The organism is Sphingomonas sp. LH128, from assembly GCF_000293195.2.
Classification (GTDB): domain Bacteria; phylum Pseudomonadota; class Alphaproteobacteria; order Sphingomonadales; family Sphingomonadaceae; genus Novosphingobium; species Novosphingobium resinovorum_A.
Map to the genome: position 1 here is coordinate 1 of NZ_ALVC01000449.1, position 56,684 is coordinate 56,684.

52 protein-coding genes are annotated in these 56,684 nt (G+C 65.4%); 20 read left to right on the plus strand and 32 right to left on the minus strand.

Going from position 1 to position 56,684, the window contains the following annotated elements; translation table 11 throughout:
- Window positions 1-197 precede the first annotated feature (197 nt).
- Complete coding sequence (locus LH128_RS27725) at window positions 198-1,133, plus strand: AEC family transporter (RefSeq protein WP_008833019.1); 936 nt, start codon at window positions 198-200, stop codon at window positions 1,131-1,133.
- Between the two features lie 16 nt (window positions 1,134-1,149).
- Here the strand turns inward: LH128_RS27725 and add are convergent, their stop codons facing one another.
- The 5 genes from add to tpiA all read right to left on the minus strand — a co-directional run bounded on the left by add (window position 1,150) and on the right by tpiA (window position 6,882).
- Window positions 1,150-2,199, minus strand: coding sequence for an adenosine deaminase (gene add, locus LH128_RS27730; RefSeq protein ID WP_008833020.1), 1,050 nt, complete (start codon window positions 2,197-2,199; stop codon window positions 1,150-1,152).
- A gap of 91 nt (window positions 2,200-2,290) precedes the next feature.
- Complete coding sequence (locus LH128_RS27735) at window positions 2,291-3,685, minus strand: hypothetical protein (RefSeq protein WP_008833021.1); 1,395 nt, start codon at window positions 3,683-3,685, stop codon at window positions 2,291-2,293.
- Window positions 3,686-3,813: 128 nt separating this feature from the next.
- The gene (locus LH128_RS27740; RefSeq protein WP_008833022.1) at window positions 3,814-5,448 is read right to left on the minus strand and encodes a CTP synthase; all 1,635 of its coding nucleotides are present in this window, start codon (window positions 5,446-5,448) and stop codon (window positions 3,814-3,816) included.
- A 142-nt stretch (window positions 5,449-5,590) separates the two neighbouring features.
- The gene (secG, locus tag LH128_RS27745) at window positions 5,591-5,998 is read right to left on the minus strand and encodes a preprotein translocase subunit SecG (RefSeq protein WP_008833023.1); all 408 of its coding nucleotides are present in this window, start codon (window positions 5,996-5,998) and stop codon (window positions 5,591-5,593) included.
- Window positions 5,999-6,126: 128 nt separating this feature from the next.
- On the minus strand, window positions 6,127-6,882 hold the full coding sequence (gene tpiA, locus LH128_RS27750) for a triose-phosphate isomerase (RefSeq protein ID WP_008833024.1): 756 nt from the start codon (window positions 6,880-6,882) through the stop codon (window positions 6,127-6,129).
- Window positions 6,883-7,210: 328 nt separating this feature from the next.
- Here tpiA and LH128_RS27755 point away from each other — a divergent pair, with 328 nt between their 5' ends.
- The 10 genes from LH128_RS27755 (at window position 7,211) to lexA (ending at window position 16,898) form a co-directional block, all read left to right on the plus strand.
- A complete protein-coding gene (locus tag LH128_RS27755) occupies window positions 7,211-9,160 on the plus strand; it encodes a peptidylprolyl isomerase (RefSeq protein ID WP_008833025.1) in 1,950 nt (649 codons plus the stop codon).
- Between the two features lie 22 nt (window positions 9,161-9,182).
- Complete coding sequence (locus LH128_RS27760) at window positions 9,183-10,694, plus strand: anthranilate synthase component I (RefSeq protein WP_008833026.1); 1,512 nt, start codon at window positions 9,183-9,185, stop codon at window positions 10,692-10,694.
- On the plus strand, window positions 10,691-11,215 hold the full coding sequence (locus tag LH128_RS27765) for a YcxB family protein (protein ID WP_008833027.1): 525 nt from the start codon (window positions 10,691-10,693) through the stop codon (window positions 11,213-11,215). Before LH128_RS27760 ends, LH128_RS27765 begins: the two co-directional genes overlap by 4 nt.
- Window positions 11,216-11,219: 4 nt before the next feature.
- Window positions 11,220-12,002, plus strand: coding sequence for a phosphodiester glycosidase family protein (locus LH128_RS27770; protein WP_008833028.1), 783 nt, complete (start codon window positions 11,220-11,222; stop codon window positions 12,000-12,002).
- Complete coding sequence (locus tag LH128_RS27775) at window positions 11,999-12,595, plus strand: anthranilate synthase component II (RefSeq protein WP_008833029.1); 597 nt, start codon at window positions 11,999-12,001, stop codon at window positions 12,593-12,595. The genes LH128_RS27770 and LH128_RS27775 overlap by 4 nt, the downstream gene beginning before the upstream one ends.
- The gene (trpD, locus tag LH128_RS27780) at window positions 12,592-13,584 is read left to right on the plus strand and encodes an anthranilate phosphoribosyltransferase (RefSeq protein ID WP_008833030.1); all 993 of its coding nucleotides are present in this window, start codon (window positions 12,592-12,594) and stop codon (window positions 13,582-13,584) included. Before LH128_RS27775 ends, trpD begins: the two co-directional genes overlap by 4 nt.
- Before the next feature lie 10 nt (window positions 13,585-13,594).
- The gene (trpC, locus tag LH128_RS27785; protein WP_008833031.1) at window positions 13,595-14,386 is read left to right on the plus strand and encodes an indole-3-glycerol phosphate synthase TrpC; all 792 of its coding nucleotides are present in this window, start codon (window positions 13,595-13,597) and stop codon (window positions 14,384-14,386) included.
- 16 nt (window positions 14,387-14,402) lie between these two features.
- Window positions 14,403-14,888 carry a cyclic pyranopterin monophosphate synthase MoaC gene (gene moaC / locus LH128_RS27790; protein ID WP_008833032.1) on the plus strand — a complete coding sequence of 162 codons (486 nt, stop codon included), beginning with the start codon at window positions 14,403-14,405 and terminating at the stop codon, window positions 14,886-14,888.
- Window positions 14,876-16,105: a molybdopterin molybdotransferase MoeA gene (locus LH128_RS27795; protein WP_008833033.1), complete on the plus strand. Its 1,230-nt coding sequence runs from the start codon at window positions 14,876-14,878 to the stop codon at window positions 16,103-16,105. Before moaC ends, LH128_RS27795 begins: the two co-directional genes overlap by 13 nt.
- A gap of 100 nt (window positions 16,106-16,205) precedes the next feature.
- Entirely contained in the window at window positions 16,206-16,898 is a 693-nt protein-coding gene (gene lexA, locus LH128_RS27800; RefSeq protein WP_008833034.1) for a transcriptional repressor LexA, read from the plus strand.
- Window positions 16,899-16,946: 48 nt separating this feature from the next.
- Here lexA and LH128_RS27805 read toward each other — a convergent pair whose 3' ends face one another.
- Entirely contained in the window at window positions 16,947-19,091 is a 2,145-nt protein-coding gene (locus tag LH128_RS27805; protein ID WP_327195292.1) for a ComEC/Rec2 family competence protein, read from the minus strand.
- 135 nt (window positions 19,092-19,226) lie between these two features.
- On the opposite strand from LH128_RS27805, the gene gltX reads away from it, so the two are divergent.
- From gltX to LH128_RS27820, 3 genes are all read left to right on the plus strand, one after another.
- Window positions 19,227-20,678: a glutamate--tRNA ligase gene (gltX, locus tag LH128_RS27810; RefSeq protein WP_008833036.1), complete on the plus strand. Its 1,452-nt coding sequence runs from the start codon at window positions 19,227-19,229 to the stop codon at window positions 20,676-20,678.
- A gap of 11 nt (window positions 20,679-20,689) precedes the next feature.
- Window positions 20,690-21,973: a citrate synthase gene (locus LH128_RS27815; RefSeq protein WP_008833037.1), complete on the plus strand. Its 1,284-nt coding sequence runs from the start codon at window positions 20,690-20,692 to the stop codon at window positions 21,971-21,973.
- 161 nt (window positions 21,974-22,134) lie between these two features.
- Window positions 22,135-22,332 carry a hypothetical protein gene (locus tag LH128_RS27820; RefSeq protein WP_008833038.1) on the plus strand — a complete coding sequence of 66 codons (198 nt, stop codon included), beginning with the start codon at window positions 22,135-22,137 and terminating at the stop codon, window positions 22,330-22,332.
- A gap of 6 nt (window positions 22,333-22,338) precedes the next feature.
- Here the strand turns inward: LH128_RS27820 and LH128_RS27825 are convergent, their stop codons facing one another.
- From LH128_RS27825 to LH128_RS27840, 4 genes are all read right to left on the minus strand, one after another.
- Window positions 22,339-23,754 (minus strand): sensor histidine kinase, encoded by a 1,416-nt coding sequence (locus LH128_RS27825; protein WP_008833039.1) that lies wholly within the window; start codon window positions 23,752-23,754, stop codon window positions 22,339-22,341.
- Window positions 23,709-24,644, minus strand: a complete 936-nt coding sequence (locus LH128_RS27830) for a hypothetical protein (RefSeq protein WP_008833040.1) — start codon at window positions 24,642-24,644, stop codon at window positions 23,709-23,711. Before LH128_RS27830 ends, LH128_RS27825 begins: the two co-directional genes overlap by 46 nt.
- 35 nt (window positions 24,645-24,679) lie before the next feature.
- Window positions 24,680-25,861 (minus strand): hypothetical protein, encoded by a 1,182-nt coding sequence (locus tag LH128_RS27835; RefSeq protein ID WP_008833041.1) that lies wholly within the window; start codon window positions 25,859-25,861, stop codon window positions 24,680-24,682.
- A gap of 133 nt (window positions 25,862-25,994) precedes the next feature.
- A complete protein-coding gene (locus LH128_RS27840; RefSeq protein WP_008833042.1) occupies window positions 25,995-26,297 on the minus strand; it encodes a hypothetical protein in 303 nt (100 codons plus the stop codon).
- A gap of 69 nt (window positions 26,298-26,366) precedes the next feature.
- Between LH128_RS27840 and LH128_RS27845 the strand changes: the two genes are divergently transcribed.
- A complete protein-coding gene (locus LH128_RS27845) occupies window positions 26,367-29,009 on the plus strand; it encodes a hypothetical protein (RefSeq protein ID WP_008833043.1) in 2,643 nt (880 codons plus the stop codon).
- A 143-nt stretch (window positions 29,010-29,152) separates the two neighbouring features.
- Here LH128_RS27845 and trhO read toward each other — a convergent pair whose 3' ends face one another.
- From trhO to LH128_RS27950, 21 genes are read right to left on the minus strand one after another with little or no spacing between them, the layout of a single operon-like run.
- The gene (trhO, locus tag LH128_RS27850; RefSeq protein WP_008833044.1) at window positions 29,153-30,109 is read right to left on the minus strand and encodes an oxygen-dependent tRNA uridine(34) hydroxylase TrhO; all 957 of its coding nucleotides are present in this window, start codon (window positions 30,107-30,109) and stop codon (window positions 29,153-29,155) included.
- Between the two features lie 38 nt (window positions 30,110-30,147).
- Window positions 30,148-30,438, minus strand: a complete 291-nt coding sequence (locus LH128_RS27855) for a DUF1467 family protein (RefSeq protein ID WP_036523404.1) — start codon at window positions 30,436-30,438, stop codon at window positions 30,148-30,150.
- Between the two features lie 10 nt (window positions 30,439-30,448).
- Window positions 30,449-32,074, minus strand: coding sequence for a ribonuclease J (locus LH128_RS27860; protein WP_008833046.1), 1,626 nt, complete (start codon window positions 32,072-32,074; stop codon window positions 30,449-30,451).
- Entirely contained in the window at window positions 32,071-32,850 is a 780-nt protein-coding gene (locus LH128_RS27865) for a type III pantothenate kinase (RefSeq protein ID WP_008833047.1), read from the minus strand. Before LH128_RS27865 ends, LH128_RS27860 begins: the two co-directional genes overlap by 4 nt.
- A 14-nt stretch (window positions 32,851-32,864) precedes the next feature.
- Window positions 32,865-33,563 (minus strand): biotin--[acetyl-CoA-carboxylase] ligase, encoded by a 699-nt coding sequence (locus LH128_RS27870; protein WP_008833048.1) that lies wholly within the window; start codon window positions 33,561-33,563, stop codon window positions 32,865-32,867.
- Window positions 33,560-35,023 carry an NADH-quinone oxidoreductase subunit NuoN gene (gene nuoN, locus LH128_RS27875; RefSeq protein ID WP_008833049.1) on the minus strand — a complete coding sequence of 488 codons (1,464 nt, stop codon included), beginning with the start codon at window positions 35,021-35,023 and terminating at the stop codon, window positions 33,560-33,562. Before nuoN ends, LH128_RS27870 begins: the two co-directional genes overlap by 4 nt.
- Window positions 35,023-36,555: an NADH-quinone oxidoreductase subunit M gene (locus LH128_RS27880; protein ID WP_037521769.1), complete on the minus strand. Its 1,533-nt coding sequence runs from the start codon at window positions 36,553-36,555 to the stop codon at window positions 35,023-35,025. The genes nuoN and LH128_RS27880 overlap by 1 nt, the downstream gene beginning before the upstream one ends.
- Before the next feature lie 4 nt (window positions 36,556-36,559).
- Complete coding sequence (gene nuoL / locus LH128_RS27885) at window positions 36,560-38,677, minus strand: NADH-quinone oxidoreductase subunit L (protein ID WP_008833051.1); 2,118 nt, start codon at window positions 38,675-38,677, stop codon at window positions 36,560-36,562.
- A 4-nt stretch (window positions 38,678-38,681) separates the two neighbouring features.
- Window positions 38,682-38,987 carry an NADH-quinone oxidoreductase subunit NuoK gene (gene nuoK, locus LH128_RS27890; RefSeq protein WP_008833052.1) on the minus strand — a complete coding sequence of 102 codons (306 nt, stop codon included), beginning with the start codon at window positions 38,985-38,987 and terminating at the stop codon, window positions 38,682-38,684.
- Window positions 38,984-39,601, minus strand: a complete 618-nt coding sequence (locus tag LH128_RS27895) for an NADH-quinone oxidoreductase subunit J (protein ID WP_008833053.1) — start codon at window positions 39,599-39,601, stop codon at window positions 38,984-38,986. The genes nuoK and LH128_RS27895 overlap by 4 nt, the downstream gene beginning before the upstream one ends.
- A gap of 28 nt (window positions 39,602-39,629) precedes the next feature.
- Window positions 39,630-40,115, minus strand: coding sequence for an NADH-quinone oxidoreductase subunit NuoI (gene nuoI, locus LH128_RS27900; protein ID WP_008833054.1), 486 nt, complete (start codon window positions 40,113-40,115; stop codon window positions 39,630-39,632).
- On the minus strand, window positions 40,112-41,158 hold the full coding sequence (gene nuoH / locus LH128_RS27905; protein WP_008833055.1) for an NADH-quinone oxidoreductase subunit NuoH: 1,047 nt from the start codon (window positions 41,156-41,158) through the stop codon (window positions 40,112-40,114). The genes nuoI and nuoH overlap by 4 nt, the downstream gene beginning before the upstream one ends.
- Complete coding sequence (nuoG, locus tag LH128_RS27910) at window positions 41,155-43,173, minus strand: NADH-quinone oxidoreductase subunit NuoG (RefSeq protein ID WP_008833056.1); 2,019 nt, start codon at window positions 43,171-43,173, stop codon at window positions 41,155-41,157. The genes nuoH and nuoG overlap by 4 nt, the downstream gene beginning before the upstream one ends.
- The gene (nuoF, locus tag LH128_RS27915; RefSeq protein ID WP_008833057.1) at window positions 43,173-44,483 is read right to left on the minus strand and encodes an NADH-quinone oxidoreductase subunit NuoF; all 1,311 of its coding nucleotides are present in this window, start codon (window positions 44,481-44,483) and stop codon (window positions 43,173-43,175) included. Before nuoF ends, nuoG begins: the two co-directional genes overlap by 1 nt.
- Window positions 44,483-45,151 (minus strand): complex I 24 kDa subunit family protein, encoded by a 669-nt coding sequence (locus LH128_RS27920; protein WP_008833058.1) that lies wholly within the window; start codon window positions 45,149-45,151, stop codon window positions 44,483-44,485. The genes nuoF and LH128_RS27920 overlap by 1 nt, the downstream gene beginning before the upstream one ends.
- Complete coding sequence (locus LH128_RS27925; RefSeq protein ID WP_008833059.1) at window positions 45,144-45,347, minus strand: hypothetical protein; 204 nt, start codon at window positions 45,345-45,347, stop codon at window positions 45,144-45,146. The genes LH128_RS27920 and LH128_RS27925 overlap by 8 nt, the downstream gene beginning before the upstream one ends.
- A gap of 22 nt (window positions 45,348-45,369) precedes the next feature.
- The gene (locus LH128_RS27930) at window positions 45,370-45,720 is read right to left on the minus strand and encodes a nuclear transport factor 2 family protein (protein WP_008833060.1); all 351 of its coding nucleotides are present in this window, start codon (window positions 45,718-45,720) and stop codon (window positions 45,370-45,372) included.
- On the minus strand, window positions 45,717-46,922 hold the full coding sequence (locus LH128_RS27935; RefSeq protein ID WP_036522905.1) for an NADH-quinone oxidoreductase subunit D: 1,206 nt from the start codon (window positions 46,920-46,922) through the stop codon (window positions 45,717-45,719). The genes LH128_RS27930 and LH128_RS27935 overlap by 4 nt, the downstream gene beginning before the upstream one ends.
- 2 nt (window positions 46,923-46,924) lie before the next feature.
- Window positions 46,925-47,662 carry an NADH-quinone oxidoreductase subunit C gene (locus tag LH128_RS27940; RefSeq protein WP_008833062.1) on the minus strand — a complete coding sequence of 246 codons (738 nt, stop codon included), beginning with the start codon at window positions 47,660-47,662 and terminating at the stop codon, window positions 46,925-46,927.
- Window positions 47,663-47,668: 6 nt separating this feature from the next.
- The gene (locus tag LH128_RS27945) at window positions 47,669-48,196 is read right to left on the minus strand and encodes a NuoB/complex I 20 kDa subunit family protein (protein ID WP_197524448.1); all 528 of its coding nucleotides are present in this window, start codon (window positions 48,194-48,196) and stop codon (window positions 47,669-47,671) included.
- A gap of 38 nt (window positions 48,197-48,234) precedes the next feature.
- Window positions 48,235-48,609, minus strand: coding sequence for an NADH-quinone oxidoreductase subunit A (locus LH128_RS27950; RefSeq protein WP_008833064.1), 375 nt, complete (start codon window positions 48,607-48,609; stop codon window positions 48,235-48,237).
- A 431-nt stretch (window positions 48,610-49,040) separates the two neighbouring features.
- Between LH128_RS27950 and LH128_RS27955 the strand changes: the two genes are divergently transcribed.
- Both LH128_RS27955 and LH128_RS27960 read left to right on the plus strand, forming a co-directional pair.
- Window positions 49,041-50,234: an acetyl-CoA C-acyltransferase gene (locus LH128_RS27955; protein WP_008833065.1), complete on the plus strand. Its 1,194-nt coding sequence runs from the start codon at window positions 49,041-49,043 to the stop codon at window positions 50,232-50,234.
- A 256-nt stretch (window positions 50,235-50,490) separates the two neighbouring features.
- Complete coding sequence (locus LH128_RS27960) at window positions 50,491-53,286, plus strand: bifunctional diguanylate cyclase/phosphodiesterase (RefSeq protein ID WP_008833066.1); 2,796 nt, start codon at window positions 50,491-50,493, stop codon at window positions 53,284-53,286.
- Window positions 53,287-53,296: 10 nt separating this feature from the next.
- On the opposite strand, the gene LH128_RS27965 is transcribed toward LH128_RS27960, so the two are convergent.
- Window positions 53,297-53,773, minus strand: coding sequence for an SH3 domain-containing protein (locus LH128_RS27965; protein WP_008833067.1), 477 nt, complete (start codon window positions 53,771-53,773; stop codon window positions 53,297-53,299).
- A gap of 83 nt (window positions 53,774-53,856) precedes the next feature.
- Between LH128_RS27965 and LH128_RS27970 the strand changes: the two genes are divergently transcribed.
- The 3 genes from LH128_RS27970 to LH128_RS27980 form a co-directional block, all read left to right on the plus strand.
- Window positions 53,857-54,855 (plus strand): 2-hydroxyacid dehydrogenase, encoded by a 999-nt coding sequence (locus tag LH128_RS27970; RefSeq protein ID WP_008833068.1) that lies wholly within the window; start codon window positions 53,857-53,859, stop codon window positions 54,853-54,855.
- 142 nt (window positions 54,856-54,997) lie between these two features.
- A complete protein-coding gene (locus LH128_RS27975) occupies window positions 54,998-56,296 on the plus strand; it encodes an ammonium transporter (protein ID WP_037521760.1) in 1,299 nt (432 codons plus the stop codon).
- A 31-nt stretch (window positions 56,297-56,327) separates the two neighbouring features.
- Window positions 56,328-56,684 (plus strand): DUF805 domain-containing protein (locus LH128_RS27980; protein WP_008833070.1); only part of this gene is annotated, 357 nt, incomplete at its 3' end.

Sequence of the window (56,684 nt, forward strand, 5' to 3'; positions counted from 1 at the left end):
CGTAACCGCCCGCAACGGCGCTCGCGTTTCCCGTCCCTTTGCGTGAGTGCCGAGTACGGCGCTATGGGCGGTCCGGTTGTCCGGGCCGCCCTTTTGCATGCGATGTTGCGCAGAACGCATGCACGGTGCCGGATTAATCCTCGCATAGCGTGCTTCTCGACAGTAGCGCCTGCAGTCATGTTGCGGACCTTGTGCTCATGACCGCGATCCTCGGGATCGTGCTGCCCGTTTTCTCGCTAATCTTCGCCGGCTGGCTGGCAAGGCGGATCGGCGTCATGGGACCGCAGGCCACCAGTGAACTCAACCGCTTCGTCGTCTACCTCGCCCTGCCCGCGCTGCTGTTCGATATCGTCGCGAAATCCAGCTGGCACCAATTGTGGCAGCCCCATTTCCTGGCCGTGTTCACCCTCAGCACCATGGCGATCTTCGCGTTGACGGTTGCCGCACACGCCCGGCATTCCGGCTTCGAGGCCGATGGCCCCGTGCTGGGGCTCGCCGCGAGCTATCCGAACACCGGCTTCCTCGGCTTTCCCTTGCTCCTCGCCGCACTTGGCGCATGGAGCAATACGCTCACGCTGATCTCCACGATCGTCGTCGCCTGCGTCCTGTTCGCAGGCGCCATCGTGCTGATAGAAATCCGCCTCCATGTCGGCAGCCATCCGCTGCGCGTCGCTGCCAAAGTCGGCAAGTCGCTGGCGACCAACCCACTCATCGTGGCACCCATCGTGGCCTGCTTCTTTCCCACCACCGGCATGGCCGTGCCTCAGCCCGTCGAGGTTTTCTTGAAAATGCTGGGCGGCGCGGCCTCTCCGGCGGCGCTGGTCGGCCTTGGCCTTTTCCTCGGAGAAAAGCGTCAGGCGGCAAAGGGAGCCGGTACGCTGACGGCGATGCTGGTGACGCTCAAGCTGGCGGTCCACCCGTTGCTGGCCTGGGTGCTGGCCGTCACGCTGTTCCCGCTTGACCCGCCCGCGCGCCATGCCGCCGTGCTCCTCGCGATGCTGCCGACCGGAACCGGCCCTTTCATGCTCGCGGAGTTCTATGGCCGTGAAGCCGGCGTCACCGCGCGCGTGATCCTGATTTCCACCGTGCTGTCGATCGTGACGGTTTCGGCCTACCTGACGATGATCGGCTGATCCGGAACCGCTGAACTCAGGCGCTGGAGACGGCGCCCGAGCCGCTGGCGGCAAGCGCATAAGCATCGAGCTTGCCGTGCAGTTCGCGCCGCAGGTCTTCGTCGATCCACGCGGCATCGAAGGCGTTGCGCGTCACGGTCAGCAGGTCTTCCCGTTCGAAACCGGCAAGTTCATGCACCATCAGCATGTTCTCGTTGATGTACTTGCCTTCCATGTAGGCCGGATCATCCGAGTTGAGCGTCAGCCGCAAACCCCGGTCCAGCATCCCCCGCGCGATCGACTGCCGCTCTCCGGGGCGCATCATCTCGTTGGCGTACGGACACACGGTGAAGAACAGTCCGCGCTCCCCGGCCATGGCGATCAGTTCGGGCCGGTCGAGCAGGTTGGCGCCATGGTCGATCCGTTCGACACCGATCTCTTCGATGGCCTGCCGGATATGCTCGTGGGTATTCTTCTGATCGACATCGCAGTGCATCGTCAGCCGGAAGCCCTCTTCACGGCCGCGCCGGAATATCTCGGCGAACTTTTCGGGCGGGTTGTCCTTCTCATCGGAGTCGAGCCCCAGCCCGACGATCAGGTGCTTGTACGGCAGAGCCATCTCGAACACGGCCATCGCGCTTTCCGCACTGCGTTCCCGCACGAAGCACATGATCAGTTGCGACCGGATACCGAAATCACGCTCCGCCTCGATGCGGCCGCGCGTCAGGCCTTCGATCATCACCGAGAACGGGATGCCGCGATCGGTGTGCTGCTGCGGATCGAAGAACATCTCCGCATAGACGACGTTCTGCCCTGCGACCTTTTCCAGATAGGCATAGATCAGATCGCGAAAGTCCTCCTCGCGGTGCAGGACGAAGCTGCCCTCGTAGAAGATCGCCAGAAAGCTGGGCAGGTCATGGTAGACGTAGCTGGCCCGCATCGCATCGACATCGGCGTAAGGCAGGTCCACTTCGTTGCGCTCCGCCAGCCTGAACTTGAGTTCCGCCTCCAGCGTTCCCTCCAGGTGGACGTGCAGTTCCGCCTTGGGAAGACCTGCGATGAACTCGACGATCGAACCGTTCCCCATACTACCCCAAGCCTCCATTTTCGCGCGATCCTGCAGGCTATAACGGCGACGGCGAACGCGGAAGCGGAAATTGCTGCATTGCAAAAAGCGCTCAGGCGGCTACCTCCATCCGCGCGGGTGTGAGCAGCGAAGGCGCCGAAAAACGCCCTCCGACCTCTGCCAGATCGGCGAGCGTGGGTGCCACGCAGCGCAGCGAAACGCGCTGGGCAAGACGCTCCGCGCGGATGCCCGGCCCCCTGATCCAGAACGCCCCGTCCGGATGATGTTTGCCGCTGCGCAGCGCCTCGAGCGGATAGAACAGGTCGGAGAAGCGCAGCACTTCGTTGGTGGCGGATGACGTCACCATCACGTCCTCACCCGGAGCCTGCTCGATCATGCAGCCGGCATCCAGCGTCGCGCCTTGCCGCCGCGCCCACATCGGCTGCCTGCCGTCGGACAGGCGCAGCGCCTCGATCCGTGTCGCCGCCGCTTGGGCCGACGCATCGCTCTCAAAGTGGAGCAGGAACTGTTGCGACATTACCGGGGCATAAGTCCACTCTGCCGCGACCCCGCCGAACGCGAGCAGTCGATCGATATCCCGGTGCCGGAATATCTGCCTGCCGCCGTCTTCTTCGTGGGACAACATGGGCTGCTGCCCCAGCGCGGTGACGAGCACGAGATTGTCGTCTTCCCCGGTCATGGTCAGGGCCTGCCCGACCATCCGGTCCATGTTGCGATAGCCGTCGAGCACGCTCGCCCCATATGTCTCCAGATCCTGCGTCGAGGACTGGATGCCGAACAGCGCAGGCTCGAACTCGCGCCAGTGGAAATGCTGGAAATGTGCGGTGCTGTTCAGGAAAAACGTGGAGAAATGGGGGCGGGCGCTGCGGTGGATCGAGCGGAACAGGTCCCACTGCAGCCGGTCCAGTATCATCGCCCGTCGCCATTTGACGTTACCACTTCGCTCCCCCGCCAATTGGCGAATCGCGGCCAGCACCGACCTTGCGGAAAGCCCATGTGCGAGCATGAAACGGCCGAAACGCGCAAAGTCCGCGCCGGATACATCCGGTCTGGCGCTGTGTTCACGCACATAGCTGCGAACCAGCCCTGTGTAGGCGTTGAAATGGCCGGGCGGCTGGGCGATCGGCTCCGTCGCCCAGGGATCGGGCAGGAAATGCCCCCGGAAGCCCGGCTGCGACGCCGCATTCATACTACCGCAAATCCAGTTGCTGCGCCCGCTGCGGCTCACCAGATCCCAGATGCGCGGCGCATCCAGCGCGGCGCCGTCATTGAGCTGGAAACAGCGATGCTCTGCGTAGGAAAGCCCTGTGTGAACCGTGACCCACTGGATCCACGGCTCGAGATACGGCGCTTCCTCCTCCGCATCGGTCACCGCGACCAGCGCGCTGTCGCGCAGGCGCCGGAAGTTCGGCAGATGCCCCTCGGCTATGAAGCGGTCGAGCAGCCTTGGCGACAACTCGTTGAATTCGAGGACGATCGTGGACATCCGTGGCTCCGCATCGGCATTGCGCCAAGCATGCCCGGATGTGCCGTCTCGCGGCCAGACGAGATGGCTCCGTTACGGAGATAGGAGAAGCCCTTCCCCTCCCGCACCGGGAGGGGAAACAAGCATCGTCAGACCAGACGCGCCTGACGCAGCGCCGCGGCGACGAAGCCGGCGAACAGCGGATGCGGCTCGAACGGGCGCGACTTGAGTTCCGGGTGGAACTGCACGCCGACGAAGAACGGGTGATCCGGGCGCTCGACAATCTCGGGCAGCAGGCCGTCGGGCGACATGCCGGAGAAGATCAGGCCATTGCCTTCCAGCGCCTCACGGTACGAGCCGTTGACTTCGTAGCGGTGGCGGTGGCGCTCGCTGATCTCGGTCGAACCGTAGATCGCCGCGACATGGCTGTTGGGCGAGAGCGCGGCGGTGTAGGCGCCAAGGCGCATGGTGCCGCCAAGGTCGCCGCCCTCGGCGCGGGTCTGGAGGCCGTCCTCGGTCATCCACTCGGTGATGATACCGACCACGGGTTCCTCGGTCGGGCCGAATTCGGTGGAGCTGGCCTTGGCGATGCCCGCCGAGCGCGCGCCCTCGATGCACGCCATCTGCATGCCCAGGCAGATGCCGAAGAACGGCACCTGACGTTCACGCGCGAAGCGGACCGAGGCGATCTTACCCTCGGTGCCGCGCTCGCCGAAGCCGCCGGGGACGAGGATGCCGTGCATCGGTTCGAGCGCGGCGGCAATCTCGGAATCTTCCTTCTCGAAGATTTCGGCGTCGATCCAGCGCACGTTGACCTTCACGCGGTTGGCCATGCCGCCATGGACGAGCGCTTCGTTCAGCGACTTGTAGGCGTCCTGCAGGCCGATGTACTTGCCCACGACGCCGATGGTCACTTCACCCTCAGGGTTCTGGTAGCGGTCGGTGATGTCGTCCCAGCGCTCGAGCACCGGCGCCTTGGCCGATTCCAGCATGCCAAAGTGATGCAGGACTTCGGCGTCGAGGCCCTCGCGGTGATACTGCAGCGGCACGGCGTAGATGTTCGGGGCGTCGAGCGCCTGGATCACCGCCTGCGGGCGCACGTTGCAGAACAGCGCGATCTTGCGGCGCTCGCTTTCGGGCAGCTCGCGGTCGCAGCGGCACAGCAGGATATCCGGCTGGATGCCCAGACCCGTCAGTTCACGCACCGAGTGCTGCGTCGGCTTGGTCTTCAGTTCGCCCGCAGCGGCGATGTAGGGGACCAGCGTGACGTGGACGAAGCAGGTGCCCTCACGGCCGAGTTCGTTGCGCAGCTGGCGCATCGCCTCGACGAAGGGCAGTCCCTCGATATCGCCGACGGTGCCGCCGATCTCGCACAGCACGAAGTCGAGATCCTCGGTCTCCGTCAGGGCGAAGTCCTTGATCGCATCAGTGACGTGCGGGATCACCTGCACGGTCGCGCCGAGGTAGTCGCCGCGGCGCTCCTTGGCGATGATGTCCTGGTAGATGCGGCCCGAGGTAATGTTGTCGGCCTTGCGACCCGAGACGCCGGTGAAGCGCTCGTAGTGGCCGAGGTCGAGGTCCGTCTCGGCGCCGTCGTCGGTCACGAAGACCTCGCCGTGCTGATACGGGCTCATCGTGCCCGGATCGACGTTCAGGTAGGGGTCGAACTTGCGAATGCGGACCTTGTAGCCACGCGCCTGGAGCAGAGCCGCGAGGCTCGCCGCCATGAGACCCTTGCCCAGCGAGGAGACCACGCCGCCGGTGATGAAAATATGCCGCGCCATGGGAATCGGGCCTTAAATTGCATGGGGGCCCTCAGGCAAGCGCCCGGAGCCTCATTCCACAGATCAAACACATGGAAATGCCGTCTGACTGCGCCAGACGGCATTCCGATTACGGTGAGGCGCTCGAAAGCGCCTGCAGGGTTTACTGCTTGGCAGCACCACCAAGCGGATCGGTCGGAACCGAGTCGCCAGCGGGCGCACCCTGCTGGGGTGCAGCCGGAGCTGCCGGGTTGGCCGCGCCGCCGAGAGGGTCAGCAGGCTGGACCGGAGCAGACTGCGCAGGAGCGGTGTTGCGCTGGAGCGAGGTGTCGATGTCGCGACCGCTCGTCTCGTTGACGGCGAGAGCGGCAAGACCGATGCTCAGCACCACGAAGACAGTCGCCAGAACGCCGGTCGCGCGGGTCAGGAAGTTGGCCGCGCCGCGTGCCGACATCAGGCCCGAGGGACTGCCGCCGACGCCGAGGCCGCCGCCTTCGGACTTCTGCACCAGGATCACGCCCACCAGCATGGCGGCAACCAGAGCCTGCACCACGGTCAGGAAAAGGAACATCTTCGTCTCAGCCTTATTGCGGGGACATACCCCGCTTTCTTGACCGGGCAGATAGGCGCTCGCGGGCGAGCGCGCAACCCGGCAACTTTATTGCTGCGCCGCCCCGCAGGACGGCGCATGGATCGGGCTTACTCCGCGAGCGAAGCCGCCGCGCCGACGATCGCCAGGAAGCTCTCGGCGGTCAGGCTCGCACCGCCGACCAGAGCGCCGCCGACATCCGGCACCGCAAGGAGTTCGGCCGCGTTGTCGGCCTTCACCGAACCGCCGTAGAGAATGCGGACATCCGCACCAGCATCGCCGTAGATGGCGACCAGCTTGGCGCGAATCGCCTTGTGCATGGCTGCCACGTCCGCGACCGAAGGCACCCGGCCGGTGCCGATGGCCCATACCGGCTCATAGGCGACCGAGAGCTTTTCCGGCGCGCCGTCTGCGATGGGGCACGAACCTTCGAGCTGCGCGGTGACCACGCCCTCGGCATCGCCCGCATCGCGCTGAGCCTCGGTTTCGCCGACGCACAGGATCACCGCCAGACCGGCCGAAAGCGCGGCCTGCGCCTTGGCGTTGACGTCCGCGTCGCTTTCGCCGTGATATTCACGGCGCTCCGAATGGCCGACGATCGTGAAATCGGCGCCTGCATCCTTGAGCATCGGTGCGGAAACGTCACCCGTGTAAGCGCCGTTTTCCTTCGCATGGCAGTCCTGCCCGCCGACGCCGATCAACTCGACCGCGTCCCGCATGCGGAAGATCAGGGTCGAGGGCGGCGCCAGTCCGACCTGCACCTTGGGGAAACGCTGGGCGGAACGATCGATTGCGCGCGCCTCGTTCAGCATGGCGCGCGTGCCGTTCATTTTCCAATTTCCGACGATGTAAGGCAATCCAGCCATTTCAATCCTTTGATCGATCTCGGCGAACCTTCGGGAACTCCCCCGCGGGTCCCCCTCGCAGATTTCCGGTAATGCCGTTGCCGCGGAACCGGGAATCAGGTCGTCGCTGTCGCCGGGCAGCTAGGGCACCAGAGCATCGCTTGTCAAAATTCATGGATGGTTAAGCGCGGGGATTCTCCACCAGTGTAGTAGTAATGCCACCTCGCGGCTTTTGCCCAAGGCTTGCGCAAGCGGCATTGCAGGATGCGCGAAGGCCCCCTAAAGCCTGCGCCGTTTACATGCGAAGCCTCACGGTTTCGCGCCAATATTCTGCTGATCGGCACGGTTCATGCTCCATTTCTTCCGCTCGTTTCTGAAGTCCAAGGTCGGCGCGATCGTCGGCCTCGTCGTTCTCGGCCTCATCGCCCTCGCGTTCGCCAGTGGCGATATCGCGGGCCTCGGCGGTTCCGGCAGCGCGGCTCCGGGGGTTGCCGTCGCCACCGTCGGCGGCGAAAAGGTGACCACCGATGAACTGTCCCTCGGCGCCAAGCGCGGCCTCGAGCGGGTCAAGCAGCAGAGCCCGACCGCGACGATGAAGCAGCTGATCGCCGAGGGCGGCCTCCAGCAGGTGCTGGACAGCCTGATCGACGGCGTCGCTTTCGCCGTCTACGGCGAGAAGCACGGCGTTGTCCTCAGCGACCGCCTCGTCGACAGCGAACTGACGCAGATCCCCGCGTTCCAGGGCGTCGACGGCAAGTTCGACCAGAACGTGTTCCGCCAAGCCCTCGCCCAGCAGGGCCTCTCCGAACAGGCCCTGCGCGAGGACATTCGCAAGAACATGATCGCGCAGGAACTGGTCGTGCCCGCGCAGATCGGCTCGGTCATGTCCGAATATGCCGCGAAGCGTTACGCCTCGCTGCTCAGCGAGACCCGCAGCGGCACCGTGGTCGCCCTGCCCTCGCTGCTCTTCGCGCCCGACAAGCAGCCGACCCAGGCCGAACTCGCTACCTTCTACAAGGCGCACACCGGCCAGTTCGTTCGCCCCGAGCGTCGCACGATCCGCTATGCGCTCGTCAGCGCCGACAAGATCCCGGCTCCCGCCGCGCCGACCGACGCCGAGATCGCCGCGCGCTTCGAGGCGAACAAGGCCGCCTATGCCGCCAAGGACGATCGCCGCATCACGCAGCTGGTCGTGCCGACCGAGCCGGCCGCCAAGGCCATCGTCGCCGAAGTCGAGAAGGGCAAGTCGCTCGAAGCCGCCGCTTCGGAAAAGGGCCTGTCCGCCGCGAAGCTCGAATCGTTCAGCCGTGAGGATCTCTCGCGCCAGTTCTCGGCCGCCGTCGCGCAGGCCGTCTTCGCCGCGCCGGTCGGCAAGCTGGCCGCACCGCAGAAGAGCGTGCTCGGCTGGCACGTCATCCGCGTCGACGAGGAGATCAAGACCCCGGCCAAGACCCTTGCCGAAGTGAAGGGTGACCTCACCAAGCAGATCGCCGAGGAAAAGACCCGCAAGTCCTACAGCGACGCCTTCTCGAAGATCGACGCGCAGCTTTCGGGCGGCTCCAACCTCGCCGAAGTCGCCAAGTCGCTCGGCGCCGAGGTCAAGCAGACCCCGTCGCTGACCGCTGATGGGCAAGTCTACATGAAGCCCGGCGAGACGATGCCCGCCGAATTGCAGCCGCTCCTCAAGACCGCGTTCGAAATGGGCCAGGAACAGCCGCAGGTCGCCGAGATCGAGAAGGGCAAGTCCTTCGCGATTTACGACGTCACCGACATCCAGGCGTCCGCCCCGGCTCCGCTGGCGCAGATCCAGAACGACGTGAAGCTCGCCTGGGCCATCGACGCCGGTTCCAAGGCCGCCAAGGCCGCCGCGCTCAAGATGCAGGCCGCGATCCGCAAGGGCCAGTCGATCGAGCAGGTCATGGCTGCCTCGGGCAAGAAGCTGCCCGCGCCGCAGCAGGTCTCGATGTCGCGCCCGACCCTGGCCGCCGCGCTGCAGTCGGGCCGTCAGGTGCCGCCGCCGGTCTCGCTGATGTTCCACATGGCCAAGAACACTGTGAAGGTGCAGTCGGCCGAGGGTGAGCGCGGCTGGTTCGTCGTCCAGCTCAAGGACATCGTGCCCGCCACGATCGATTCGCCCGACATGATCCGCCGTGCCCAGACCGAACTCGGCCAGCAGCTCGGCCAGAGCTACGCCTCCGCGCTCGGCGCCGCGATGCGCAAGGACGTCGGCGTGAAGCGTCACGACGATGCCATCGCCGCCGTGCGCGACCAGCTCGCCGGCACCGCCGCCGCCAACTGAGCCGAAGCGAGGGGTGGCAGCAATGGAGCGCGAATTCGACCGCAAGGCGACGCTTGAGCAACTGGCGCAGGGCAAACCCGCGCTGGTCTGGCGCAAGCTCGTCGCCGACACCGAAACGCCGGTTGGCGCCGCCCTCAAGCTGATCGAGGACGGGCGCGGCGACTTCCTGCTCGAATCGGTCGAAGGCGGCGAGACGCGCGGGCGCTACAGCCTGCTCGGCCTCGACCCGGACCTCGTGTTCCGCGCGAGCGGCGAGGCCTGCGAGATCAACCGCGCATGGCAGGCCGACCGCAAGGCGTTCGCACCGCTCGGCGGCGGCACCCTCGCCGAACTGCGCGCGCTGGTCGAGACCTGCCGCTGCGAGGTTCCGGTCGCGCTGCCCAAGGCTCTCGCCTGCCTCGTCGGCTACTTCGGTTACGAGACGATCGGCCTTGTCGAGAAGCTGCCGCGCGCGCCGCAAAGCCCGCTCGAAGTGCCCGACATGCTGTTCGTGCGCCCGTCGCTGATCCTGATCTTCGACCGGCTCTCGGACGAACTGTTCTGCGTTGCGCCGGTGTGGCCGGAAACGGGTGACGCCGCTCCGGCCGTCGACCGCGCCGCCGAGCGCATCGACGAAGCCCTGCGCCGCCTCGCCGCCCCTGCACCCGTCGTGCCTGTCGCCACCGATCTCGCCGAGCCGGTACGCACGCCCGTCGTCGCGCCGGAGGACTACAAGGCGATGGCCCTGCGCGCGAAGGACTACATCGAAGCGGGCGACATCTTCCAGGTCGTGCTGGCCCAGCGCTTCACTTGCGAGTTCCCGCTCCCGCCGCTGGCGCTCTACCGCAGCCTGCGGCGCGTGAACCCCTCGCCGTTCCTCTATTTCCTCGACCTGCCCGGCTTCGCGCTGGTCGGCTCCAGCCCGGAAATCCTGGTGCGCGTGCGTGACGGCGAAGTCACCATCCGCCCGATCGCGGGCACCCGTCCGCGCGGCGCCAGCCCGGCCGAGGACAAGGCCAACGAAGCCGGCCTCCTCGCCGATCCCAAGGAGCGCGCCGAGCACCTGATGCTGCTCGACCTCGGCCGTAACGACGTAGGGCGCGTCGCCGCTGCAGGCACCGTCGAGGTCACCGACAGCTACACCATCGAGCGCTACAGCCACGTCATGCACATCGTCTCGAACGTTGTCGGCCGGCTCGACACCGCGAAGCACGATGCCATCGACGCGGTCTTCGCGGGCTTCCCGGCAGGCACCGTCTCGGGCGCGCCCAAGGTCCGTGCCTGCGAGGTCATCGCCGAACTGGAGCCCGAGACGCGCGGCCCTTACGCGGGCGGCGTCGGCTACTTCGCGCCGGACGGCTCGGTGGACAGCTGCATCGTACTGCGCACCGGGCTCCTCAAGGACGGCGTCCTGCACGTGCAGGCGGGTGCGGGCATCGTGGCGGACAGCGACCCGGCCTACGAACAGCGCGAATGCGAAGCCAAGAGCGGCGCCCTCTTCGCCGCCGCGCGCGAAGCGATCCGCGTGGCCGGGGAACCCGGGTTCGGGCAGTGAGCGCCTTCACGACTGAATACCGCTATCCCGACTATCTGCACGCCAACCGGCTATATCTGCTCCGACAGTGGCTGACATTGCGGTCGGCCCTGTTCTTGCTGGCGCTGTTTGTGACCGTCGCCGCGCTGAACGTCGGCGCTTATGCCGGGTCCCTTCTTTCAAGGATCGGCGCATCGGCATTGCATTCACTGGCCTATTTCGTTGGAGCCGGAGTGCTGCTCGCGATCGGCTTCTTCTATTCGTTGCCCCGCACGGCCCGTACCCATTGGCAGAAAAACGATCTTGCCGGAAATGCCGCCAGCTATCGGATGCAAGGCGACGGCTTCACCGTGGCCAGCCCCTCGGTCGACCTGAGCCTTAACTGGAAGGACTTCCGCTGGTGGACCGAAGACGCACGACTTCTTCTCGCCAAGCCTGAAGCTGGTTGTACCATGATATGGTTGCCCAAGGATCAGGTCGCTAACGACATTCTCGACAGCTTTCGCGAAGGCTTCGGGCGGTGTCAGGTCAAGCGTATCTGATCGCATGCGAACGCCACTAGCCCTCGCAGCTTGCGCGATCCTCGCCGCCTGCTCCTCCGAAGAACCCGCCGCCAAGCCGTCCGCCCCGCCGCCTCCGCCATGCCAGGGCGCGAGCTTCGAGGGCGCCAGCTTCACGCACTGTACCGCCGTGCCGGGTCGTCACACCATTCACACCGTCCTCGGCCCCAAGGGCGGCGCGCCGTATCGCAGCCTCTCGCAACTCGCGGTGGACCGCCCGGCGCGCAGCCACGAAGTTGCCTTCGCGATGAACGGCGGCATGTTCGACGCCGATGGCAAGCCGATCGGCTACTACGTCGAGAACGGCGAGAAGCAGCATGCCCTCAATACCAACGAAGGCTGGGGCAACTTCCACCTCAGCCCCAACGGCGTCTTCTACGGCGACGCGGCAGGCAACTGGCATGTCCGCGCCAGCGACGACTTCGCAAAGTCCGTCACCGACCGTCCCGATTTCGGCACACAGTCCGGCCCGATGCTGGTCATCTCCGGCAAGCTGCATCCCAAGATCGACGAGGACGGCAAATCGCTGAAACTGCGCAACGGCGTCGGCATCGATGACAAGGGCCGCGCCCACTTCGTCATTTCCGACGAGCCGGTATCCTTCGGCAAGCTCGCGCGCTATTTCCGCGACGCGCTGAAATGCGACAATGCGCTGTTCCTTGACGGCAGCGTATCCTCGCTCTGGGACCCCGAACATGGCCGCGTCGACGGCGGCCCTCCGCTCGGCCCCTTGATCGTCGTCGAGAAAAGCGCAAAGGCGAAGTCATGATCCTCGTCATCGACAATTACGACAGCTTCACCTGGAACCTGGTCCATTACGTGATGGAACTGGGCGCCGAAGTGGAAGTCGTGCGCAACGACGCGCTCAGCGCAGGTCAGGCCATTTCCAGCGGTGCGAAGGGCTTCCTGATCTCGCCCGGCCCCTGCACCCCCAACGAGGCGGGCATCAGCCTCGACCTCGTCGGCGCGGCAGCGGACGCGGGGATGCCGCTCCTCGGCGTGTGCCTCGGCCATCAGTCGATCGGCCAGTATTTCGGCGGCAAGGTCGTGCGCGGCGGGCTGATGCACGGCAAGACCTCTCCTGTCACGCATGACGGCACCGGAGTCTTCGCCGGGCTGCCCTCGCCCTTCACCGCGACGCGCTATCACTCGCTGATCGTCGAGGATATCCCTGAGACGCTGGTGGTGAACGCCCGCTCGGACGACGGCCATGTCATGGGCTTCCGCCATGCGAGCCTGCCGATCCACGGCGTCCAGTTCCACCCGGAAAGCATCGCCACCCAGCACGGCCATGCCATGCTCGCGAACTTCCTGCGTACTTGCGGTATCGAGGCCAAACTGCCGGAACGTCTGAGCGCATGACCCTTCCCGACCCCCTCCACCCGATCGCCGAGGACGAGGCGCAGGCCGCCTTCGCCGCAATCCTCGACGGCGAAATGCCCGAATCCGAAATCGCCGAGTTCCTCGTCGCCTTGTCGGATCGCGGCGAGACCGCCAGCGAAATCGCGGGCGCGGCCCGCGCCATGCGTGAGCGGATGATCCCGGTGAAGGCGCCCGCAGGCGCCATCGACGTCTGCGGCACCGGCGGCGACGGCTTCCACACCCTCAACGTCTCGACCGCCGTTTCTCTGGTGGTCGCGGCTGCGGGCGTCCCCGTCGCCAAGCATGGTAACCGCGCTGCCAGTTCCAAAGCGGGCGCCGCCGATACCCTCGAAGCGATGGGGCTGAACCTCGACCGCGCCGTCGAGACTGCGGAATCCACGCTCGCCGAAATCGGCATCGGCTTCCTGTTCGCCGCGCGCCACCACCCGACGATGGGTCGGCTCATGCCGCTGCGCAAGTCGCTAGGCCGCCGCACGATCTTCAACCTGATGGGGCCGCTGGCGAACCCGGCGCAAGTCTCGCGCCAGCTCGTCGGCATCGCGCGCCCGGCTTATGTGCCGATCTACGCCGATGCCCTGCTGCGGCTTGGCACCGAGCACTCGATGGTCATTTCCGGTGACGAGGGCCTCGACGAGTTGAGCCTCGCAGGCGGCAACGAAGTCGCGGACATTCGCGGCCGGGAACTGTCGATGCGCCGCGTCGCTCCGCAGGATGCCGGTTTGCCGACGGCCGCAGTCGATGCCATTCGCGGCGGCGACCCCGCCTACAACGCCCGTGCCCTCAACGACCTGCTGATGGGCGCTCCCGGGGCCTATCGCGACGCCGTCCTGTTCAATGCCGCAGGCGCGCTGCTGGTGGCGGGTGAAGTGGACAGCTGGGCCGAGGGCGTCGAAGAAGCGGCAGAAACGATCGACAAGGGCCTCGCCAAGGCTTTGCTCGACTGCTGGATCGCGGCAACCCGCGCCTGACGAGGATTCCATGTCCGATAAACTTACCGAAATCTGCGATACCAAGCGCGAGGAAGTCGCCGCCCGCAAGCCGCTGGCCACGATCGCCGATCTCGATGCCCGCGCTACCATGCAGACGCCCCCTCGCGGCTTCGAGGCGGCACTGCGCGCCAAAGCCGCGACCGGCTACGCCTTGATTGCAGAAATCAAGAAAGCATCGCCTTCCAAAGGATTGATCAGAAGCGACTTCCAGCCATCACAGCACGCGGTCGCCTATGAGCGGGGCGGCGCCGCGTGCCTGTCCGTGCTCACTGATGCTCCCTACTTCCAGGGCCACGAGGATTTCCTCATCCAGGCCCGCGCCGCCTGCAGCCTTCCGGTGATCCGCAAGGATTTCATAGTCGATCCCTGGCAGGTCGCCGAAGCGCGCGCGATCGGTGCCGATGCCATCCTCATCATCGTCGCCGCACTGGACGACGTACTGATGGCGGAAATCGAAGCCGCTGCGATCGAGCGTGGCCTCGACTGCCTCGTCGAAGTTCACAACGAATCTGAAATGGAGCGTGCAAGTCGTTTGAAATCGCGCCTTATTGGCGTGAACAACCGTGACCTGCGACGTTTCGCCACCGATATCGGCACGACTGAGCGCCTCGCCCCGCTGGCGCCGGAAGGCACGCTGCTGGTGAGCGAAAGCGGCATCAACATCCATGCCGATCTGGTACGCCTGTCCTCGTGCGGCGCCCGGACATTCCTCGTCGGCGAAAGCCTCATGCGCCAGAACGACATCGAGGCAGCCACGCGCGCGCTACTAACCGGAGCCTGAACGCCATGGGTTCGCGATGAGCAAGTCCCTCACCCACATCGACCCGGACGGCAACGCGCGCATGGTCGACGTTGGCGCTAAGGCGGAGACGCAGCGCATCGCCGTGGCGTCCGGACGCATTTCCATGAGCGCGGATGCCCTTGCCGCGATCCGCGCCGGGAATGCTCCGAAGGGTGACGTGCTTGGAACCGCGCGCATTGCTGGCATCATGGCGGCCAAGCGGACGGCCGATCTCATCCCCATGTGCCACCCGCTGCCGCTCGATGCCGTAAACCTCGACTTCGCTTTCGAGGATAATGCTATCCGCGTCATCGCGAAGGCTTCGCTGACCGGTCGCACCGGGGTAGAAATGGAAGCGATAACAGCAGCTTCTATCGCACTTGTCACAATTTACGACATGGCCAAAGCGCTCGACAAGGGCATGGTGATCGGAGACATCCGCCTGGTCGAGAAAATCGGCGGTAAATCAGGTCATTGGAAGATGGACGGATGGGCCGAATAAACGGCTCCGCGCCGCTCTCTCTGGAGGAGGCACAAGCTCGCCTCCTCGCGCTCGTCACCCCGCTGTCGATAGAGCGTGTCGATATCGAAGGCGCGCTCGGCCGTTACCTGGCTGAACCGCTGCACGCCAGACGCACGCAGCCCTCCGCAAATCTGTCAGCCATGGACGGCTACGCCGTCACGGCAGGCGATCTGCGCGGCCCCTGGAGGATCGTCGGTGAAAGTGCCGCCGGGCATCCTTATGCCGGCCCGCTCTCGCAAGGAGAGGCAGTCCGAATTTCGACGGGCGCGATGCTGCCGCCCGACGCGGCGGCCGTCATAATTCAGGAAGACCTGACACGCGAGGGCGCGAACCTGATACTTTCGGGCGAGCCGCCCGCACCGGCGCACAAGCACATCCGCCATTGCGGGATGGATTTTGCCCAGGGCGCGGAAGTCCTGCCCGCTGGTCTGCACATCGCGCCCGCGCAGATGGCGCTGGCGATCGCGGCCGGCCATACGCATCTTCCCGTGCATCGCACACCGCGCCTGACCGTGATCGACAGCGGCGACGAACTCGCCTCCGATCCGGAGCGCTGTGCACCGCACCAGGTTCCCGCCAGCAACGGCGCGATGCTGACGGCCATGGCGCGTTCGCTGGGCGTGGATGCGCGGCGGATCGGCCCGGTGCCCGATACGATCAAGGCAATAACCTCCGCTTTCGAAGCATCCGCCGATGCCGACCTCATCGTAACGAGCGGCGGCGCTTCGGTCGGCGATCACGACCTCATTCGTCCGGCACTCGAAAGCTGGGGCGCGGGCATCGATTTCTGGCGTGTCGCGATCAAGCCCGGCAAACCAATCCTAGTCGCCACCCGCGACGTGGCAGGACGCCGTCAGATCGTGCTGGGCCTGCCGGGCAATCCGGTCTCCAGCTACGTCACCGCTTACCATTTCCTGCTCCCCGTCCTGCGCGCGATGCAGGGGGCTGCGCGCCCCTTGCCCATGCGGCTGACAGCCCGGCTGGCCATGCCGCTGCACCCAAGCGGCCGTCGCCGGGAATTCCTGCGCGGTTGGTGGGACGGAGAAAATGTGACGGTAAGCCCACTGCAGGACAGCGGCGCCCTGTCGTCCCTGGCGGCAAGCAACGTACTGGTCGATCGGCCGGCGCTGGCCGGTCCGGCACAGGCTGGCGAAGAAGTCCGGATATACTTGCTCCAGAACGGCGGTATTGCCTGAAGTATCGGCAATTGGTTGCTTGATTGTTCCCTCAATGTTCACTACCAGAACAAACGCGATCAGGGTTTGCCTGGTTCGGAGGTCACGAGAAGGCAGCGACATGTTGACGCGCAAGCAGCACGAATTGCTCCGGTTCATCCAGGTCCGGCTTGAGGAGACAGGCATCTCCCCCAGCTTCGAGGAGATGAAGGAGGCGCTCGACCTCAAGTCCAAGTCCGGTGTTCACAGGCTGATTTCCGCACTGGAAGAACGCGGCTTCATCCGCCGCCTTCCCAACCGTGCACGTGCGCTCGAAGTCTTGCGCCAGGCCGATGACACGGGAAGCAAGGCCCTGCGTCCTTCTGCAGCGAACAGCAATGATGGAATGGCGCGTCCGCAGACGCCGCGTCGTTCCGTCGAAGCCGCCAACGACGTTATCGAGATCCCGCTGCACGGGCGTATTGCCGCAGGTGTGCCGATCGAGGCTCTCGAAGGACAGTCCATGTTGCCTGTCCCTGCCGCCCTGCTTGGCTCCGGCGAGCATTACGCGCTCGAGGTCTCCGGCGACTCGATGATCGAAGCGGGCATTCTGGATGGTGATTTCGCCCTCGTGAAGCGCACGAATGCCGCTCGCGACGGCGAGATCGTCGTTGCCCTGATCCGCGGGGAAGAGGCGACCCTCAAGTACCTTCGGCGCGAGGCGGGAATGGTGCGGTTGGATCCCGCAAATGCCGCTTACGAACCGCAGATTTACGGTGCGGACGAAGTGGAAGTGCAAGGCAAGCTCGCCGGCCTGCTTCGACGGTACAACTGACACGGCCACGCTGCGCCATGAAGGCCTTGGCGCAGCAGCAACCGGTAATTACTGCGATTTGCGCGGCGCAGGAGCATTCCTGTAACGGTGAACAGGCCGGGGACGCCACCAGCCGTGTTCACCTTGGGTCTGGGCTACCGTATCGATACGGGCCTTGCCCAGATATACCGCCAGCCCGCCGGTCTGCCCAAGCGATCCTCGATCGGCCTTGAACCAGCGCGGCTTGCAACTGCGCGGCAGCCAGCGATCCGATATGACGATGTCGCTGCGTTCGCATGCAGCGGCGAGCGACCGTTCCGCAACGGCATCGCGGCCCCGCGAAACCAGCACATGCCATGTGGTGCCGGAGCGTCTGACCGGCAAGGCGCAGAAATCACGGTTGCAGCGAGCACCCGGGAACTTGTCGAACGTGACCGGATCGGCCTCGATCCCGGCGAATTCCATGAGATTGTCCCGGGCGTAGCCGCTTTCGCTGTTTCGAAGCAGGTAAAGCCGTTTCCCGCCATCTTCGACCAGCCCGACATGACGACCATCTCCGGACACCAGAATGTCCGCCGCCGGTGCGGTCGCCAGCAAGAACACACCGACCGAGGCGATCGGTAGCCCGGCCCAGCGAATGCGGCCGCTCCAAAGGCCCATCCACAGACCTCCCGCGACGAAAAGCAGGAATGCCCAGGTGTCTGTACCGGGAAGCAGGTTCACAGCGCCCGGTCTCGACGCGAACCAGCGGGCCAGGCCGACCAGCAGGTCTATCGAGATTCCGGCGAGCCACCAGACCGGCCCGCCCAGCCCGGCGATATCGAGGACCAATGCACAAGCCAGCAAAGGCATCACGACAAAGGTAGACAGCGGAATTGCCGCCACGTTGGCCAGCGCTCCATACACTCCGGCGCGGTGGAAATGATACAGGCCGATCGGCATGAGCGCGAGGTCGATGACCACGCCCGTCAGCAGCAGGAGGGCAAGATGGCGAAGCCCGGTCATGGCAAGCCCTTCGTCGCGCGGTCCAAGGAAGTGCCGCACGGGCTTGGCCGTACTGACGGCGATCAGCGCCAGGACCGCGCCGAAGCTCAGTTGGAAGCTCGGCCCGATCACCGCCTCCGGCCAGAGCAACAGGACGCAGAACGCCGCCACCGCAAGCATGCGCAGGGACAAGGGCTCCCGCCCCAAAGCCAGTGCGATCAGGACCAGGAGGGAGCCGATGCAGGACCGAACGGTCGGAACTTCCGACCCGGAAAGCAAAGTGTAAGCGACGCCTGCAGCGGCCCCCGCACCGGCCGCGACGACCGGCAGCCTCACCCTCAGGGCCACCCACGGGAACAGCGCCAGCAACCGGATGACCAGTAGATAGACCGCCCCGACCATCGCGCTGACATGCAGGCCGCTGATCGAGAGCAGATGCGCCAACCCCGAGTCGCGCATGGCCTGGTCGTCAGCCTCCGTAATGCCGCCGCGATCGCCGGTGACGAATGCAGCGGCGATGCCCGCTCGTTCGTCCCCGATGCGGGCGCGAATATGGTTCGTCAAAGATTGTCGGATATCCAGCAATCCCCACTCGCTTCGCTTGCCTTTCCGGACGACCTTCACCTCACCTGTGACCGAACCGCTCGCGGCGATGCCTGTGAACCAGGACGTGCGCGCAAAGTTGTAGGCGCCGGGCAGCATGGGCGGCGCCGGCGGCATCAACCGTGCCCGGAAAGCCACCAGATCGCCGACCGCGATCCCGGTCGTCGATCCCTTGCCGGGAACGTTGAGCCGGACCTTGATCGCGTTGCCGGGCGAAGCGTCATGGCCGAAGCCGCTCAGGGGGTCACGCATGGCCAGCAGCAACCTGTCGCGTCCCAGGGCCGGCTGCGATTCGATCGCCAGAACCTGCGCGCTGAAATTGCCCGATAGTGGGCGCTCGATGGCGGGTTGCCCCACCAGTTCGGAACGCGCCCAGACGACGAGGCAACCGGCAACCACCACCAGCGGCAACAGCGACAACGCCCGACCGAGATGCGGGTAAACGACGCGCAAGGGAAAGGATGCATAACAAATTGCACAAATTGCAACAAGAGCGCCGCAAAGGCCTGCCCAGGCAGGTGCCGAAGGCAGCCAAAACCACGCAATTATGCCGGTTGCGAAGGCCACCGTCACCCATGGTGCGCGTTCGAATTCCGCCCCGGAAAGAAATCGCTCGACGACTGCCAAAACCCTCGACAAGAGGCCCTTGGCGGTCCATGGCCCATGCTGCAATGCAGCGGTTCCGGGGCTTTCCGGAGGCGGAATTTCACAAGTTGCGGCGTGGGTCCCCATTGCCGCCAATAGGACAGGAAGGTCGGGTAGATGGCAAGCGGTAGTGCATCGGGCGAAGCGACTGGCAAAAAGGCCGTCGTAACGCGCTTTGCTCCTTCGCCGACCGGTTACCTTCATATCGGTGGCGCTCGTACGGCACTGTTCAACTGGCTTTTCGCGCGCCGTCATGGCGGCAAGTATCTGCTGCGTATCGAGGATACCGATCGCGCCCGTTCGACCGAACCCGCGATCGACGCGATCTTCGACGGCTTGTCCTGGCTGGGCCTCGACGGTGACGAGGCGCCGGTGTTCCAGTTCGCCCGCTCGGACCGTCATGCCGAAGTCGCCGCGCAGCTGATGGAAAACGGCCACGCCTATCGCTGCTACCTGACCCAGGAAGAACTCGCCGAGCGCCGCCAGAAGGCGCAGGAAGAACGCCGCCCGTTCCGCATCGACAGCGAATGGCGCGATGCCGATCCCGCGACCTGGCCGGCCGACCGTTCCTGGGTGGTGCGCGTCAAGGCCCCGCGCGAGGGTTCGACGACGATCGAGGATCTCGTGCAGGGCACGGTCACCGTGCAGAACGAGGAAATCGACGACTTCGTCATCCTGCGCGGCGACGGCACCCCTACTTACATGCTGGCCGTGGTGGTGGACGACAACGACATGGGCGTAACGCACGTCCTGCGCGGCGACGATCACCTGAACAACGCCTTCCGTCAGCTCGTCGTCATCAACGGCATGGGCTGGGACGTGCCGGTCTACGGCCACGTGCCGCTGATCCACGGCTCGGACGGCGCCAAGCTGTCCAAGCGCCACGGCGCGCTGGGTGTCGATGCCTATCGCGACGAAATGGGCCTGCTGCCCGAAGCCGTGTTCAACTACCTGCTGCGCCTCGGCTGGGGCCACGGCGATGAGGAAATCATCAGCCGCGAGCAGGCGATCGAATGGTTCGACATGGTCGATGTGGGCAAGAGCCCCTCGCGCTTCGACCTTGCCAAGCTTCAGAATCTCAACGGGCATTATCTGCGCGAGGCCGACGACGTGCGGCTTGCGGGCCTCGTCGAAGCGCGCCTCGATGGCGTCGACGGCGATGAGCCTGCCGACCTGCTGGTCCGCGCGATGCCCGTGCTCAAGGTCCGTGCCAAGGACCTCAACGAACTTGCAGAAGGCTCTGCCTTCCTCTTCGCCCAGCGTCCGCTCGCCATGAGCGAGAAGGCGCTGGCGCTCCTGACCGATGAGGGGCGCGAGCGCCTCGCCGCGATCCATGAGCGCCTGTCCGGCCAGGCCGACTGGACTCTCGAGGCATTGGAAGCCAACCTGAAGGCAATGGCCGAAGACCTGGGACTGGGTCTCGGCAAGCTCGCGCAACCCTTGCGGGCAGCCCTGACGGGTCAGACGACCTCGCCGGGGATATTCGACGTACTGGTATTGCTCGGACGGGAAGAGAGCCTCGCGCGCATCGGCGAGCAGGCTCAGGTTCCCGCCGGGTCGCAGTCATAAGGAGATAATTGGTGGGTGATCAGGCTAAACTGAGCGTCGGCGGCGCGGAACATGACTATCCCGTTCTCAAGGGAAGCGTGGGTCCGGACGTCATCGACATCCGCAAGCTCTACGGCCAGACGGGCGCGTTCACGTTCGATCCGGGCTTTACCTCGACCGCGAGCTGCGAGTCGGCGCTGACCTACATCGACGGCGACGAAGGCGTTCTGCTGCACCGTGGCTATCCGATCGGCCAGCTGGCCGAGAACTCCTCGTTCATGGAAACGAGCTACCTGCTGCTGAATGGTGAACTGCCGAGCAAGGACGAGCTTGCCACGTTCGAGAACACCATCACGCGCCACACCATGCTGCATGAACAGCTGGCGACGTTCTATCGCGGTTTCCGCCGCGACGCGCACCCGATGGCGATCATGTGCGGCGTAGTCGGCGCGCTTTCGGCATTCTACCACGACTCGACCGACATCGCCGATCCCGAGCATCGCAAGATCAGCTCGCATCGCCTGATCGCCAAGATGCCAACGATCGCGGCGATGGCCTACAAGTACTCGGTCGGCCAGCCGTTCCTCTACCCGGACAACAAGCTGAGCTACACCGGCAACTTCCTGCGCATGACCTTCGGCGTGCCCGCGGAAGAGTACGAGGTGGTTCCGGCGGTCGAAAAGGCGATGGACCGCATCTTCATCCTCCACGCCGATCACGAGCAGAACGCCTCGACCTCGACCGTGCGTCTTGCCGGTTCGTCGGGCGCGAACCCCTTCGCATGCATCGCAGCGGGCATCGCCTGCCTGTGGGGTCCTGCGCATGGCGGCGCGAACGAAGCCGCGCTCAATATGCTCAAGGAGATCGGCACCCCCGATCGCATCCAGCACTACATCGACCGCGCCAAGGACAAGAGCGATCCGTTCCGCCTGATGGGCTTCGGTCACCGCGTCTACAAGAACTACGACCCGCGCGCGACGGTCATGCAGTCGACCCTGCGCGAAGTGTTCGAGGCCCTCAACGTCACCGATCCGCTGTTCGAGACCGCGCTGCGCCTCGAAGAGATCGCGCTCAGCGACCCCTACTTCGCGGAGAAGAAGCTGTTCCCGAACGTGGACTTCTACTCGGGCATCATCCTTTCGGCGATCGGCTTCCCGACCACCATGTTCACCGTGCTGTTCGCCCTTGCTCGCACCGTGGGCTGGGTCGCGCAGTGGAACGAAATGATCTCCGATCCCGGCCAGAAGATCGGTCGCCCGCGCCAGCTCTACACCGGCCCGACTCAGCGCGACTACGTGCCGCTCGACAAGCGCTAAGGTTCATTCCGCGCGCAGTCGTGGATATCCGAAGCAAAGGCCCTCGCGAAAGCGGGGGCCTTTTTGTTTGCCGTCATCGTCAAAACCGATCCATTTGAGCATTCACGCCACAATCCGGCCGCATCCGGCGTGCAGCCTCTCCTCGAAAGGGGCGCACAATCATGATGTTTGTTAGAATTCTGGCGACGACCCTTGGCCTGCTGATGATGGCGGCAGGGATTTTCGTGGTCTTGCAGGGCACCGGCGTGCTCAGGTGGCCGGCCGACAGCGTGATGGTTGCGGACCGGGCATGGGCCGTGCGCGGGGCAGTCTTCGCGATGGTGGGCGGCATTGTCGTTTGGCTCGCCCGCAGATGCTAAAACCAGTCAGGCGTCGGGATCGACCGGCACTGCGAGGATGAACCGGGCACCCTGCCCCGGCGAGCTTTCGATGGAAAGCTCGCCGCCCATCGCGCGGGCTAGTCGCCGGGAAATATAGAGACCAAGTCCTGAGCCGCCGTCACCACTGCGGCCCAGACGCTCGAACTTCTCGAATACCCGGAGCTGATCTTCATCGCTGAGGCCAGGCCCCTGATCCGCGACGACGACGATGGCGCGTCCTCCCTCGACCGAAACCCGCACATCGATGCGCGACCCTTCCGGCGAGTAGCGAATGGCATTGCCGATGAGGTTCAGCAGAACCTGCAGGACACGGCGGAATTCCGCCAGAGCCGGGGCATGGTCATCGAGCGGCGGCGCCACGATCGAGATGTCTTTCTCCCGCGCCCGGACGCCCAGGATACCGGCGGCCTGCCGCGAGACATCGGCGAGATCGATGTAATCTGGCGTCGTCGAGAAACCGTCCTCCTCTACGACTTCCAGATCGGCCATGTCCTCCAGCAGACCAAGCAGCAGCTTGCCCGCGCCGGCGATCTCTCCGGCATATTCGGCATAGGCATCGGGAAGCGGTCCGGCGAGGCGCGTGCGGATGGTCTCGGCGTTGGCGACGATCCGCGCGATCGGCTGCTTGAGCACCGGCGCCAGATCCTGCCCCACCAGTCCGCGGCGCTGCAGCGGCGCTTCAGGCTCCGCTACCGGCACCCAGTCCGACGGTGCCTCGTCGGAAAGCAGCAGCAGTTCGAAGCCCGACGGCTCGAAGCCGGGCCGGATATGCGGCACCAGCGAGACGCGCCAGGATCGCGGCGAGCCCGCGACGACCACCGGCGCGCCGTCGAGCAGTCGCCAGTGAAGCGGCTGCTGGTGCGTCACGTTCTCCGGCGGCAGGAAGTCGGTCCAGCAGCGCCCCGCGCCTTGCTCCATCGCGGCGGACACTTGCGCCAGTTCGGGAGAATCGCACGTCACCGCGACCAGACGCTGCCCCGCGTCGAGCCATGCACACAGTTCCGCGACATGGCGATCGGTCACCGCGCGGCGATGTTCGCCCGGACTGCCTTCTTCGGAATCCAGAGCGGCCGTCTGCCAGCTGCGCACATGGATCGAGCATCCCTCGCCCTCCGGCTCGACTTCGATCCACGAAGAAATCGCATCGTTGCCATCCTGCGCCCTGATCGCCTGAGCCAGGCGGCGGCGCGCCTGTCGGGCACGGCGCACCAGTTCGAGCAATTCCGGCACCGCGATCGTACCGGGCATTTCGCCACCACAGCGCAACTGCAGTCCGGCGAGAGGCTCGTCGGCGCTGATCAGACGATCGTGCGCATCGCACGTCGCATGGGCCAGAATGGCGCCTTCGCCCGGGCTCATCGCGAAGTCGCACCGTTCGAGAGGATCGACGCAGCGCGCCATGCATCGATGCCGGATAGCCCGTTCGGAAGGTTCGCCCCCGCGTGAATCGCCAACACCTGCTCCTCGGCAAGACCGGAGGGCAGTTGCGCGGCGAGCAGGCTCAGCGCCAATCGCGCCTGCTGGCCCGGCTGCGTCGCCGTGGCGGCCACGTCGCGTGGTTCTCCCGAACGCAAGGACAGAGCCGTCAGGAACAACGCGACCCCGGCATGAGATATCGACAAGGCCGTCTCGGTGTCCAGATCGGCGACCAAGCGTTCCGCCCACTGCAGCCGATTGGCGCGGGCCGCGTGATGACGTCGGGCCTCCGCTTCGACCGCAGACGCGCGTTCGGATAGAGCAGGTTCGGCACCGACAAGCGCACGCAGGATCGCAAGCACCGCTTCCAGCACGGCGTCAGGCAGTTCCGCCAAGGGCAGAGCCATCCGCCGTTGCCCCTGGCTCCAGTTCGCCTGAGCCGCAAGGAAGCCGCGTGCCAGGGCATCGCCGTAGCCTGCACGTTCGCGTATGAGCGGCGAGGCGACCGGGTCTAGACCGATCCGCTCCTGCAATCGTTCGGTCAGTTGCCATTCCAGCGCGGCGGCGTGGATATGCGCCAGCAACACCGGCTCATCGAGGAAAGCCCGCGTCAGCACCGCGATTTCCTCGGGAGCATGCGCACGCCGGTCGGCACTTCCGATCAGGGCATCGAGCAATTGCCCGGCGATGTCGGCGAGAATGCCCTTTACGCGCGCGAGAATCTCTTCGCTCAGAGCCGCGTTCTGTTCGGCGGCGACGAGATAGCGCAGCACCGGAAGTGCAGACGCCGCCGCAGCGTCACCGCGCACGAGGTCGCGTCTCAGAGCGGCCTCCACGGCTTGCGTATCCGCCGGATGAGCGGCCTGATCGATCATATGACCCGTCTAACCGGCATCTGGTTAATTCGAGGTTAGCCGTCGCGCCGACGCGGCAGCACGAGTGCCGCAGCGACCAGCCCGGCCGAAAGTAGCCTCACGACAAGCAGCACCTGCCCGAACCCGGACGCGAACGCGAGGATCAGGCCCAGCAACGCCCGGTCTGCGAAGAGACCGGCGAACCGCCCGGCGGCGATGCGCGGCAGCAGCACCAGAAGCATCATGAGAACAGCCGGAGTGCACAGCCAGGCCAGCACCGGCTCCCCCGGAAAGCGCGGCGTGTCCAGCAGTATCAGCGCAGCGAAGACCACATCGACCAGCCAGACCAGTGCGTCCGCGCGCGGGATCGCCGGAGATGCCTGGCCCAGCGCGTGCCGCTCCGCCGCGCGCAGCAGTCTGCTCGCCTCCACCAGCAGCCAGGCGATCGCCAGGAACCCGAAGGCGCACCACAGGAAGCCGAACCAGCCCGCACCCGCCGCAATAAAGAGCATGACCAGCACCGCCGCCGACACCACATTGCTGGCATTGCCCGCATGCAGCAGCGACGATCCGAAGCTCAGGACCGCAAAGCGCGCGATCGTACGTCCCGGCGTCCGCGCTCCCTCCTGCGCGAAGCGCGTACGCATCCACTCGTCCTCCAGCGCGTAGGCTTCCGCCTCGCTGCGGACCATACGCCAGCCTGACCCCGCCCGCGCCGCAGGCGGAACCTCGCGCATGGTGATGCCGGACTGGAGCGCGATGCGTGTCAGCGCCGAGATCGCATCCACGTCGAGCGGCAATTCGTGCAATCGCTCGACCAGCGCGCCCGGCACGCGCATCAGCCCAGCCGTGGCGCGATTGATGTCGATCCGCTCGAAACCGGCGGCAAGCGCGCCTTCGACCGGCTGCACCAGCACGGTCGGAGACCGTCCTTCGAGAAGCGCCGCAGCCGCCGTCGGATCGGCGAAAAGTCCTTCCGAGACGACGATCAACTCGTCCCCGGCCGTAACCAGACCGGCAAGTTGACCCGCCCCCGTCGCAATGGCGAACTGAAGCCCCGCGTCCTCCGCATCGTGTTGAAGGGCGATCAGTTCTGGCGTGGTGCCGCGCGCCATGCAGATGACGCGCTGGCATTCCAGCGCCAGCGCCATACCGAGCTGGTGCTGCGCCACGCTCGCCCCTGCAACGCGCAGGAATGCGCGCGGGAACGGCTGCCCTGTCGCGGCAGGCTCCGTCATGGCCAACAATGCTATGCGCAAATCCGAAACTCCAGCACCCCGGCCAAGGATGTAGGCAGGTCGGAGCCCAGTGCCAAGCCCCAGTGCCAAACCCCAGTACCCGACCAAACCGGCAGTCGGCCTGAACGGGGGATCAGGTTCCGGAAAACTCCGTCAGGTAGGTCTTGAGGCGGCGCACCACGGCAGGCTCACCCGGCGCGGCATCGAGGGCATCCTGTGCCAATCCCAGCAGATGCACCGAGTGAAAGCTCGCCGCCAGCCCCTTCAGCCGCGTCGCTGCGACCACCCAGTTGCCGTCGCACCGCGCCCGCTCGAGGAGATCGACCTGCCGACCGACGCCCTCGATATAGGCCGCTCGCAGTTCCGCCATCAGTACGGGATCGCCCCCGGCTGCAGCGGCGAGAGTGGCTTCCAGGGCTCCTGCTTCATATGCCATTTCCCCAGTTTAATCCCGGAAGTCTTAAACCGGGGTTTATCGGTCCGGTGCACGTGGTATCCTGGCTGGATGGTTGGGGAAAACAGGATCATCGCGTTCGGCGCGGGCACCGGCGAGCCGTCGGACACCCAGATGTCGGAAACCGCCGTGGAATCGACGACGGAGTCGGACACCTCCGAAACCTGGGACGACGCCTGGGTGGCGGCAGATGACGCCGGCGAATCCTTCACGCCCTCTTCCGGGCGCGAATGGATCGCGCCCGCCGTTGCCGGGGCGGCGGTCGTCGCATGGAGCGGCCTGTTCCTGTTCGCGCAAGTGCCCGCAATGAAAACCGGCCTGACGCTCGCCGCGGTTCCCGCGCTCGTCATGCAATGGTGTGTGCCCGTGCTGCTGGTCGGCGTCGTCTGGTTGATCGCGATGCGCCGCAGCACACGGGAGGCACGGCGCTTCGGGCATATCGCGCAAACGCTCTCGGCCGAATCCGCCCTGCTCGAACGCCGCCTCACCACGGTGAACCGTGAGTTGAGTCTCGCACGCGAATTCGTCGCCGCACAAGCGCGCGATCTCGAAACGCTGGGCCGCCTCGCAGCGGAACGTCTTTCCCAGAATGCCGAACGCCTGCAGGAACTCGTGCGCGACAACGGCGCGCGGGTCGATTCGATCAGTTCGGTCAGCAGCGCCGCGCTCGACAACATGGAGAAGCTGCGCGGCCAGTTGCCCGTCATCGCCAGTTCGGCGAAGGACGTCACCAACACCATCGCCAATGCCGGTCGCACCGCCCATGCCCAGCTTGAGGACATGATCAACGGCTTCAACCGGCTCAACGAGTTCGGTTCCGCCAGCACCCGGCAGGTTTCGATGTTGCGCGATCAGGTCAACGAGACGCTCGACGGCTTCAGCGCCCGCAGCGAACAGCTCGAACAGGCCGTCACCGCGCGTTTCTTGGCCCTCGACGAACGCGGAGAGGAATTCCGCACCCGACTGGACAAGCACGAGGTCGATGCCCTCGCCGCGATTCGCGTCCGCGCCAAGACGCTGACCGACGAAATCGACGAAGGGCGTCGCCAGCTCGACCGTCAGGAAGCCGAAAGCCTCACCTCGCTGCGCGCCCGCCTCGGTGCCCTGCGCGACGAGAGCGACGTCGTCTCTCGCGCACTGCGCCAGGCCGAGGAACGTGCGACCGAGCACCTGCGTACGTCGCTTTCCAACCTGTCGGAAGAACAGGCCGCCACCGGCGTCGCCATCATGGAGGCTCAGCAAACCGCCGTCGATGCGCTGGCCAGCCGTCTGGCGGCGATCGCCGGCGAAGCCTGCCAGATCGACGAATCGATCGGCCTTCGTGCCGAACACCTCGCCATGGAAGCCGAGGAACGCCAGTCGCGCCAGGTCGAGCAGGAGCGGCACGCGATCGCCCGCATCGACCACATGCTGGGTGAACTCGACGCCTCGATCGCCGAGCGGCTCGAACGGCACCGTATCCAGGCCGCTGCCCTTGCCGAACGCGCGGCTGCGGTCACCGGCGAACTCGGCCGTTTCGAGGCCCGCCTCGAAACCATCGCCGCACAAACCGGCGAAGCGGAAGATCGCTTGTCCATCAGCCTCACGGCGCTCACCGATCGCCTCACTGCCGCGCGCGCCACGCTCGCGGTCACCGACGATGAGGTGGAGAAGCTCACCGAAGACAGCGTGCGACTGCTCGAACTCATCCAGGCGAGCGCCCGCCAGACCGGCAGCGCCCTTCCCGAAGCGCTGGCGGTTTCGGAAGACCGCCTGCGGCGCATTCAGGAAGGGCTCGGCAGCGTGCTTGCGCAGCTGCGCGAAGCGGCACAGGGCGGCGAGGATGTCGCAGCCGAAATCGGTGTATCCGGTCGCGATCTCGACGCGCTCATCGGTGGACTTTCGCAGGCACAGGCGCAGATTTCCGCACGCGGCGCCGATCACGTCGCCTTGTTCGGGCGCCTACAGGACACGCTCGGCGAGATCGACGCTGCCACACAGACGGCCGCCGACAAGGCGGGAGGCGCCCTGGTCGGCGCCCTCGCCGCGCTGGGCACGACCCTCGACGAGACGGTGTCCGCGATCGAGGAAGACAGTGCCGAACGCATCATCCGTATCGCCGAAACCCTTGGCGACGAAAGTGCTGCGGCCATCGAGAAGGCCATGCGCGGCAAGGTTTCGGAGATTTCCGGCCAGCTCGAGCAGGCCGTGGCTCATGCCTCGGGCGTCACCCGCGAAGCCGCCACGCAGCTACGCGAACAGATCGCCAAGGTGGATGACCTCGTCGGCAATCTCGAAGGCCGGGTCACGCAGGCACGCGAACAGGCAACGGAGCAGGTCGACAACGACTTTGCCCGCCGCGCCGCGTTCATCACCGAATCCCTCAATTCGAACGCCATCGACATCGCCACGGTTCTGTCGAGCGACATCTCGGACAGTGCCTGGGCCGCATACCTGCGTGGTGACCGGGGCATATTCACCCGCCGGGCAGTAAGCCTGCTCGACGCCGGCGAGGCAAAGGCCGTCCAGCAGGTCTTCGAGCGTGACGACGCCTTCCGGGCCAACGTCAGCCGCTACATCCACGATTTCGAATCGATCCTGCGGCAGGTGCTCTCGACCAGAGACGGAAACGCCCTTGGCGTCACCCTGCTGTCGTCGGACATGGGCAAGCTCTACGTCGCGCTGGCACAGGGCATCGAGCGCCTGCGCGGGTGAGGTTGGACTGACCGCCCTTTCGTCATTGCGAGCATAGCGAAACAATCCAGGGTCACGCTGAACCGCCCCGGCATTGTTTCACCATGCTCGCAATGACACAATATTAGGACGTTGCGGCAGATACCTCAGCCCTCGTCGCGGCCTTATTCGCCCCGATATACCGCCCCGACATGAGCCTCACCCCGGCGGGCCGCGAGCTTTTCCTGCCGTTCGCGTTCGCGGTAGGCGGCGCGCTGTTCCTCGGTACGCTCACCGTGACAGGCCGGACAACTGACGCCAATCTCATAAAGTTCCGAAGCCCGGTCTTCGGCGCTGATCGGACGGCGGCAGGCATGGCATAGTTCATAGCTGCCCGGTGCCAGCCCATGGCCGATGGTCACCCGCTGGTCGAAAACGAAGCACTCGCCTTCCCACAGACTCTGTTCCTGCGGCACGGTCTCCAGATACTTCAGGATGCCGCCCTTGAGGTGAAAGACGTCCTCGACGCCTTCCTGCTTGAGAAAGGCCGTGGACTTCTCGCAGCGAATGCCGCCGGTGCAGAACATCGCCACTTTCGGCGCCTTGCCCTGCCCGAGCAGCCGCTCGCGCTCGCTACGGAACCACTCTGGAAACTCACGGAAAGTCTTCGTGTGCGGATCGATGGCCCGCGCGAACGTACCCACCGCTACCTCGTAGTCGTTGCGGGTATCGATCACGATCGTATCCGGATCGGCAATCAGCGCGTTCCAGTCCTCCGGCTCGACATACGTACCCACGATCGCCAGCGGGTCGATATCGGGCTGGCCCATCGTCACGATCTCGCGCTTGAGGCGCACTTTCATGCGGTGGAACGGCATGTGCGGCGCGTCGGAGAACTTGACGTCCACGCCCTCGCAGCCCGGCAGCCCACGCACATGCGCCACGATCGCATCGATCCCGGCGTCGGTCCCGGCGATGGTCCCGTTGATGCCTTCTCCCGCCAGCAGCAAGGTGCCGCGAACGCCATGCTCATGACATAGCGCCTCGAGCGGCGCCTTCAGCGCGGCCGGGTCGTCGAAACGGGTGAAGCAGTAAAGCGCCGCCACGCACAGACGCGGCGCGCTGGTATCCAGTGGTTCCATGGCGTGCCTCTAGCGCGGAACGACGCCAAAGCCAAAGCTCAGTAGCCGAGATCCTTGACCGGCGGCGTCCCGAACAGGTTCACGTCGTCCACGGTGATCCACCCGTTCGCATAATTGGCGTAGTAGAGCCCGAAAAGCACCACCGCCACGATGGTCGCCCGGCGCGCGACCAGCTTCGGGCGGAAGTTCACCGGCGCGCTGGTGGCGTGGCCCTTCTCGATGACATGGCCCTCCACTTCGTCCGGCGTGCGCAGGCCGACCGGGAGGACGATGAACGCGCTCAGCACCCAGAACAGGGCGTAGATCGCGATCATCGAGGTCCAGTTCATCGCCATCGCATCAATCCTCCAGCAACAGCACCTGCACTTGCGGCTTCTTCCCTGACCAGCGCGTCGCAGCGCGGCGCGCGGCAAGGCGCGCGGCTTCAGAGCGGGTATCGCGATCCGCCTTGCCCGCGCGCTTCAGCGCCTCGGCAACGTCGCGCCTAGCTTCCTCGACGAACCCAGCGTAGTCCTCGTCGAGCGGCAGGCCCAGCGCCGAGATTTCGACCCTGCCCTTGCGATCCGCTGCCACTGAAATGACGCCGTTGAAGGCGATGCGGCGGCGCATGATGATCGCCTCGCCGTCAGCGGGCGCGATGATGTCGCCGTCGAGCACCAGACGGCCCGCGCGCACTTCGCCGAACTTGCCCGGGTGGTTGGGCGCGAGGCGCACAAGATCGCCGTTCTTCTGGAAAATCGCCTTGGGAATGCCGCTGGTGACGCCGAGACGTGCCTGTTCCTTCATGTGGCGGATTTCGCCATGCACCGGCAGCAGGATCTGCGGCCGAATCCACGAATAGAGCGCTTCCAGCTCCGGGCGGCCGGGGTGGCCCGACACATGGATTTCGCTCTGACGATCGGTGACGACGATGACGCCCTGCTCGGCCAGACGGTTCTGGATGCGGCCGATCTGGATTTCGTTGCCGGGAATCTGACGGCTGGAGAACAGCACGACGTCGCCCTTGTCGAGCTTGATCGGGTGATTGCCCTCGGCCACGCGGGCGAGTGCGGCGCGCGGTTCGCCCTGACCGCCGGTGGCGACGATCAGCACGTCGCCGCGCGGCAGGTCCATCGCGGTGTCGGGATCGACGAGGTCGGGCAAGTCCTTGAGATAACCGCAGGACTGGCCAGTCTGGATGATGCGGTCGAGCGAGCGGCCCGCCACGCACAACTGGCGGCCGGTCTTCTTCGCCACATCGCCCAGCGTCTGCAGGCGCGCGACGTTGGAGGCGAAAGTCGTCACCAGCACGCGGCGGCCCTTGTGCTTCTTCACTTCGGCCAGCAGGCCCCGGTAGACGTCGCCTTCCGAACCCGAAGCCTCGGGATTGAAGACGTTGGTGGAATCGCAGACGAGCGCCAGCACGCCCTCGTCGCCAATGGCGGTCAGTTCGGCCTGCGTCGCCGGGGTGCCGACTTGCGGCTCGTCGTCCAGCTTCCAGTCGCCGGTGTGGAAGATGCGGCCGTACGGCGTCTCGATCAGCAGCGCGTTGCCTTCGGCGATCGAGTGCGCCAGCGGCACGTAGCGGATGCCGAACGGGCCGATCTGGAAGTTCTCCAGATCGTCGACCACGTTGAGTTCGACCCGGTCGAGGATTCCCGCCTCTTCCAGCTTGGCGGCGACCAGCTTGGCGGTAAACGGCGTCGCATAAAGCGGCACGCCCAGTTCCTCGGCGAAGTAGGGAACCGCGCCGATGTGATCTTCATGCGCATGGGTCAGGACGATGCCGAGCAGGTTCTCGCGCTCGTTCTCAATGAATTCGAGGTCGGCGAAGACCAGGTCGACGCCGGGGTATTCGTTACCGGAGAACGTCATCCCCAGATCGACCATCAGCCACTTGCCCTGACAGCCGTAGAGATTGACATTCATACCGATTTCGCCCGAACCGCCGAGCGCACAAAATAGAAGTTCCTTACCGGGAATCACTTAGAAGCTGCCCTTTCGGCAATGATGGCGAGGCCGTCGATCGTGAGATCCGCGTCAACGGCATCGAAAATATTGGTGGCCTCGTCGAACAGGACGGCGAGGCCGCCCGTGGCGATGACCTTGGCGGGGCGGCCGATCTCGGCGCGGATGCGGGCGATCAGACCCTCCATCATCGCGACGTAGCCCCAAAAGACGCCGATCAGCATCTGATCCTCGGTGTTGCGGCCGACGACGCTGGTGCTCTTGGGCGCGGCGATGGCGATGCGCGGCAGCTTCGCCGTATTGCCAACCAGCGCGTCGAGCGAGAGGTTGATGCCCGGCGCGATGATGCCGCCCTTGTAGGCTCCGTTGAAGTCTATCACGTCGAAGGTGGTCGCGGTGCCGAAATCGACGACGATGAGGTCACCCGCATGCTTGTCGTGCGCGGCGATGGCGTTCACCGCCCGGTCGGCGCCGAGCGAACTGGGCTGTTCCACGTCGATGTCGATGCCGTACTCGGCCTTGCCCTGCCCGGCGATCAGCGGTTCGATCTCGAAGTAATGGCGCGCCAGTATCTCGAGATTGTGCAGCGCTCGGGGGACGACGGTGGAAATCACGATCTGCGTGACTTCCTGCGCCTTCACGCCGCGAATGGCGAGCAGTTGCATCAGCCAGACGGCGTATTCGTCGCCCGTGCGGCGCGGGTCGGTGGCGATGCGCCAGCGGCCCTTGATCGTGCGACCTTCCAGCAGCGCGAAGACGACATTGGTATTGCCGGCGTCGATAGCGAGCAGCATGCTCTTTCAGTTCCTCATACGAGCAGGACGTCACCCGCGTGGATCGTCCGGATCGATCCGTCAAGCAGGGCGAGGCGGAGGTTTCCGTCCTCCGCCAGTCCCGCGAACGCACCTTCGACCGCGTCTTCACCGGGCGGAAGCACCCGAAGCGGGGTTCCCTGCGGGTGCGCCGCACTCTGCCAGCGACGCAGCAGCGGGGCAAGGCCGACCGAGCGCCAGCGCTGCAGTTCGGTGTCGAAGCTGGCTGCCAGCGCCTCGGCGAAGATATCGCGGCTGGGGGCCAGCTCGCCCAGCGCAGCGGTCCGGCGACCCGGCACTTCGGGCGCATGGACGAGGTTCACACCGATGCCGACGATGACCACGCCCGAAATCATCTCCAGCAGGATGCCCGCCACCTTGGCTTCGTGAAGCAGCAGGTCGTTCGGCCACTTGAGCATCAGGCCATGGCTGACGAAGCGGGAGAGGGCCTCGTGAACAGCAAGGCCCGTCAGCAGCGCCAGCGTGGCGGGTGATGGATCGCCGGGCGCGATGCGTACCACGGTCGAGCCCATGAAATTGCCCGCACCGTCATCCCAGACGCGGCCAAGACGCCCCCTGCCCGCATTCTGCCGGTCCGCAACGAGCCAGCGGCCCTCTGGCAGGTATTCACCGCCGGAGAGCCGCTGCGCGAGATCCTGATTCGTGGACCCCGTTTCTGCTACGATTTCGATCAAAGCGTGTGGAACAGCGCGGTCGCGGCGGTATCCGTCAGGCCCTGCAGCCATCCGCTCAGCAGATAGCCCAGCGGCGAGATGAACAGGCAGGTCACGCCCAAGATCGCCTTGTGCCACACGTCGCTCTTCCACTTGATGGCATCGACCGGCTCATCGAAGTAGATGACCTTGACGACCTTCAGGTAGTAGAACGCGCCGATCACCGAGGCCGCGAAGCCGATCGCCGCGAGCGGCATCATGTTGGCGTCGACGGCGGCCTTGAACACCAGGAACTTGCCCCAGAAGCCGAACATCGGCGGGATACCGGCAAGGCTGAACATCACGAATGCCAGCGCGGCGGCCAGACCCGGACGGGTGCGCGAGAGCCCAGCGTACTGGCCGATTTCCTCGACGTTGTCGCCGTTTTCGTCCCGCAGCATCAGCACGGTAACGAAGCCCGCGACGGTCATCGCGACGTAGATCACGAGGTAGAACAGCATTGCCGAAGCACCCTGCGGGTTCGCCGCGGCGAGGCCCACGAGGATGAAGCCGACGTTGTTGATCGACGAATAGGCCATCAGGCGCTTGATGTTCTTCTGGCCGATCGCACCCAGCGCACCGACCACGATCGAGGCGAGCGCCACGAAGACGATGATCTGGCGCCATGCGTCCGACTGGTCGCCGAAGGCATCGAGCATCACGCGCATGGTCAGGCCGATGGCCGCGACTTTGCCCGAAGTGGCGAAGAACTTCGTCACCGGGGTCGGCGCGCCTTCGTAGACGTCCGGCGTCCACATGTGGAACGGCACGGCGCTGATCTTGAAGGCAAGGCCCGCCAGCATGAACACGATGCCGAACAGCGCGCCGTTGGACAGACCGCCCGCCAGCGCCGCGTTGATGCCCGCGAACGAGGTGGTGCCGGTGAAGCCGTAAGTCAGGCTCATGCCGAACAGCAGGATGCCCGAAGCCAGCGCGCCCAGCACGAAGTACTTGAGGCCTGCTTCCGCCGAGCGTCCGTCGGTCCGCACGAAGGCGGCCAGCACGTAGGCAGCGAGCGAGTTCATTTCGAGGCCGATATACAGCGCCAGCAGGTCACCCGCCGACACCATCATGCCGCTGCCGACCGCCGCGAAGATCACGAGGATCGGGAACTCGGCCCGCATCGCGCCGAGGCGCTCGAAGAAGGCAGGCGCGACGACGAGCGTAGCGGCAGCCGAAAGGTAGATCAGTATCTTGCCGAAGGCCGAGAAGGCATCGGCGTGAACCTGGCCGAAGAATGCTGAGTAGTCCGGACCCATGTGCCCGCCGCACAGCGCGGGGGCGACAAGGAACGCGGCCCCGACCAGCGCCGTGACGGCGAGGATCGAGATCAGGCGGCTTGCCTTGTCACCGCCCCAGGCGGCGATCAGAAGCAGGATCAGACCTGCAATGCTCAGCGTTTCTTCCGGCGCGATCAGGCGCAGGGAGTGCGACCAGTCCATCAGTGTGACCCCCCATGCGCAGCGGCTTCTTCGTGCGCAGGCTTAGCTTTTCCAGGTGTAGGCGCGCTGTCGCCGGCCGGCTTGGCACGGGCGAGGCGCGCGTCGAGCGCGGCGATGTCGGCACGCATCGGAGCGATGAAGCTCTCGGGGTAGACGCCCATCCACAGCGCGGCGAGCGCGAGCGGGATGACCATCGCCAGTTCGCGGGCGTCGAGGTCGGGCATCGCGGCGGCATCGGCGTTCTTCTGCTCGCCGAACACGACCCGGCGGTAGAGGTACAGCATGTACGCCGCGCCCAGGATGATGCCGGTGGTGCAGATCAGCGCCGTCCAGGTCGAGACCTGATAGATTCCGCCGAGGCTCAGGAATTCACCGACGAACCCGCTGGTGCCCGGCAGGCCAATCGAGGCCATCGTGAACAGCAGGAAGAACACGGCGTAACGCGGCATGTTGATCGCGAGGCCGCCGTAACGGCTGATCTCGCGAGTGTGCAGGCGGTCATAGATGACGCCGACGCACAGGAACAGCGCGCCTGCGACCAGACCGTGGCTGAGCATCACCAGCATCGAGCCTTCGAGGCCCTGCACGTTGAAGGCGAACAGGCCGATGGTGACGATCGCCATGTGCGCGACCGACGAATAGGCGATCAGCTTCTTCATGTCGCTCTGCACCAGCGCGATCAGCGAGGTGATGACGACGGCGGCCATCGACAGGCCCCACACCAGCGGTCCGAAATAGACCGAGGCTTCGGGGAACATCGGGAGCGAGAAGCGGATGAAGCCGTAGCCGCCCATCTTCAGCAGCACGCCCGCCAGGATGACCGAGCCGCCCGTCGGCGCCTGAACGTGCGCCGCCGGAAGCCAGGTGTGAACCGGCCACATCGGCATCTTCACCGCGAAGCTGGCGAAGAAGGCGAGCCACAGCCAGGTCTGGACATGCGGGTCGAAGTCGTAGGCCATCAGCGTCGGGATGTCGCTGGTCCCGGCGGTGTGGACCATCCACAGCATCGCGACGAGCATCAGCACCGAGCCGAGCAGCGTGTAGAGGAAGAACTTGTACGAAGCGTAGATGCGGTCCGCACCGCCCCAGATGCCGATGATGAGATACATCGGGATCAGGCCGGCTTCGAAGAACATGTAGAACAGGTACATGTCCTGCGCCATGAACACGCCGAGCATGAACACTTCGACGAGCAGGAAGGCGGCCATGTATTCGCCCACCCGCTTCTCGATCGAACGGCTCGCGCCGATGCAGATCGGCATGAGGAAGACCGAGAGCATGATGAGCAGCAGGGCGATGCCGTCGATGCCGAGGGCGTAAGTGAAGCCCGAGAAGATGTTCAGGCGCTCGGTGAACTGCCACTGGGCGCCGCCCACGTCGAAGTTCATCCACAGGGCGATGCCGAGGACGAGATCGACGAGGGTTGCGAGCAGCGCGACGGTGCGCGCCGCTTTCGCTTCGAGGAAGAGGCATGCCAGTGCGCCGAGGAGCGGCACCAGCAGCATCAGGCTGAGGATCGGAAAACCAGTCATCATCTTATCCCGCGATCACCCAGCTGATGGCGCCGACAAGGCCCAGCAGCATGACAAGAGCGTAGCTGTAGAGATAGCCCGATTGGACTTTCTGCGCGTAAGTCGAACCCTTGGCGACGACAGCCGCCGCACCGTCGGGACCGAAGCGGTCGATCACGCCGATGTCGAGCACCTTCCAGAAAACGCCGCCCAGCCAGAAGGCAGGCTTGACGAAGATCGTGTTGTAGAGCTCGTCGAACATCCACTTGCGGTAGACGAAGGTGTGGACCGGGCCGAGCTGGTCGGCGACCGCCTTCGGGAACGCGGTGTTCTTGATGTAGCCGTACCAGGCGGTGACGAAGCCGATGGCCATGACCGTGAACGGCGCCCACTTCACCCACATCGGAACGCCGTGCATGGCGTGGATCAGGTGCTCGTGGAAGACCAGCGCGCCCTTCCAGAACTCGCCCTCGCCTTCGGAGACGAAGGCATGGTTGAAGACGAAACCGGCAGCGACAGCGCCGACCGACAGGATCAGCAGCGGCAGCAGCATCACCAGTGGGCTTTCGTGCGGGTGGTAGCCACCCGTGCCGTCGCCATGGTCGCCGTAGTCCGGACCGCGCATGCCGAGGTCAGCAGGTGCGTGGGCGTGGTCATCATGCGCGTGGTCGTCGTGAGCATGGGCGTCATCGTAACCGTGCGCGTCGTGGGCATGATCGTCATGGCCGTGGCCATGCGCGTCATGAACGGCGTGCTGGACGTGCTCCGACTGGTTCCAGCGCGGCTTGCCGAAGAAGGTCAGGAAGACCAGGCGCCACGAATAGAAGCTCGTCATCAGAGCGGCGAAGATGCCCATCCAGAAGGCGAAAGTGCCCACCTGCGTGCCCGAACCGAAGGCCGCTTCGAGGATCGCGTCCTTCGAGTAGAAGCCCGCAAAGCCGATCACGCCGGCGATGCCGACACCGGTGATGGCCAGCGTACCCGCCGTCATCGTCCAGAAGGTGATCGGGATCTTCTTACGCAGACCGCCGTAGAAACGCATATCCTGCTCGTGGTGCATCGCATGGATGACCGAACCGGCGCAGAGGAACAGCAGGGCCTTGAAGAAGGCGTGCGTGAACAGGTGGAACATGGCCGCACCGAACGCGCCCGAACCGGCCGCAAAGAACATGTAGCCCAGCTGCGAACAGGTCGAATAGGCGATGACGCGCTTGATGTCCCACTGCGTGCAGCCGATCGTGGCGGCGAAGAAGCAGGTGCAGGCACCGATCACGGCGACGACGTGCATCGCAGTCTCGCTCTGCTCGAACATCGGCGAGAGACGGCAGACCATGAAGACGCCCGCGGTGACCATGGTGGCCGCGTGGATCAGCGCCGACACCGGGGTCGGCCCTTCCATCGCATCCGGAAGCCAGGTGTGCAGGCCCAGCTGCGCCGACTTGCCCATCGCGCCCACGAACAGCAGCAGGCACAGCACCGTCATGGTGTCGAACCGGTGGCCGAGGAAGCCGATGGTCGAACCGGCCATCGACGGCGCGGCATGCAGGATTTCGGGGATCGAGACAGTGCCGAACACCAGATACGTACCGAAGATGCCGAGCATGAAGCCGAGGTCACCCACGCGGTTGACCACGAAGGCCTTGATCGCGGCGGCACCGGCCGAGGGCTTGCGGAACCAGAAGCCGATCAGGAGGTACGAGGCGAGGCCCACGCCTTCCCAACCGAAGAACATCTGCACCAGGTTGTCCGCCGTCACCAGCATGAGCATGGCGAAGGTGAACAGCGAGAGGTACGCGAAGAAGCGCGGCTGATCCGGCTCCTCGCTCATGTAGCCCCACGAATAGAGGTGCACGAGCGCCGAGACCGAAGTGATGACCACGAGCATGACGGCAGTGAGCGTATCCACGCGCAGCGCCCAGTCGAAAGTCATCGTGCCCGAGGCGACCCACTTCAGGACCGGGAAGACGCTGGCTTCAGCGCTGCCGGTCAGGAAGGCAATGAAGATCGGCCAGGACAGGCCGCAGGCGATGAACAGCGCGCCGGTCGTCAGCACCTTGGGCACGACGAAGCCGAGCGACTTGTTCGCGAACCCGGCAAGGATCGACGCCAGCAGCGGCAGGAAGACGATGAGGTAGATCGACACGGACTTACCCCTTCATCCGGTTGACGTCGTCGACGGCGATGGTGCCGCGGCCACGGAAGTAGATCACGAGGATAGCAAGCCCCACTGCGGCCTCGCCCGCAGCCACCGTCAGCACGAACATGGCGAAGATCTGGCCAGTCAGGTCGTGCAGGAAGGCGCTGAACGCGACGAGGTTGATGTTCACCGCAAGCAGGATCAGTTCGATCGACATCAGGATGACGATGATGTTCTTGCGGTTGATGAAGATGCCGAGGACGCCGAGCACGAAGAGGATCGAGCTCACGACCACGTAATGTTCGACGCCGATCACAGCGAGACCCCCTTGCCGATTTCAGGCTTGACGTTGACCGTCGCGTCCTGCGGACGGCGCTGGTTCTGCTTGCTGATCTTCTGGCCGCGCGTGTCGTTACGCTGGCGGTGGGTCAGCACGATGGCACCGATCATGGCGACGAGCAGGATGACGCCCGCGGCCTCGAACAGGAACAGGTAGCGGCTGTAAAGCAGTCCGCCGATCGCCTCGATGTTCGAGAGGCCCGCAGCGGTAGCGGCAGTACCGTCCGGCGTGCCCAGTTCCAGGTTACCGGCGCGGTAGGCACCGATGCCCAGCACGATCTCGGCCAGCAGCACGATGGCCACCAGCGCCCCGAACGGGAAGTAGCGGACGAAACCGGCGCGCAGTTCGGCGAAGTCGATGTCGAGCATCATGACGACGAACAGGAACAGCACCGCGACCGCACCGACGTAGACGATGACGAGCAGCGCCGCGATGAACTCGGCGCCGGTCAGCACCATCAGGCCGGCGGCGTTGAAGAACGCCAGGATCAGCCAGAGCACCGAATGCACCGGGTTGCGCGAGAGGATGGTGATGGCGCCGGAGGCCACCGTCATCACCGCGAAGAGGTAGAAGGCGATAATATGGATCATGGGAAGCCCGTTTCCTTGCGCGCGCCGGTTAACGGTACGGCGCGTCGGCTTCAAGGTTCGCGGCGATAGCACGCTCCCACTTGTCCCCGTTCGCCAGCAGCTTGGCCTTGTCGTAAAGCAGTTCTTCGCGCGTTTCGGTCGCGTATTCGAAGTTCGGCCCTTCGACGATGGCATCGACCGGGCAGGCTTCCTGGCAGAAGCCGCAGTAGATGCACTTGGTCATGTCGATGTCGTAGCGCGTGGTGCGGCGCGAACCGTCCACTCGCGGCGCCGCCTCGATGGTGATCGCCTGCGCCGGACAGATCGCCTCGCACAGCTTGCAGGCGATGCAGCGTTCCTCGCCGTTGGGATAACGGCGCAGGGCGTGCTCGCCGCGGAAGCGGGGCGAAAGCGGGTTCTTCTCGAACGGGTAGTTGATCGTCGCCTTGGGCTTGAAGAAATACTTCAAGGTCAGCCAGTGCGCCTTCACGAACTCCCAGAGCGTGAAGCTCTTGATGAGGTATGCGACGGTCATGCGAAGTGTCCGGTAGCCATGAGGTAGCCGCTGACGATCACGACGAAAGCGAGCGAAACGGGGAGGAAGACCTTCCAGCCCAGGCGCATCAGCTGGTCATAGCGGTAACGGGGCACCGTCGCCTTGACCCAGCTGAACACGAAGAAGAAGAAGAAGATCTTGAGCAGGAACCACACGAAGCCCGGGATCAGGTAGAGCACCGGAATATCGAGCGGCGGCAGCCAGCCACCCCAGAACAGCGTCGCGTTGAGCGCGCACATCAGGAGCACGTTGGCATATTCACCCAGCCAGTAGGCGGCGAAGGCCATCGACGAATATTCGGTCTGGTAACCGGCGACGAGTTCGGATTCCGCTTCGGTAAGATCGAACGGCGCGCGCTGCGTTTCCGCAAGGCTCGACACCAGGAACATCACCCACATCGGGAACAGTAGCGGGTTCGCGACGAAGCCGTTGATGATGCCGAGGACGTGGCCCTTCTGCGCCAGAACGATGCCGTTCATGTTGAACGTGCCCGCCCACAGGACGACGCAGATCAGGATGAAACCGATCGAGACTTCGTAGGAGATCATCTGCGCCGAAGCGCGCATCGCCGAGAAGAACGGGTACTTCGAGTTCGAAGCCCAGCCCGCCATGATCGTGCCGTAGACGCCCAGCGAACTGATCGCGAGAACGTAGAGCAGGCCGATGTTGATGTTGGCCAGGATCGCGTTCGAATTGAACGGGATCACCGCCCAGGCCATCAGTGCCACGGTGAAGGTGACGACCGGCGCGATCAGGAAGATACCCTTGTTCGCGGCCGAAGGGATGATGGTTTCCTGCAGGAAGACCTTGAGGCCGTCCGCGAAGGACTGCAGCAGACCGAACGGACCGACCACGTTGGGACCACGGCGCAGTGCCATGGCGGCCCAGATCTTGCGGTCGACGTAGATGATCATCGCGACGGCCAGCATCAGCGGCAGCGCGATCAACAGGATGCCGCAGATGGTGGAGAGCAGCCAGGCCCCTTCGAAGGGCATGCCGAGAGACTGGAAGAACGAAGTCATTCCGCGGCCTCCGCGAACTCTTCACCGTGCAGCAGCTCGGCCGAGCAACGCTGCATCGTCGCGCTGGCGCGCGCGATCGGGTTGGTCATGTAGAAGTCCTTGATCGGATAGGCGAGTCCGCCCGAAGCCGAACCGCCGCCCGCCGGGAGCGCTGCGCCGTAATCGGCCAGACCCTCGACGCCGAGCGCCGGGACTGCCGAAACCATCGCGGCGCGAAGCTGGTCGAAGCTGTCGAAGCCGACCGAGACGCCGAAAGCGTCAGCCAGAGCGCGCAGGATCGTCCAGTCCTCACGCGCGTCGCCGGGCGCGAAGACGGCCTTGTCGGCGAACTGCACGCGGCCTTCGGTGTTGACGTAAGTGCCGGCCTTTTCGGTGTAGGCCGAAGCAGGCAGGATCACATCGGCAGCGTGGGCCGCCTTGTCACCGTGGTGGCCGATGTAGACGATCATCGAGTCCGCGAACTTCGTATAGTCCACTTCGTCGGCGCCGAGCGAGATCAGCACCTTGGGCTTGGCGGCGGCGAGGTCGGCGATGCCGCCCTTCTGAGCGTAGCCCAGCATCAGGCCGCCCATGCGCGAAGCCGCCATGTGCAGGACGTTGAAACCGTTCCAGGCGGTGCCGTCTTCCAGCGTGCGGACGAGGTTGAGCTGGCCTGCCAGGGCAAGGCCGGCTTCCAGACCGCCACGGCCAAGAGCCGCGCCGCCGAGGATCACCGCCGGACGCTTGGCGCCCGAAAGGGTGTCCGCGACGTGGCCCGGCAGGTTGCCGATCAGCGAGAGGTCTTCGCCGAGGAACTCGCCGCCGAAGGTGGTTTCCCACTCCGGACCGATGAGGAACACCTTGGCGCCGCGCTTCACGGCCTTGCGCAGACGGACGTTGACCGTCGGCGCTTCCCAGCGAACCATCGAGCCGACGATCAGGATGGCATCGGCCGTCTCGATGTCGTTGAAGGTGGTGTTGAAGTTGACGGCGGCCAGGCTCGACGTGTCGTAGTCCATGCCGGTCTGGCGACCTTCGAGGAGGGTCGAGCCGAGCGCACCGACAAGCGCCTTGGCGGCGAACATCGTCTCGCAATCGACCATGTCGCCCGCGACAGCCGCAATCGAGGCGCCGGGGTTCAGGGTCGACAGAGCGGCGAAAGCCTCGTTCCAGGTGGCCTGGACCAGCTTGCCGTCACGGCGCAGGAACGGCTTGTCGAGGCGGCGCTTGGTCAGGCCATCGACCTGGAAGCGCGCCTTGTCGCTCAGCCATTCCTCGTTCACGTCGTCGTTGTTGCGCGGAAGTGCGCGGAGCACTTCACGGCCGCGCGCGTCGATGCGGATGTTGGCGCCGGTCGCGTCCGAAACGTCGATCGAGAGCGTCTTCTTCAGCTCCCACGGACGCGCTTCGAACGCATAAGGACGGCTGGTGAGCGCGCCGACTGGGCAGAGGTCGATCACGTTGGCCGACATCTCGTGATGCGCGGCCTTCTCCAGATACGTGGTGATCTGCATCGTCTCGCCGCGATAGAGCGCGCCGATCTCGTCCACGCCGGCGATCTCTTCCGAGAAGCGCACGCAGCGGGTGCAGTGGATGCAGCGCGTCATCGTGGTCTTGATGAGCGGGCCCATGTACTTCTCGGTCACCGCGCGCTTGTGCTCGTGATACCGCGAACCGCCGCGACCGTAGGCGACCGACTGGTCCTGCAGGTCGCACTCGCCGCCCTGATCGCAGATCGGGCAGTCGAGCGGGTGGTTGATGAGAAGGAATTCCATCACCCCTTCCCGCGCCTTCTTGACCATTTCGGAATCCGTGCGGATCTCCTGGCCTTCGGTGGCGGGCAGCGCGCAGCTTGCCTGCGGCTTGGGCGGTCCGGGCTTCACTTCGACCAGGCACATGCGGCAGTTGCCGGCGATGCTCAGGCGCTCGTGATAGCAGAAGCGAGGGATTTCCTTGCCGGCGAGTTCGGCGGCCTGCAGCACGGTGGCGCCTGCAGGGACCTCGATCTCGACGCCGTCTACTTTTACCTTAGGCATTATTCTGCAGCCTCTTGCAGCGAGCCGTGGCGCGCTTCGATGCGGCGCTCGATCTCGGGACGGAAGTGCTTGATGAGGCCCTGGATCGGCCACGCGGCTGCGTCGCCGAGCGCGCAGATGGTGTGGCCTTCGACCTGCTTGGTGACCTGCTGGAGCATGTCGATTTCCTCGACATGCGCGTCGCCGGTGCGCAGGCGTTCCATCACGCGCCACATCCAGCCCGTGCCTTCACGGCACGGGGTGCACTGGCCGCAGCTCTCATGCTTGTAGAAGTACGAGAGGCGCGAAATGGCGCGGACGATGTCGGTGGATTTGTCCATGACGATGACGGCGGCAGTGCCGAGGCCCGAGCCAACCGCCTTGAGGCCGTCGAAGTCCATCGGCGCGTCCCAGATGTCGGCCGAGGGCACCAGCGGCACCGACGAACCGCCGGGGATCACCGCCAGCAGGTTGTCGCGGCCGCCGCGAATGCCACCACAATGCCGCTCGATCAGTTCGCTGAACGGGATCGACATCTCTTCCTCGACCACGCAGGGACGGTTCACGTGCCCGCTGATCTGGAAGAGCTTGGTGCCCTTGTTGTTCTCGCGCCCGAAGGACGAGAACCACGAAGCGCCGCGACGCAGGATGGTGGGCGCAACCGCGATCGATTCCACGTTGTTCACGGTGGTCGGGCAGCCGTAGAGGCCCGCGCCGGCCGGGAACGGCGGCTTCAGGCGGGGCTGGCCCTTCTTGCCTTCGAGGCTCTCGATCATCGCGGTTTCTTCGCCGCAGATGTAGGCGCCCGCACCGCGATGGACGAAGACGTCGAAGTCATAGCCCGAACCGGCGGCGTTCTTGCCGAGCAGGCCCGCCGCATAGGCTTCCTCACGCGCGGCGAAGAGCACTTCGGCCTCGCGGATGTATTCGCCGCGGATGTAGATGTAGGCCGCGCGCGCACCCATCGCGAAACCGGCCACAAGCGCGCCTTCGAACAGAAGGTGCGGATCGTGGCGCATGATCTCGCGGTCCTTGCACGAACCCGGTTCGGATTCGTCCGCGTTGATGACCAGGAAGCTGGGCTTGGGGTTGCCGTTCTGGTCGAGCGGCGGCTGCTTGGGCATGAAGGACCACTTCATGCCGGTGGGGAAGCCCGCACCGCCGCGCCCGCGCAGACCCGACGCCTTCATCTCATCGATGATGGCGTCACGGCCGCGCGCGATCAGGTCCTTGGTGTTGTTCCAGGCGCCGCGCGCCTGCGCTTCCTTCAGGTTCCACGGCTGGAAGCCGTAGAGGTTGGTGAAGATGCGATCCTTATCGAGGAGAGCCATTACCACTCGCTCCGATAGTCATGGTTTTCGGTTATCATGGCGACGAGGTTGGTCGGCTCACCCACCGGTTCCACGGTGTGACGGGCCGGGTCCTGCGTGCCTGCCTTTGGCGTCTCGCCGCGCGCCAGTGCGTCGAGCACGGCGTTCAGGCGGTCCGAGGTCAGGTCCTCGTAATTGTCGTCGTTGATCTGGACCATCGGGGCCGAGGCGCAGTTGCCCATGCACTCGACCTCGGTGAACGACCAGAGGCCGTCTGCCGAGATGTGGCCCTTCTTCATGCCGCGCGACTTGCAGGTCGCCAGCAGATCGTCCGAACCGCGCAGCATGCACGGGGTGGTGCCGCAGACCTGCACGTGGAAGCGGCCGATCGGCGCGATGTTGTACATCGTGTAAAACGAGGCGACCTCGACCACGCGGATAATCGGCATGTCGAGCTCAGCCGCGACATATTCCATCACCGGGATCGGCAGCCAGCCCTGCGTGTTTTCTTCGGCACCAACCTGGCGCTGGGCGAGGTCGAGCAGCGGCATCACCGCCGAGCGCTGACGCCCTTCGGGATAGCGCGCGACGATGTCCTTGGCCTTGGCGGCGTTCGCCTCGGTCCAGGCAAAATTACCCCAACGGGCCCGCAATTCGGGCGTATCGGGTTCGATATAGCGGTCAGCCATGCTTACCTCTGCGCTTCAGCCACTGATCCTGGCCGAAAAAGAAAATCTCGAAGCCGCCGATGGCAGTCGCCAGCATGGCGATCATCGGCGAGGGAGCGATCCCGAGCCAAAGAACGACGAAGTAGAGCCCGACGAGGAACAGACCCGTGAGGGTCGCCCAGATGCGGATCATTTCTACAGTGTTGAACTTCGTCACAGGTCCCACCCCTTTGCGATCATCAACGAATGAATTCGACGCGCGAACATTTGTCGCCTTCGAAGCTGTAGACCGCGATCACGTCGAACGGGTCCACGAGTTCCGAACCGTCGCTCGCAGGGCCGCGCGTCACGTGCTCGCGCATCAGCACGTAAGCGCCGATCTGCGAGGCTTCGACGATCTCGGCCTTGTTCTGCGGCCACTTGGCGAAAGCGGCGGCGAGGCCCGAGCGGGTGCCTTCCTTGCCTTCGCGCACGACGGCGCCACGATAGTTCGCCTCGCAGGCCTCATCGGTCATGTACGAAACGTATGTGTCGACGTCCTGCGCATTGTAGGCCGCGATCATGGCCTTGGCGGTGTCCAGAAGGCTCAACGGTCGCACTCCCCGAACACGATGTCCATGGCGCCCAGGATCGCCGTGGCGTCCGGCAGCATGTGCCCCTTGGACATGAAGTCCATCGCTTGCAGGTGACTGAACGCCGTCGGGCGGATCTTGCAGCGGTACGGCTTGTTGGAGCCGTCCGAGACGAGATAGACGCCGAATTCGCCCTTGGGGCTTTCGGTCGCGACGTAGACTTCGCCCGCCGGGACGTGAAAGCCTTCGGTGTAGAGCTTGAAGTGATGGATCAGCGATTCCATCGACGACTTCATCTCGGCGCGCTTGGGCGGAACCACCTTGCGGTCGGTGGAGGCCACCGGACCTTCAGGCATCTCGCGCAGGCACTGCTTCATGATGCGGGCCGACTGGCGCACTTCCTCGGCGCGGCACATGAAGCGGTCGTAGCAGTCGCCGCTGGTGCCGACGGGAACCTCGAAGTCCATTCGGTCATAGACGTCGTAGGGCTGCGCCTTGCGGATATCCCAGGCGATGCCCGAACCGCGGATCATCGGGCCGGAGAAGCCCCATGCCAGCGCGTCTTCCTTCGATACCGTGGCGATATCGACGTTGCGCTGCTTGAAGATGCGGTTGTCGGCGACGAGGCTCAGTGCATCCTCGAACAGTTCCGGCAGGCGCGTGTCGAGCCAGTCGGCGATGTCGGTCAGCAGCTTGAGCGGCACGTCCTGATGCACGCCGCCGGGACGGAACCAGGCCGAGTGCATGCGGGCGCCCGAGGCGCGCTCGAAGAAGTTGAGGCAATCCTCGCGGATTTCGAACAGCCACAGGTTCGGCGTCATCGCGCCGATGTCCATGATGTGCGAACCCATGTTCATCATGTGGTTGCAGATGCGGGTCAGCTCGGCGAACAGCACGCGAAGGTACTGGGCGCGCAGCGGAACCTCAAGGTTCAGCAGCTTCTCGATCGCGAGCACATAGGAGTGCTCCATGCCGAGCGGCGAGCAGTAGTCCAGGCGGTCGAAGTACGGCAGCGCCTGAAGGTACGTCTTGTGCTCGATCAGCTTCTCGGTGCCGCGATGGAGCAGACCGACGTGCGGATCGATCCGCTCGATGATCTCGCCGTCCAGCTCCATGACCATGCGCAGAACGCCGTGGGCCGCCGGATGCTGGGGACCGAAGTTGATGGTGTAGTTGGTGATGACCTCGTCGCCGGTGGTGGGCGACTGTTCAAGCAGCATGCTCACTTGGCGTCTCCCTTTTCCGACTTCTCGGCGGCCTTGTCGTTCGCCTTGTCACCGGCACCCGTTTCGGCGGGCTTTTCGGTGGCCTTGGGCGTCGCGACCGGCGGCGGAGCGGGCGTTTCGGCGGCCTTCTCGTCACCCGGCAGGATGTAGTCGGCGCCTTCCCACGGGCTCATGAAGTCGAACTGGCGCAGATCCTGGGCCAGCTTGACCGGTTCGTACACGACGCGCTTATCCTCTTCGGAGTAGCGCAGTTCCTGGTAGCCGGTGAGCGGGAAGTCCTTACGGAACGGGTGCCCCTCGAAACCGTAGTCGGTGAGGATGCGGCGCAGGTCCTTGTTGCCGGCGAAGATCACGCCGTACATGTCGAACACTTCGCGTTCCAGCCAGCCGGCGTTCGGCCACAGCGTGGTGATCGTCGGGACCGGCGTGTGCTCAGCCGCCGTCACCTTCGCCATGATGCGATGGTTCTTGGTGACCGAGAGCAGCATGTAGACGACTTCGAAACGCTCAGGACGCGACGGATAGTCGACGCCGGCCATTTCCATCATCTGCTGGTATTCGTGATCGTCGCGCAGGATGCGCAGCGCGTTCTCGATCTCGTCACGCGCGATGGTGAGCACGATCTCGCCATGCTCCTCCTTCGCGGAGACGACCTTGGGGCCCAGCGCGGCGACGAGGGCGTCAAGGACGCCCTCGTTCGAGGCGATCTTCGGAGCGGAATGCAGAACGGGCATCTGGCCTTACCTCTCGACGGTGCCCACGCGGCGGATCTTGCGCTGCAGCTGCATCACGCCATAGAGCAGCGCTTCGGCAGTCGGCGGGCAACCCGGCACGTAGATGTCGACGGGCACGATGCGGTCGCAGCCGCGCACCACCGAGTAGCTGTAGTGATAGTAGCCGCCGCCGTTGGCGCAGCTGCCCATCGAGATGACGTACTTCGGCTCCGACATCTGGTCGTAGACCTTGCGGAGCGCCGGGGCCATCTTGTTGCAGAGCGTACCTGCCACGATCATCACGTCCGACTGGCGCGGGGAAGCGCGCGGCGCGGCGCCGAAGCGCTCCATGTCGTAGCGGGGCATGTTGACATGGATCATCTCGACCGCGCAGCACGCGAGGCCGAAAGTCATCCACCACAGCGAACCCGTGCGGGCCCACTGGAACAGCTCCTCGGTCGAGGTGACCAGGAAGCCCTTGTCGGACACTTCCTGATTGAGATCCTTGAAAAACGACTGGTCGGGCGCGGTGATCGCGCCGCCGACCGGCGACATCGGGGCCAGAGGCTGGCCCGCCGAGTTAACGAGCGTGCTCATTCCCAGTCCAGAGCTCCCTTTTTCCATGCATAGGCGAGGCCGATGGCCAGTTCGCCCAGGAATACCATCATCGTCGTCCAGCCGGCCCAGCCCGTGAGCTTGAGCGACACGGCCCAGGGGAACAGAAAGGCAGCTTCGAGATCGAAGATGATGAAGAGGATCGCCACCAGGTAGAATCGCACGTCGAACTGGCTGCGCGGATCTTCGAAGGCGGGGAAGCCGCACTCATATTCACTGTTCTTGTCGGCGCTGGGCTGGTGCGTGCCGGTCAGCCGGGCAACGCCCAGCGGAAGGAACACGATCACGGACGAAAGCCCAAGCGCGATCACCAGGAAGATGAGGATCGGCAGGTATTGCGACAGATCGGTCAATGTTCTTGCCTCTTACCGCGAATGCGACGTTGGCGGACTCGAATATGTCATGGTGAGCCCGTCAAGTTGGCGCGTCCTTAGGCCAGCCTACCGCGCCTCGCAAGGGTATCCCGGCACAATAATCCGCCATTCGCATTGCATTGCAACACGACAAAGTGTCCAATCCCGCAGTTTCCCGGCGCTTGCCCACCCCGAGGCGCCTGACGCAATCGTCAAGTCGCTTCGCGCAACCGGTTTATTGCGAATTGTTCGCGAAACGCGGCCGACATATCTTGGCAATCAGGCAAGGCTTCCCATCTCCTGGCCATCGTCCGAATGAAACCGGCGGGACGGTGTAGAGGCGGCTCGTACTGTCGCATCATTGCAATTGACGCAGCGCAACATTATCCCGTTCGTCAACTAGAACGGTCATCAGTGTGAAAGGTATGCCAATGGCCCAGATTTCGGCTTCCGACCCGATCGTCATCCTCTCTTATGCGCGCACCCCCATGGGCGGTCTGCAGGGCGTGCTGGCGGACGTATCGGCGACCGACCTCGGCGCGACCGCGGTTAAGGCCGCCGTCGAGCGTGCAGGCGTCGCTGGCGAGGACATCGAGCGAATCTACATGGGCTGCGTGCTGCCTGCCGGTCTCGGCCAGGCCCCTGCCCGCCAGGCCGCGCTGAAGGCCGGCCTGCCCAAGTCGGTGCAGGCGACGACCGTCAACAAGGTCTGCGGCTCGGGCATGCAGACCGTCATCATGGGTGCCGAGGCGCTGGCCGCCGGTTCGCTCGACGTGGTGATCGCGGGCGGCATGGAATCGATGACCAACGCCCCGTATCTTTCGAAGAAGCACCGTTCGGGCGCACGCGCCGGTCATGACACGATCTACGACCACATGTTCCTCGACGGTCTGGAAGACGCCTACGAAGGCGGCTCGATGGGCTCGTTCGCGCAAGTCACCGCCGACGAATACCAGCTGACCCGCGAGAACCAGGACGATTACTCGATCGAGTCGCTGCGCCGCGCGCAGGAAGCGATCACCTCGGGCGCCTTCGCCGCGGAAATCGTCCCCGTCACCGTGAAGACGCGCAAGGGTGAAGTCGTCGTCGACACCGACGAGCAGCCGCCCAAGGGCAATCCGGACAAGATCCGCACCCTGCGCGCCGCCTTCGCCAAGGACGGCACGATCACCGCCGCCAGTTCCAGCTCGATCTCGGACGGCGCGGCCGCCGTGGTGCTGACGCGCAAGAGCGTAGCCGATGCCAAGGGCCTGACGCCGGTGGCCACCGTCGTCGGCGTCGAGGCTCACGCGCAGGAGCCGGCCAAGTTCACCACCGCCCCGGTCGGTGCAATCACCAAGCTGGTCGAGAAGGTGGGCTGGAACCTCGCCGACGTCGACCTGTTCGAAGTCAACGAAGCCTTCGCCTGCGTCGCCATGTTCGCGATGCACGACCTCGGCATCCCGCACGACAAGGTCAACATCCACGGCGGCGCCACCGCGCTCGGCCATCCGATCGGTGCTTCGGGCACGCGCATCATCGTGACGCTCATCAACGCGCTCAAGGAAAAGGGCCTCAAGAAGGGCGTCGCCAGCCTCTGCATCGGTGGCGGCGAAGCCACGGCGATCGCGGTCGAACTGGCCTGACGACAAGGAAATCCTCCCCTGCCCGCAACCCGGGCAGGGGGCATTTCCTGATCCACGGTCCATCATCGTCATTCCCGCGAAGGCGGGAACCCACCTCCTGACGGCGCCTCTTGCAGGGGCATCAAATGGGTCCCCGCCTTCGCGGGATGACGAACGGTGTTTCAGTCAGACATGACCTCACTGCGGGCACAGAGTTAGGTCCGTGTTAACCAATCAACCCTAACAGCCATCAGGTTTCTGATGACTAGGGTTGCCGATGTTCGACGTTCTGCTGTGCATTCACGATCAGCATGACAGATGGTTTGTCCTGCTGGCAGCCGCGATCTGCGTCGTCTCCACCCTGTGCGCGGTGCAGCTGCTGCGTCATGCCCGTCACTTGTCGGGATCGGCTGCTCGCCATTGGATCGTGGGTGCGGGCAGCGCCATCGGCTTCGGCGTCTGGGCAACGCACTTCGTCGCGATGCTCGGCTACGGCCCGGGACTGGTCGTGGGATATCACGTTCCCGCTACCGTGATCTCGCTGCTCATCGCGGTGGTCATGACCTCGCTGTCGTTCGCGGTCTCCCTCGCCCTGCCGCATCGCAAGGGTTTCGCGCTTGCCGGCCTGCTCGCGGGCTCGGGCGTCATCGCGATGCACTACATCGGCATGTCCGCGATCGAGTTTCCCGCCGACATCCACTGGCGTCCCGCCTTCGTCGCGGTGTCGCTGCTCTTCGCGGTGCTGCCCGCCTGCCCCGCCCTCGCGCTTTCGGTCAAGGGGCGTTCGATTCTCAGCGCGCTGGCGGCTGCGGGCCTGCTGGCCCTCTCGATCGTGTCGCTGCACTTCACCGGCATGGCCGCGATGCAGTTGACGCCCGCGCCGCTCGACCTGCACGGCGGCACCCTGCTCTCCCCCGATAGCATGGCAGCCGCTATCAGCGCCGGATCGCTCGCCCTGCTCGCCATCAGCATCGCGGTCCTGAGCATCGCCCGCCGAGCCCGCCTCGTGCTTCATGCGACCGAGCGCGACATGAGCATTCTCGTCAAGGGCATCACCGACTGCGCGATCTACATGCTCGACCGCGACGGCCAGGTGGTCAACTGGAACGCGGGCGCACAGCGCCTGAAGGGCTACTCTTCCGATGAAGCCGTCGGAATGCCGCTCGCCGCGTTCTACACGCCCGAAGATCAGGCCGACGACCTGCCCCGCCGCGCCGTCGCCGATGCCGCCAAGACAGGCAAGTTCAGCGGCGAGGGCTGGCGCGTCCGGCGCGACGGCAGCCGCTTCTGGGCTCACGTCACCATCGAGAAGGTCGCCAACGAACTTGGCGAGCACATCGGCTTCGCCAAGATCACCCGGGACATGACGCGGTTCAAGGAGGACGAGGACCGCGTTCGTGAAATGACGGGCCACCTCGACGCGGCGCTGGCCAACATGCACCAGGGCCTGTGCCTGTTCGACGCGGACGGCCGCCTGCGCATTGCCAATCCGCGCTTCAACGCGATCTGGGGAATCGCCCCGGACACCTCCCTGTCAGGCATGAAGGCCGAAGCCGTCGCGGGCGCCGTTCTCGCCGCGCCCGCCGGGCGCTCGGCCTCGCGCGGGCGCCGCGATGACCTGCATCGCCATTTCACGCGCCCCGTCGCCGACATGGCCGCCGCGTCGGTCACCCTCGACCTCGGCGAAACCCTCGTCGTATCGATGACGAGCCGCGCGATGCCCGGCGGTGGGCGCGTCGTGACGTTCGACGACATCACCGAACGCCGCCGCTCCGAGGCGAAGATCGCGCACATGGCGATGCACGACAACCTGACCGGCCTGCCCAACCGCAACAGCTTCGCCCACTGGATCGACGCCGAACTGGAAGAGGCGCGCCACTTCGGGCACCAGCTTGCCGTGGTCATGATCGACCTCGACCGCTTCAAGGAAATCAACGACACCCGCGGGCATTCCGCAGGTGACGCCGCTCTGCAACATCTCGCCCAGCGCATGGTCGATGTGCTCGACGACGGCGAGATCGTCGCACGCCTTGGTGGCGACGAATTCGCCGCCGCCAAGCGCTTCCGCGACCGGAACGAACTCGACGTCTTCCTCCAGCGCGTCGAAGGCTGCTTCGCGACCCCGTTCGGCTCGGACGACAACGCCTTTCACCTCGGCGGCAGCATCGGCCTCGCGGTGTTTCCGGAGGACGGCGCCCGACGCGAGCAGTTGCTCAACAACGCCGACCTTGCCATGTACCGCGCCAAGGGCAGCGTCACCGAACGCATCGCCTTTTACGAGCCGGAAATGGACGAGACGGCGCGCGCCCGCCGCCAGATCGCCAATGACCTGCGCCATGCGGTCGATCGCGGCGAACTCACGGTGCTGTATCAGCCCCAGCATGAACTCGCGACCGGCAGGCTTTCCGGCTACGAGGCCCTGCTGCGCTGGCGCCACCCGACGCGTGGCCTTGTCTCGCCGGTCGAATTCATCCCGATCGCCGAGGAGACCGGCGAGATCTTTCGCATCGGCGAATGGGTCATGCGCGAAGCCTGCCGCGAGGCGCGGTCCTGGCCGGAGCATCTGAAGGTCGCCGTCAATCTCTCGCCCATCCAGTTGTTGCAGAACGACTTCGTGGCGATCGTGCAGAACATCCTGATTGAGACCGGCCTGTCGCCGCGCCGCCTCGAACTGGAGATCACCGAAACCGCGATCATCGCCGACAAGCTGCGCGCCCTGCATTTCCTGCGCCAGATCAAGACGCTGGGGGTCAGCATCGCGATCGACGATTTCGGGACCGGCTATTCCTCGCTCGACACGCTCCACTCGTTCCCGTTCGACAAGATCAAGATCGACAAGTCGTTCGTGCTGCGATCACAGCAGAGCGTGGAGGCCTGCGCGATCATCAAGGCCGTCCTCGCGCTCGGCCACAGCCTCAACGTGCCGGTTCTGGCGGAAGGCGTGGAGACGATCGAGCAACTGGACCTGCTTCGGGAACAGGGCTGCGACGAGGCGCAGGGATTCTACTTCGGCAGGCCGGGCCTGTCCCCGAGCCTCATCGGCCAAGCGGCGGACAACCTGCAGACCGGCTGAGAACCGAATCTCAGGGCTCCCCGGTGCCCCAAAGCTGCTCTTCGCGTACGAAGCCCTTGTGCCCGTCGGTGTCGAACGAGCACCAGCCCTCCTTGCACTCGCCAAGCAGGCCGACCACGCCCGGCTCGACGCGCCAGAGCATGGCGGCCGCGCTGCTGCCCTTGGCGCGCATCTCGATCAGGCTGCCGTCCTTGACCATGGCCGCGCGCTGGCGGGACAGCAGGAGGTCGCGCATCCAGCCCTTCGAGCCCTCGGGGTCTTCCACCAGGCGCCACGGGCCTTCGCGGCGCAATACCTTCACCGGAAGATGTGGACGGCGATAGACCCAGTCGATCCGGTACGAATCGCCCGGCCCTACGCGCAAGTTGGCGATCTCCGCATCGATCGAGGCCCAGTAAGGCACCTTGTCGTCATTGGCGGCGCGCGCGGGCTGCCCGGCCAGAAAGGCAAGGGCAACGAGAGGCAGAAGGAAGGCGGGACGGTTCATCGCGGCGATCTTACCGCGCGGCGCCGAGGCCCATCAAGGGCGCTTGACCACGCCCCTGTGGACGGCCTAGCCCATGTCCCGAAATGGACACCGCGCGCCCGCTCCCGCCCCGTCCCCGGGTGATCGTTACGCGGCGGCTTCTGCCGCAGGTGGAAGCACGCATGGCCGAGCTTTTCGACCTCGTCCCCAGCCCCGATGACAGACCGATGACGCGGGCGCAACTGGAGGCGGCGATGCGCGACTGCGACGTGCTGGTGCCGACCGTCACCGACATGATCGACGCCGCGATGATCGCCGGTGCCGGTGAGCGCATCGCGATGATCGCCAGCTTCGGCGCGGGGACCGATCACATCGACCTTGTCGCCGCGCGCGCGCACCGCATTCTCGTGACCAATACGCCCGGCGTGTTCACCGACGACACCGCCGACCTGACGCTCGCGCTGATCATCCTCGTCTCGCGCCGCTTCGGCGAGAACGCCCGGACCTTGCGCGAGGGGCGCTGGGAAGGCTGGGCGCCTTCCTCGATGCTGGGCCATTCGCTCGGCGGCAAGACGCTGGGCGTGGTCGGCATGGGGCGGATCGGGCAGGCGGTCGCGCACCGCGCACGGGCGTTCGGGCTGGAAATCCGCTACCACAACCGCCACCGCCTGCCCCCGGCGGTCGAGAACATGGTCTCCGCCCGGTACGAGCCCGACCTGGACCGGCTCGTCGCCGAAGCCGACATCCTGACGCTCCATTGCCCGGCCGGACCGGAAACCGAGCACCTGATCGACGCGCGCCGGCTCGGACTGATGAAGCCGGGCGCCTGCATCGTAAACACGAGCCGCGGCCGCCTCATCGACGAGGAGGCACTGATCGCGGCGCTGTCCCACGACCGCATCGCCGCCGCTCTCGACGTGTTCGAGCGCGAGCCGCAGGTCGATCCGCGTCTTCTGGCGATGCCCGGTCTCGTCGCCCTCCCCCACCTCGGCAGCGCTACGTACGAAGGGCGCGGCGCGGCGGGGCACAAGATCGTGACCAATATCCGGTCGTGGGTGGACGGCCATCGCCCGCCCGACATGGTGCTGCCCGACCTGATCTAAAATCGCAGGCACCGATCCACTTCGGGATCGCAACCCCTTGTCCCGAATTAGCTTCCTGATCTAACCCGGCGTAAAGGGTTCGGCCGCTATCGCGGGATCGAATCTCTTGAGGAATGACCGCGCGATGTTCAGGCGTTCGACAATGGCTGCTCGTCTGCTGCTACCTGCGGCGCTCGCCGCGCTGGCGCCGACGGCCGCCTTCGCGCAGGACGGGCGGCTCGACGTCGCGGACGGCGGCGACACCGCGTGGCTTCTTGCGGCCTCGGTTCTGGCGCTGTTGGTGCTGCCGGGCGTCGCACTGCTTTATGCCGGGCAGGTCCGGGCGAAGAACGTGCTGTCCATCCTGATCCAGTGCGGTGCGATTTTCGCGGCGGCCTCCACGTTGTGGGTCATGGTCGGCTATACGCTCGCTTTCGGCGACGTGGGGGGAGGCTGGCTGGGCAAGGGCAATGCGTGGATGCTGATCGCGCTGGGCAACGTGCGCGCGGGAACTGCCGTACCGGAAAGCACCTATGCACTGTTCCAGATGGTCTTCGCCGCCCTCGCCCCGACCCTGATCGTCGGCGCCTGCGCGGAGCGGGCACGGTTCGGCTGGGTCGTCGCCTTCGCCGCGCTGTGGAGCCTTGTCGTCTACGCGCCGGTCGCGCACTGGGTCTGGGGCGGAGGCTGGCTGGCGCAAGGCGTGGGCACGCTCGACTGGGCGGGCGGGATCGTCGTTGATATGACCGCCGGTGCCTCGGCGCTGGTCGTCGCGGTGATGCTCGGGCGGCGCAAGGGCGTCGTGCAGGGCCTGACCGCGCCGCATGCGCCCGCGCTCGCCATCGCGGGCGCTGCGCTGCTGTGGGTCGGCTGGCTGGCGCTGAGCGGAGGATCGGCCGTCGCCGCCAACGACGATGCCGCCGCCGCCATCATCGCCATGCACGTAGGCGCCGCGGCCGCCGCCCTGACATGGCTTCTGGTCGAACGGCTGATGCTGGGCAAGCCGACCGCGATCGGCTTCGCGAGCGGCGCGGTCGCCGGATTGGCGACGCTGGCCCCGGCGGCGGGCTTCGTATCGCCGGGCGCCGCCATGCTGATGGGCGTGCTGGGCGGAGTGACCTGCCATTTCGTCATGCGGCTGGTGCGTCGCAAGCTGCTGATCGACGATGCCCTCGGTGTCTTCGCAGTGCAGGGCGTCGGCGGGATCGTCGGCTCGCTGCTGCTGGCGGTGTTCCTTTCGGAGGGTCTCGGCGGCGTCGGCTATGGCGAGGACATGAACCCGGTCGCGCAACTGGCGGCGCAGGGGATCGGCGTGCTGGTGGTCGCGGTATGGTCGCTCGTCGGCACGGTGATCCTCGCGCTCATGGCCTCACTGGCGTTCCCCATGCGCGTGTCGGAGGATGCCGAGCGCGAAGGGCTGGACGGCGCCACCCACGGCGAACGGGCATGGAATTTCGATTGACACTCACCCCCACAAAACCGGAAATGCGGCGATGATCACCTATTTCCGGCAGGCTGGCCGCAGTGTCGCCCGCTCCCTGGACTTTCGCGGCAAGGCCGACCGCCGCGAGTTCGTCACCTACATCCTGATTTCGCAGATCCCGGTCGCAGTGCTGGCCCTGGCGACGAGTTGGCTCGATCCCAGCCCTGTCCTGCGCGCCGTCATGCTGGGCGTACAGGTGAAGGTCGCTCTGCCCCTGTTCGCCCTGTCGATCCGCCGCTTCCACGACCTCGGCCGGAGCGGCTGGTGGAGCGCCCCTCTGCTGATCCTCGTCGCCCGCATGCTGCTGCTGGAACTCGTCGGCATCCTTGCCGGATGGAGCGTGCGCAGCGCGATCGAGGCCGTGCTC

Bases quoted from the DNA above. Each gene is read 5' to 3' on its own strand.
- LH128_RS27725 (WP_008833019.1), top strand. From the start codon at position 198: ATGACCGCGATCCTCGGGATCGTGCTGCCCGTTTTCTCGCTAATCTTC.
- add (WP_008833020.1), bottom strand. From the start codon at position 2,199: ATGGGGAACGGTTCGATCGTCGAGTTCATCGCAGGTCTTCCCAAGGCG.
- LH128_RS27735 (WP_008833021.1), bottom strand. From the start codon at position 3,685: ATGTCCACGATCGTCCTCGAATTCAACGAGTTGTCGCCAAGGCTGCTC.
- LH128_RS27740 (WP_008833022.1), bottom strand. From the start codon at position 5,448: ATGGCGCGGCATATTTTCATCACCGGCGGCGTGGTCTCCTCGCTGGGC.
- secG (WP_008833023.1), bottom strand. From the start codon at position 5,998: ATGTTCCTTTTCCTGACCGTGGTGCAGGCTCTGGTTGCCGCCATGCTG.
- tpiA (WP_008833024.1), bottom strand. From the start codon at position 6,882: ATGGCTGGATTGCCTTACATCGTCGGAAATTGGAAAATGAACGGCACG.
- LH128_RS27755 (WP_008833025.1), top strand. From the start codon at position 7,211: ATGCTCCATTTCTTCCGCTCGTTTCTGAAGTCCAAGGTCGGCGCGATC.
- LH128_RS27760 (WP_008833026.1), top strand. From the start codon at position 9,183: ATGGAGCGCGAATTCGACCGCAAGGCGACGCTTGAGCAACTGGCGCAG.
- LH128_RS27770 (WP_008833028.1), top strand. From the start codon at position 11,220: ATGCGAACGCCACTAGCCCTCGCAGCTTGCGCGATCCTCGCCGCCTGC.
- LH128_RS27775 (WP_008833029.1), top strand. From the start codon at position 11,999: ATGATCCTCGTCATCGACAATTACGACAGCTTCACCTGGAACCTGGTC.
- trpD (WP_008833030.1), top strand. From the start codon at position 12,592: ATGACCCTTCCCGACCCCCTCCACCCGATCGCCGAGGACGAGGCGCAG.
- trpC (WP_008833031.1), top strand. From the start codon at position 13,595: ATGTCCGATAAACTTACCGAAATCTGCGATACCAAGCGCGAGGAAGTC.
- moaC (WP_008833032.1), top strand. From the start codon at position 14,403: ATGAGCAAGTCCCTCACCCACATCGACCCGGACGGCAACGCGCGCATG.
- LH128_RS27795 (WP_008833033.1), top strand. From the start codon at position 14,876: ATGGGCCGAATAAACGGCTCCGCGCCGCTCTCTCTGGAGGAGGCACAA.
- lexA (WP_008833034.1), top strand. From the start codon at position 16,206: ATGTTGACGCGCAAGCAGCACGAATTGCTCCGGTTCATCCAGGTCCGG.
- gltX (WP_008833036.1), top strand. From the start codon at position 19,227: ATGGCAAGCGGTAGTGCATCGGGCGAAGCGACTGGCAAAAAGGCCGTC.
- LH128_RS27820 (WP_008833038.1), top strand. From the start codon at position 22,135: ATGATGTTTGTTAGAATTCTGGCGACGACCCTTGGCCTGCTGATGATG.
- LH128_RS27825 (WP_008833039.1), bottom strand. From the start codon at position 23,754: ATGGCGCGCTGCGTCGATCCTCTCGAACGGTGCGACTTCGCGATGAGC.
- LH128_RS27830 (WP_008833040.1), bottom strand. From the start codon at position 24,644: ATGATCGATCAGGCCGCTCATCCGGCGGATACGCAAGCCGTGGAGGCC.
- LH128_RS27835 (WP_008833041.1), bottom strand. From the start codon at position 25,861: ATGACGGAGCCTGCCGCGACAGGGCAGCCGTTCCCGCGCGCATTCCTG.
- LH128_RS27840 (WP_008833042.1), bottom strand. From the start codon at position 26,297: ATGGCATATGAAGCAGGAGCCCTGGAAGCCACTCTCGCCGCTGCAGCC.
- LH128_RS27845 (WP_008833043.1), top strand. From the start codon at position 26,367: ATGGTTGGGGAAAACAGGATCATCGCGTTCGGCGCGGGCACCGGCGAG.
- trhO (WP_008833044.1), bottom strand. From the start codon at position 30,109: ATGGAACCACTGGATACCAGCGCGCCGCGTCTGTGCGTGGCGGCGCTT.
- LH128_RS27855 (WP_036523404.1), bottom strand. From the start codon at position 30,438: ATGAACTGGACCTCGATGATCGCGATCTACGCCCTGTTCTGGGTGCTG.
- LH128_RS27865 (WP_008833047.1), bottom strand. From the start codon at position 32,850: ATGCTGCTCGCTATCGACGCCGGCAATACCAATGTCGTCTTCGCGCTG.
- nuoN (WP_008833049.1), bottom strand. From the start codon at position 35,023: ATGGACTGGTCGCACTCCCTGCGCCTGATCGCGCCGGAAGAAACGCTG.
- LH128_RS27880 (WP_037521769.1), bottom strand. From the start codon at position 36,555: ATGACTGGTTTTCCGATCCTCAGCCTGATGCTGCTGGTGCCGCTCCTC.
- LH128_RS27895 (WP_008833053.1), bottom strand. From the start codon at position 39,601: ATGATCCATATTATCGCCTTCTACCTCTTCGCGGTGATGACGGTGGCC.
- nuoI (WP_008833054.1), bottom strand. From the start codon at position 40,115: ATGACCGTCGCATACCTCATCAAGAGCTTCACGCTCTGGGAGTTCGTG.
- nuoH (WP_008833055.1), bottom strand. From the start codon at position 41,158: ATGACTTCGTTCTTCCAGTCTCTCGGCATGCCCTTCGAAGGGGCCTGG.
- nuoG (WP_008833056.1), bottom strand. From the start codon at position 43,173: ATGCCTAAGGTAAAAGTAGACGGCGTCGAGATCGAGGTCCCTGCAGGC.
- nuoF (WP_008833057.1), bottom strand. From the start codon at position 44,483: ATGGCTCTCCTCGATAAGGATCGCATCTTCACCAACCTCTACGGCTTC.
- LH128_RS27920 (WP_008833058.1), bottom strand. From the start codon at position 45,151: ATGGCTGACCGCTATATCGAACCCGATACGCCCGAATTGCGGGCCCGT.
- LH128_RS27935 (WP_036522905.1), bottom strand. From the start codon at position 46,922: ATGCTGCTTGAACAGTCGCCCACCACCGGCGACGAGGTCATCACCAAC.
- LH128_RS27940 (WP_008833062.1), bottom strand. From the start codon at position 47,662: ATGCCCGTTCTGCATTCCGCTCCGAAGATCGCCTCGAACGAGGGCGTC.
- LH128_RS27945 (WP_197524448.1), bottom strand. From the start codon at position 48,196: ATGTCGCCGGTCGGCGGCGCGATCACCGCGCCCGACCAGTCGTTTTTC.
- LH128_RS27955 (WP_008833065.1), top strand. From the start codon at position 49,041: ATGGCCCAGATTTCGGCTTCCGACCCGATCGTCATCCTCTCTTATGCG.
- LH128_RS27960 (WP_008833066.1), top strand. From the start codon at position 50,491: ATGTTCGACGTTCTGCTGTGCATTCACGATCAGCATGACAGATGGTTT.
- LH128_RS27965 (WP_008833067.1), bottom strand. From the start codon at position 53,773: ATGAACCGTCCCGCCTTCCTTCTGCCTCTCGTTGCCCTTGCCTTTCTG.
- LH128_RS27970 (WP_008833068.1), top strand. From the start codon at position 53,857: ATGGACACCGCGCGCCCGCTCCCGCCCCGTCCCCGGGTGATCGTTACG.
- LH128_RS27975 (WP_037521760.1), top strand. From the start codon at position 54,998: ATGGCTGCTCGTCTGCTGCTACCTGCGGCGCTCGCCGCGCTGGCGCCG.